The sequence below is a fragment of the Paenibacillus silvae genome (assembly GCF_014639235.1).
Classification (GTDB): Bacteria; Bacillota; Bacilli; order Paenibacillales; family Paenibacillaceae; genus Paenibacillus; species Paenibacillus silvae.
This window is the reverse complement of the sequence record NZ_BMFU01000003.1, coordinates 288,358-346,028: the sequence shown is the minus strand read 5'-3', so window position 1 is coordinate 346,028 and position 57,671 is coordinate 288,358. Positions and strand designations below refer to the sequence as shown.

The 57,671-nt window shown below is 45.4% G+C and carries 55 protein-coding genes and 1 pseudogene (2 of these 56 only partly in view); 36 read left to right on the top strand and 20 right to left on the bottom strand.

Annotated elements, in window-relative coordinates; genetic code table 11:
- A protein-coding gene (locus IEW26_RS12470; protein WP_188592656.1) for a sensor histidine kinase crosses the window boundary here: on the bottom strand, positions 1-1,743 show its 5' portion. 21 nt of this gene lie to the left of the window's left edge; only the first 1,743 of its 1,764 coding nucleotides appear in the window; the start codon lies at positions 1,741-1,743; the stop codon falls past the left edge of the window.
- Entirely contained in the window at positions 1,740-2,510 is a 771-nt protein-coding gene (locus IEW26_RS12465) for a response regulator transcription factor (protein WP_145403345.1), read from the bottom strand. The genes IEW26_RS12470 and IEW26_RS12465 overlap by 4 nt, the downstream gene beginning before the upstream one ends.
- Positions 2,511-2,732: 222 nt before the next feature.
- Between IEW26_RS12465 and IEW26_RS12460 the strand changes: the two genes are divergently transcribed.
- Together IEW26_RS12460 and IEW26_RS12455 are read left to right on the top strand one after the other, a co-directional pair.
- On the top strand, positions 2,733-3,785 hold the full coding sequence (locus IEW26_RS12460; RefSeq protein ID WP_188592655.1) for a M23 family metallopeptidase: 1,053 nt from the start codon (positions 2,733-2,735) through the stop codon (positions 3,783-3,785).
- Positions 3,786-4,180: 395 nt separating this feature from the next.
- The gene (locus IEW26_RS12455) at positions 4,181-4,684 is read left to right on the top strand and encodes a GNAT family N-acetyltransferase (RefSeq protein ID WP_188592654.1); all 504 of its coding nucleotides are present in this window, start codon (positions 4,181-4,183) and stop codon (positions 4,682-4,684) included.
- Positions 4,685-4,778: 94 nt separating this feature from the next.
- Here IEW26_RS12455 and IEW26_RS12450 read toward each other — a convergent pair whose 3' ends face one another.
- Positions 4,779-5,270 carry a DinB family protein gene (locus tag IEW26_RS12450; RefSeq protein ID WP_188592653.1) on the bottom strand — a complete coding sequence of 164 codons (492 nt, stop codon included), beginning with the start codon at positions 5,268-5,270 and terminating at the stop codon, positions 4,779-4,781.
- Positions 5,271-5,564: 294 nt separating this feature from the next.
- Between IEW26_RS12450 and IEW26_RS12445 the strand changes: the two genes are divergently transcribed.
- The 10 genes from IEW26_RS12445 (at position 5,565) to IEW26_RS12400 (ending at position 15,523) form a co-directional block, all read left to right on the top strand.
- On the top strand, positions 5,565-5,984 hold the full coding sequence (locus IEW26_RS12445) for a hypothetical protein (RefSeq protein WP_188592652.1): 420 nt from the start codon (positions 5,565-5,567) through the stop codon (positions 5,982-5,984).
- Positions 5,981-7,270 carry an ammonium transporter gene (locus tag IEW26_RS12440; RefSeq protein WP_145403340.1) on the top strand — a complete coding sequence of 430 codons (1,290 nt, stop codon included), beginning with the start codon at positions 5,981-5,983 and terminating at the stop codon, positions 7,268-7,270. The genes IEW26_RS12445 and IEW26_RS12440 overlap by 4 nt, the downstream gene beginning before the upstream one ends.
- A 146-nt stretch (positions 7,271-7,416) precedes the next feature.
- On the top strand, positions 7,417-8,376 hold the full coding sequence (locus IEW26_RS12435) for a DUF1963 domain-containing protein (RefSeq protein ID WP_188592651.1): 960 nt from the start codon (positions 7,417-7,419) through the stop codon (positions 8,374-8,376).
- 234 nt (positions 8,377-8,610) lie between these two features.
- Positions 8,611-9,069 (top strand): DinB family protein, encoded by a 459-nt coding sequence (locus IEW26_RS12430; RefSeq protein ID WP_111268237.1) that lies wholly within the window; start codon positions 8,611-8,613, stop codon positions 9,067-9,069.
- Between the two features lie 134 nt (positions 9,070-9,203).
- Positions 9,204-10,160 carry an aminoglycoside phosphotransferase family protein gene (locus IEW26_RS12425; protein ID WP_188592650.1) on the top strand — a complete coding sequence of 319 codons (957 nt, stop codon included), beginning with the start codon at positions 9,204-9,206 and terminating at the stop codon, positions 10,158-10,160.
- A gap of 17 nt (positions 10,161-10,177) precedes the next feature.
- Entirely contained in the window at positions 10,178-10,924 is a 747-nt protein-coding gene (locus IEW26_RS12420) for a response regulator transcription factor (protein WP_145403337.1), read from the top strand.
- A 66-nt stretch (positions 10,925-10,990) separates the two neighbouring features.
- Positions 10,991-12,127: a sensor histidine kinase gene (locus tag IEW26_RS12415; protein ID WP_188592649.1), complete on the top strand. Its 1,137-nt coding sequence runs from the start codon at positions 10,991-10,993 to the stop codon at positions 12,125-12,127.
- A 120-nt stretch (positions 12,128-12,247) separates the two neighbouring features.
- On the top strand, positions 12,248-12,952 hold the full coding sequence (locus IEW26_RS12410; RefSeq protein ID WP_188592648.1) for a HAMP domain-containing protein: 705 nt from the start codon (positions 12,248-12,250) through the stop codon (positions 12,950-12,952).
- A complete protein-coding gene (locus IEW26_RS12405) occupies positions 12,946-14,823 on the top strand; it encodes a transglycosylase domain-containing protein (RefSeq protein WP_188592647.1) in 1,878 nt (625 codons plus the stop codon). Before IEW26_RS12410 ends, IEW26_RS12405 begins: the two co-directional genes overlap by 7 nt.
- 151 nt (positions 14,824-14,974) lie before the next feature.
- Positions 14,975-15,523: a DUF2569 domain-containing protein gene (locus IEW26_RS12400; protein ID WP_188592646.1), complete on the top strand. Its 549-nt coding sequence runs from the start codon at positions 14,975-14,977 to the stop codon at positions 15,521-15,523.
- An 80-nt stretch (positions 15,524-15,603) separates the two neighbouring features.
- On the opposite strand, the gene IEW26_RS12395 is transcribed toward IEW26_RS12400, so the two are convergent.
- From IEW26_RS12395 to IEW26_RS12345, 11 genes and pseudogenes are all read right to left on the bottom strand, one after another.
- Positions 15,604-16,062 carry a threonine/serine exporter family protein gene (locus IEW26_RS12395; protein ID WP_145403332.1) on the bottom strand — a complete coding sequence of 153 codons (459 nt, stop codon included), beginning with the start codon at positions 16,060-16,062 and terminating at the stop codon, positions 15,604-15,606.
- A gap of 18 nt (positions 16,063-16,080) precedes the next feature.
- Positions 16,081-16,908: a threonine/serine exporter family protein gene (locus IEW26_RS12390; protein ID WP_373288463.1), complete on the bottom strand. Its 828-nt coding sequence runs from the start codon at positions 16,906-16,908 to the stop codon at positions 16,081-16,083.
- Between the two features lie 223 nt (positions 16,909-17,131).
- Positions 17,132-17,437, bottom strand: coding sequence for a hypothetical protein (locus IEW26_RS12385; protein WP_184190620.1), 306 nt, complete (start codon positions 17,435-17,437; stop codon positions 17,132-17,134).
- A gap of 117 nt (positions 17,438-17,554) precedes the next feature.
- Positions 17,555-18,814, bottom strand: coding sequence for a DUF4179 domain-containing protein (locus tag IEW26_RS12380; protein WP_188592645.1), 1,260 nt, complete (start codon positions 18,812-18,814; stop codon positions 17,555-17,557).
- 74 nt (positions 18,815-18,888) lie between these two features.
- Complete coding sequence (locus IEW26_RS12375) at positions 18,889-19,404, bottom strand: sigma-70 family RNA polymerase sigma factor (protein WP_188592644.1); 516 nt, start codon at positions 19,402-19,404, stop codon at positions 18,889-18,891.
- Between the two features lie 451 nt (positions 19,405-19,855).
- Positions 19,856-20,323 (bottom strand): NUDIX domain-containing protein, encoded by a 468-nt coding sequence (locus tag IEW26_RS12370; protein ID WP_229729856.1) that lies wholly within the window; start codon positions 20,321-20,323, stop codon positions 19,856-19,858.
- Between the two features lie 192 nt (positions 20,324-20,515).
- A pseudogene (locus tag IEW26_RS12365) lies at positions 20,516-21,001 on the bottom strand (GNAT family N-acetyltransferase); the annotation flags it as partial.
- A 174-nt stretch (positions 21,002-21,175) separates the two neighbouring features.
- The gene (gene flgB / locus IEW26_RS12360) at positions 21,176-21,586 is read right to left on the bottom strand and encodes a flagellar basal body rod protein FlgB (protein WP_111268248.1); all 411 of its coding nucleotides are present in this window, start codon (positions 21,584-21,586) and stop codon (positions 21,176-21,178) included.
- A 68-nt stretch (positions 21,587-21,654) separates the two neighbouring features.
- A complete protein-coding gene (gene speD, locus IEW26_RS12355; protein ID WP_188592643.1) occupies positions 21,655-22,470 on the bottom strand; it encodes an adenosylmethionine decarboxylase in 816 nt (271 codons plus the stop codon).
- 287 nt (positions 22,471-22,757) lie between these two features.
- Complete coding sequence (locus tag IEW26_RS12350) at positions 22,758-23,336, bottom strand: SLOG family protein (RefSeq protein WP_188592642.1); 579 nt, start codon at positions 23,334-23,336, stop codon at positions 22,758-22,760.
- Between the two features lie 85 nt (positions 23,337-23,421).
- Positions 23,422-24,564 (bottom strand): RluA family pseudouridine synthase, encoded by a 1,143-nt coding sequence (locus IEW26_RS12345; protein WP_229729830.1) that lies wholly within the window; start codon positions 24,562-24,564, stop codon positions 23,422-23,424.
- A gap of 188 nt (positions 24,565-24,752) precedes the next feature.
- On the opposite strand from IEW26_RS12345, the gene IEW26_RS12340 reads away from it, so the two are divergent.
- Positions 24,753-25,160, top strand: a complete 408-nt coding sequence (locus IEW26_RS12340; protein WP_145403319.1) for a hypothetical protein — start codon at positions 24,753-24,755, stop codon at positions 25,158-25,160.
- Positions 25,161-25,501: 341 nt separating this feature from the next.
- On the opposite strand, the gene IEW26_RS12335 is transcribed toward IEW26_RS12340, so the two are convergent.
- Positions 25,502-26,212, bottom strand: a complete 711-nt coding sequence (locus tag IEW26_RS12335; protein WP_188592641.1) for a GT-D fold domain-containing glycosyltransferase — start codon at positions 26,210-26,212, stop codon at positions 25,502-25,504.
- A gap of 311 nt (positions 26,213-26,523) precedes the next feature.
- On the opposite strand from IEW26_RS12335, the gene IEW26_RS12330 reads away from it, so the two are divergent.
- The 5 genes from IEW26_RS12330 to IEW26_RS12310 all read left to right on the top strand — a co-directional run bounded on the left by IEW26_RS12330 (position 26,524) and on the right by IEW26_RS12310 (position 32,474).
- Complete coding sequence (locus IEW26_RS12330; protein ID WP_111268253.1) at positions 26,524-27,213, top strand: glycosyltransferase; 690 nt, start codon at positions 26,524-26,526, stop codon at positions 27,211-27,213.
- Positions 27,214-27,230: 17 nt separating this feature from the next.
- On the top strand, positions 27,231-28,220 hold the full coding sequence (locus IEW26_RS12325; protein WP_188592640.1) for a polysaccharide biosynthesis protein: 990 nt from the start codon (positions 27,231-27,233) through the stop codon (positions 28,218-28,220).
- A gap of 25 nt (positions 28,221-28,245) precedes the next feature.
- Entirely contained in the window at positions 28,246-29,982 is a 1,737-nt protein-coding gene (locus tag IEW26_RS12320; RefSeq protein WP_229729855.1) for a nucleotide sugar dehydrogenase, read from the top strand.
- Positions 29,969-30,712 carry a class I SAM-dependent methyltransferase gene (locus tag IEW26_RS12315; protein WP_188592639.1) on the top strand — a complete coding sequence of 248 codons (744 nt, stop codon included), beginning with the start codon at positions 29,969-29,971 and terminating at the stop codon, positions 30,710-30,712. The genes IEW26_RS12320 and IEW26_RS12315 overlap by 14 nt, the downstream gene beginning before the upstream one ends.
- Positions 30,713-31,367: 655 nt before the next feature.
- The gene (locus IEW26_RS12310; RefSeq protein ID WP_229729829.1) at positions 31,368-32,474 is read left to right on the top strand and encodes a glycosyltransferase family 2 protein; all 1,107 of its coding nucleotides are present in this window, start codon (positions 31,368-31,370) and stop codon (positions 32,472-32,474) included.
- Positions 32,475-32,617: 143 nt separating this feature from the next.
- On the opposite strand, the gene IEW26_RS12305 is transcribed toward IEW26_RS12310, so the two are convergent.
- Both IEW26_RS12305 and IEW26_RS12300 read right to left on the bottom strand, forming a co-directional pair.
- Complete coding sequence (locus IEW26_RS12305; RefSeq protein ID WP_229729828.1) at positions 32,618-33,157, bottom strand: DUF5412 family protein; 540 nt, start codon at positions 33,155-33,157, stop codon at positions 32,618-32,620.
- 30 nt (positions 33,158-33,187) lie between these two features.
- Positions 33,188-34,081, bottom strand: coding sequence for a helix-turn-helix domain-containing protein (locus IEW26_RS12300; protein WP_188592637.1), 894 nt, complete (start codon positions 34,079-34,081; stop codon positions 33,188-33,190).
- 121 nt (positions 34,082-34,202) lie between these two features.
- Here IEW26_RS12300 and IEW26_RS12295 point away from each other — a divergent pair, with 121 nt between their 5' ends.
- From IEW26_RS12295 to IEW26_RS12270, 6 genes are all read left to right on the top strand, one after another.
- The gene (locus tag IEW26_RS12295; RefSeq protein WP_188592636.1) at positions 34,203-35,999 is read left to right on the top strand and encodes an ABC transporter ATP-binding protein; all 1,797 of its coding nucleotides are present in this window, start codon (positions 34,203-34,205) and stop codon (positions 35,997-35,999) included.
- A 56-nt stretch (positions 36,000-36,055) separates the two neighbouring features.
- Positions 36,056-38,089, top strand: coding sequence for an ABC transporter ATP-binding protein (locus IEW26_RS12290; protein WP_188592635.1), 2,034 nt, complete (start codon positions 36,056-36,058; stop codon positions 38,087-38,089).
- A 184-nt stretch (positions 38,090-38,273) separates the two neighbouring features.
- Positions 38,274-39,164 carry a hypothetical protein gene (locus IEW26_RS12285; protein WP_229729827.1) on the top strand — a complete coding sequence of 297 codons (891 nt, stop codon included), beginning with the start codon at positions 38,274-38,276 and terminating at the stop codon, positions 39,162-39,164.
- A gap of 264 nt (positions 39,165-39,428) precedes the next feature.
- Positions 39,429-41,309 carry a DNA helicase RecQ gene (gene recQ / locus IEW26_RS12280; protein ID WP_188592633.1) on the top strand — a complete coding sequence of 627 codons (1,881 nt, stop codon included), beginning with the start codon at positions 39,429-39,431 and terminating at the stop codon, positions 41,307-41,309.
- A 1,636-nt stretch (positions 41,310-42,945) separates the two neighbouring features.
- Positions 42,946-44,991 carry a B12-binding domain-containing radical SAM protein gene (locus tag IEW26_RS12275; protein WP_188592632.1) on the top strand — a complete coding sequence of 682 codons (2,046 nt, stop codon included), beginning with the start codon at positions 42,946-42,948 and terminating at the stop codon, positions 44,989-44,991.
- Between the two features lie 131 nt (positions 44,992-45,122).
- Positions 45,123-46,232: a tyrosine-type recombinase/integrase gene (locus tag IEW26_RS12270; protein ID WP_229729826.1), complete on the top strand. Its 1,110-nt coding sequence runs from the start codon at positions 45,123-45,125 to the stop codon at positions 46,230-46,232.
- 171 nt (positions 46,233-46,403) lie between these two features.
- Here IEW26_RS12270 and IEW26_RS12265 read toward each other — a convergent pair whose 3' ends face one another.
- Positions 46,404-46,691, bottom strand: a complete 288-nt coding sequence (locus IEW26_RS12265) for a DUF6809 family protein (protein WP_094154364.1) — start codon at positions 46,689-46,691, stop codon at positions 46,404-46,406.
- Between the two features lie 153 nt (positions 46,692-46,844).
- On the opposite strand from IEW26_RS12265, the gene IEW26_RS12260 reads away from it, so the two are divergent.
- The 8 genes from IEW26_RS12260 to IEW26_RS12225 all read left to right on the top strand — a co-directional run bounded on the left by IEW26_RS12260 (position 46,845) and on the right by IEW26_RS12225 (position 54,440).
- Positions 46,845-47,069 (top strand): helix-turn-helix domain-containing protein, encoded by a 225-nt coding sequence (locus IEW26_RS12260; protein ID WP_018883096.1) that lies wholly within the window; start codon positions 46,845-46,847, stop codon positions 47,067-47,069.
- Positions 47,070-47,251: 182 nt separating this feature from the next.
- Positions 47,252-48,661, top strand: a complete 1,410-nt coding sequence (locus tag IEW26_RS12255) for a caspase family protein (protein WP_229729825.1) — start codon at positions 47,252-47,254, stop codon at positions 48,659-48,661.
- A 216-nt stretch (positions 48,662-48,877) separates the two neighbouring features.
- Positions 48,878-49,990 carry a hypothetical protein gene (locus tag IEW26_RS12250; protein ID WP_188592630.1) on the top strand — a complete coding sequence of 371 codons (1,113 nt, stop codon included), beginning with the start codon at positions 48,878-48,880 and terminating at the stop codon, positions 49,988-49,990.
- 334 nt (positions 49,991-50,324) lie between these two features.
- On the top strand, positions 50,325-50,669 hold the full coding sequence (locus IEW26_RS12245; protein WP_188592629.1) for a hypothetical protein: 345 nt from the start codon (positions 50,325-50,327) through the stop codon (positions 50,667-50,669).
- 343 nt (positions 50,670-51,012) lie between these two features.
- On the top strand, positions 51,013-51,645 hold the full coding sequence (locus IEW26_RS12240; protein ID WP_188592628.1) for a hypothetical protein: 633 nt from the start codon (positions 51,013-51,015) through the stop codon (positions 51,643-51,645).
- Positions 51,646-51,773: 128 nt separating this feature from the next.
- Positions 51,774-52,547, top strand: a complete 774-nt coding sequence (locus tag IEW26_RS12235) for a hypothetical protein (RefSeq protein ID WP_188592627.1) — start codon at positions 51,774-51,776, stop codon at positions 52,545-52,547.
- A 168-nt stretch (positions 52,548-52,715) separates the two neighbouring features.
- Positions 52,716-53,807, top strand: coding sequence for a DUF8371 domain-containing protein (locus tag IEW26_RS12230; protein WP_188592626.1), 1,092 nt, complete (start codon positions 52,716-52,718; stop codon positions 53,805-53,807).
- Positions 53,808-53,954: 147 nt separating this feature from the next.
- Positions 53,955-54,440: a GIY-YIG nuclease family protein gene (locus IEW26_RS12225; RefSeq protein WP_188592625.1), complete on the top strand. Its 486-nt coding sequence runs from the start codon at positions 53,955-53,957 to the stop codon at positions 54,438-54,440.
- Between the two features lie 233 nt (positions 54,441-54,673).
- Here IEW26_RS12225 and IEW26_RS30345 read toward each other — a convergent pair whose 3' ends face one another.
- Positions 54,674-54,961 carry a hypothetical protein gene (locus IEW26_RS30345; protein WP_154958899.1) on the bottom strand — a complete coding sequence of 96 codons (288 nt, stop codon included), beginning with the start codon at positions 54,959-54,961 and terminating at the stop codon, positions 54,674-54,676.
- 171 nt (positions 54,962-55,132) lie between these two features.
- Between IEW26_RS30345 and IEW26_RS12220 the strand changes: the two genes are divergently transcribed.
- Together IEW26_RS12220 and IEW26_RS12215 are read left to right on the top strand one after the other, a co-directional pair.
- A complete protein-coding gene (locus IEW26_RS12220; protein ID WP_188592624.1) occupies positions 55,133-55,336 on the top strand; it encodes a helix-turn-helix domain-containing protein in 204 nt (67 codons plus the stop codon).
- Positions 55,337-55,524: 188 nt separating this feature from the next.
- A complete protein-coding gene (locus IEW26_RS12215; protein WP_188592623.1) occupies positions 55,525-55,968 on the top strand; it encodes a PM0498 family protein in 444 nt (147 codons plus the stop codon).
- A gap of 162 nt (positions 55,969-56,130) precedes the next feature.
- On the opposite strand, the gene IEW26_RS30340 is transcribed toward IEW26_RS12215, so the two are convergent.
- A complete protein-coding gene (locus IEW26_RS30340) occupies positions 56,131-56,418 on the bottom strand; it encodes a hypothetical protein (protein WP_229729824.1) in 288 nt (95 codons plus the stop codon).
- Positions 56,419-56,589: 171 nt separating this feature from the next.
- Between IEW26_RS30340 and IEW26_RS12210 the strand changes: the two genes are divergently transcribed.
- Together IEW26_RS12210 and IEW26_RS12205 are read left to right on the top strand one after the other, a co-directional pair.
- Complete coding sequence (locus IEW26_RS12210) at positions 56,590-56,790, top strand: helix-turn-helix domain-containing protein (RefSeq protein WP_154958441.1); 201 nt, start codon at positions 56,590-56,592, stop codon at positions 56,788-56,790.
- 356 nt (positions 56,791-57,146) lie between these two features.
- Positions 57,147-57,671: the 5' portion of a Cthe_2314 family HEPN domain-containing protein gene (locus IEW26_RS12205; RefSeq protein WP_188592622.1), read on the top strand. It continues 9 nt past the right edge of the window; 525 of the gene's 534 nt are visible here — the first part of the coding sequence; its start codon is at positions 57,147-57,149; the stop codon falls past the right edge of the window.

Here is a 57,671-nt window from a genome sequence, read left to right as displayed (position 1 = left end):
TTGCATCCAGATCAATCGAATTGTTGTTCCTTCGCCAGGTTTGGATAACACTTCAATTCGACCTTTCATCGCCTCGATTAAGCCTCTGGTAACCGCCATGCCAAGTCCTGATCCCACGTCACTTGTTCCTGTGTCCGTACCTCGATAATAACGTTCAAATAGCTTCCATACGGTCTCGGAACTCATACCTCGTCCATTATCGGCAAACTCGATTGTAAATTCATCGTCATGTTCACCGGCATACACACGGACAACCAGAATAGAGTCGGGCGGGTTATGAAGCAGAGCATTTGCCGTGAGATTATCTACGATTCGTTCAAAAGAAGGAATGTGCACCAGTCCATATACAGGCTCGTTTGCAGGTTGAAACAAAATACGTCCTTCACCGTAAGCAGGGTTGCGTTCCGCTCGCAGCACCAGATCACAAAGCAGCGTATTTACGTCAGTTCTCACGACCTCGGGTTGATATCCTCCACTTCGCAAGCGGTAGGTCATCGCCAGGTCATTTACAAGCCTGTCCATATACATCGATTTGTCTATCATGATGCCTGCGAATTCTCGAACCTCTTCGGTCGTCCAGGTGTATTTGTCTGTTTCGAGCATATGCGCGTATCCCTGAATGGAGGAAAGAGGCGTCTTGAGGTCGTGCGTAATGCCAGCAATCCATTCCTCTCGAAGGGAATCCGTTTGTTTCCGTAGATCCTCATCCTGCTTGAGTGTATGGGACAAAGCTTGCATGGAGTGGAGTACGTCACCATACACTTGATATTTACGCTTCCATTTTCCATTGCGGCGTTGGCTCCGCGGAATGCCTGATGCTCCAGTTGGTTCCTCATACTGCCCTTGCTCCAGACGTTGCAACCACTGAAGCATGTGCAACATCGGAGCGCCGAATCGATTAGCGTACCATAAAGCGAGTAGAATCAGTAACGCAACGATGGACAAGATCAAGACGACCAGCGCAGGTTCAAGGATAAAAGCGTATGGATTCTGTTTCTCAACGACAGTTGAATCAATCCTTACACTTACCATCCAGGTCGTTTCGTTCTGGTTATCGTACCATGTGGCGACCGATATACCTGAACGATTCGGGTAACGTACTTGGAGAATGAGATCCTGGATACTGTACTGGCTAGGCACGCCAACAGCCGGTTTGTTGTAAGAGTCGATTTCTTTTCCATAAGGGTCCAATATCTGGATGTAGGCATCTGCTTTTCGAATCGTTTCTTGCTCCGCTGGTTTCACAGTCAGTTTGCCGCTGGCGTACGAAAGCTTTGGACGGATTTCATCAAGTAAGGATTGTGCCACATTTTTCTCTCCGTACAACAATGTGAAATATTTCCCGTCCTTCTCCCGGATCAGCATGGATAGCTGGTATGGAAATACTTTATCACCTTGCGAGTAGGCAATCAATTCGCCAGGCTTGTAGTGATCGGGTACATCGGAAGGAACGTGGTAGTCATCAATGACATATCCCTTTTCATCCAGCACCTGTAGCCAGCCCTGATTTTTATCGACTTGCTTCAATAGTTCGGGATCATATCGTATGGTATTGTCTGGCATGATCTCGGCTGAATTAATGAGCTGATCCAATCCGTTAATTGCAAAGTCATCTACAATATTCACTTCATTCACTTTTTGCAAAACCCAAATGGTAGCAAGTGATCCTAGCAAAATAATCAGAATCACAGTACCCGTAAGCATACCGATGAATCGAGTCAATAGCTTGCGTCGAATACTCATGTCCGTGACATGCTGCCAGGCTGGATCAGTTTGTACCCCAGACCGCGCACATTAACAAGAAAAGCCGGATTGGAAGGGTCTGCTTCAATGCGTTCCCGAATGCGATGGATGTGCACCATAACCGTGTTGTCGTCGCTAATCGCTTCTGAGCCCCACACGCGTTCATACAGTTCAGACTTGGTGAAGATACGGTTCGGATGTTTGCAGAAAAAGAGCAGCAACTGGAACACCAGTGCCGGACAGGTTACAGTCTGTCCTTGAACGCGGAGCTCTCCAGCAAGTTCAAACACTTGGAATCGTCCAAAATCATAAACGCCTTGCGAAAGGTCGGTAGATGACGTATTTACGTGTGACGAAATGCTTTGTTGTTGCTGTTGAAACGCTGTCGCTTTGGAAGGCAGGTAACGATTCAGCAGCGATTTGATGCGTGCGACCACCTCAAGCGGATTAAATGGTTTGACGACATAATCATCACCGCCAACGGCGAAGCCTGTAAGCTTGTCATAGTCTGTTGTTTTGGCGGTCAGAAACAGAATAGGTGCATCCGTAATTTGCCGTAGAAAAGGACATATTTCCAGGCCGCTTCTGCCTGGAAGCATGATATCAAGCACGATGCAATGATACGTTTTATTGCTGCAGGCCTCGAGTGCAGCTTCGCCTGTAGTCACCGTGTCGATATCGAGAAACTGTTCTTTGAGCAGCACGGTTTTGAGCATATGCAGAATCGCTTGTTCATCATCAACAAGCAGCAGCGAGACGTGATCCATGGTGTTAAACTGCCCCCTTGTATTTCCTTTTCAGTATATTGTTCATATCATATCATTCTTGAGACAGCTTGGAATAGTTGTTGTCTTAACAGAACCTTAATTATGACGTTTAAAGTCTGGCGATAAATTTAACTAGATGTAAGTGAGGGTTAGACGAAGCATAAGACTCATGATGTAGATTTGACAGAAGAAAGAAAAGATAAACAGAAAGGGTGTTGAATGATGAATAAGAAATGGAAACTGCTGCTCCTGACGGTGACAGCATTTGCTGTACTCTCTGCTTGTACAAGTAACAAAATTACCTCCGACGAAGCAGAGCAGGCTGAAAAGCAAGCTACAGAACAGGTGACGGGTCAAAAGGAAAACGGTGACACCTCAAGCAATGAACAAAATGCGGGTTCGACAGATCAACAGGTAACACCGGACAATCTCATTGATACATTGACGAAGGGCTCTAAAGATGCAATTTATAATCAGTTTACTCCTGATATGAAGCAAGCTGTATCCTTGGAAGATTTCAAGGCGTCTGCCGACAGCTTTTTGAAAGGAGTGAAGTCGTGGAAGCAAGTGGTCGATGCTGAGATGAACGGGTTGACGGAATATGCGTGGACAGATGATACAGGAACCAAGGGCATCCGCGCTTATTTTACAGAAGATCATCAGATTGGCGGTTTGAGCATAACTCCACTGGAAGCACATCCCGATACAGACAACAAGCTGACCAAGACCGAGTTTCAGTTCCCGATGAAAGGAGAGATGTATGTCTTCTGGGGAGGTCATAGTGTTATGGAAAATTATCATTACGAGCATGAAACACAGCGCTATGCACTGGATATTGTTCAAACGAAAGACGGAGCGAGTTATCAGGGCGATGCCAAGGATAATGCCAACTATTATGCCTTTGGTCAGCCCCTCTATGCTGCTGCGGATGGTACGGTAGTGGAGATCAAAAATGATATCGAGGATAATGTGCCTGGTGTGATGAATCCGGAAGAACCGGCGGGGAACTATGTCGTGATTGACCATGGCAATAAGGAATATAGCATTACTGGACATATCAAAAAAGGCAGTGTAGCCGTGAAAAAAGGGGATAAAGTCAAGCAGGGTGATCACATCGGTGATTTAGGTAATTCGGGCAACTCCAGTGAAGCTCATTTGCACTTTCAGGTATCCGATGGTCCAGACCTGTTCACTTCGCGTTCGCTCAATATTCGCTGGGCTGATCAGAGCCAGGAGTTGACGCGGGGCAATGCCGTTCAGGGATTGCCGGAGTAATCTGGACAAGGGTTATCATTTTACAGATTCATTGGATGTTGGGATGTTGGGATGTCGGGATATTCTACATGCTGTACGCCAGCTTCCGTTTTCCATTATAATAGCCTTTATATTAAAGCTATGAACTGGGCGTATAATAATATTAGGACGATATAAGTTGAACTATTCATTTACACGTGAACGGAGAGGAAAGAAAAAACCTGAAAAAGCGGAGCTAAAAGCTTTCTGCAAGAAAGCTACATCGGAAGCATAAGCTTCGCCTTTATCACGGATTTTTCCCTTTATTGAATCGAAAAAATCTGGGGATAACCGCTACTCTCCAGGTTGTTCTGTCATCGGAGTGGACTGTGTAAAATCTTTTAGTTCAACTTATAAACGTTAATGGAGGAATCGGAATGGAACTGGAAAAGGTGCAGATTGAATACGCGCGTCTTGAAGACTTGCCAGGTATTGTAGCCATTTATAATTCTACGATCGAAAGCCGTATGGTAACGGCAGATCTGGAGCCGGTGACGGTAGAGCAGCGCCTGCCATGGTTCAATGAGCATTCGCCGGATCGTCGTCCATTGTGGGTAATGAAGCTGGATGGGCAGGTTATGGCATGGGCCAGTCTGAGTTCATTTTATGGGCGTCCTGCTTACAATGGCACGGTAGAAGTGAGTGTGTATGTGGATCAGCATTGCCGGGGGATCGGCGCAGGAGGCCGGTTGCTAAAGACGGTGTTTGACGCTTGTCCTGCACTGGGGGTAACGACGATTCTTGGTTTTGTGTTCGGGCACAATGAGCCGAGTCTGGGTCTATTACGCAAGCATGGCTTTGAACAGTGGGGATTCTATCCCGAGGTGGCTGTGCTGGACGGTGTGAATCGGGATTTGGTCATTCTGGGTAAAAAAATCTGACTGGAGCCGCGTGCCTGCGGCTTCAACGTAAATATAGGAAAACCTCCGTATCCACGATGACGTGGCTTGCGGAGGTTTTGTTCGTTTTATGGTATCACAAGCCAAGCTGCTGCTTGATCTCCAGAATCTGTCCCAGATGGCGCTCCTCATGATAGCTTGTAAAATCGACCCATTGCGCAAGATCCATCTCACCGAAAGCCGGGTGCGGGAACGACTTGCTACGTAGAAGGGCAACATCATGCTCCTGTGCAAGCTGCTCTAGTGCGCGATGAGACGCAGCCAGATCGTTGCGAATATCCGAAAGTGCCTCAGGGTCAGTTGGTGGCTGCACATGAGGAGGGGCTTCAACGGATCGGCTGCGGTCCAGAGACATTTCATAAGGTTTTTTCTCAATGGACACATTTTGTTCTTTTTCCAATGCAAGACGAGCTTGCTTGGTGATTACATTTTCCATAAGATTCAAGTGCCGCAGCACTTGTATAATGCTCCATTGTTCGGGTGAAGGCTTCTGATTCAATTGATCTTCATCTAATCCAGAGACAGCCTCCCAGATTTGATTGCGTATTTCGTCATTACGTTCAAACATCGTTAACATCCTCTCTATAGGTTTATTACAATAACATTGCGGTCTTTATATGTCCAATGAAACATATGTAGTCCTGTTTAATCAGCATAGAGCATAGAAGGGGTAAATGCGAACTACACCTATAGTTCCTCTTGTTAGATGAATTTTGGGAGAAAACAAAAAACATACCCTTGAATTGGGTATGCTGAATCGTATACATCGTCGTCTGTAAAACGAAAAAAAGATTGACGGGCACCCCCCGGCAAACTATAATCGGTAACAAGTAACTTGATATGTAAGGAGTCCTGACATGATATGTTAGTAATCGACGAGGTGTATCACCATACTGCATTGCAAATATCATCGTCCGATTTATTGTACCTTATCGAACGGTTGAAGGTCAAAAAAGAAAATGAGATTGACACACTCAAGCAGAAGATTGAACAGTTTGAACAGAAGCGGCGAGCCGAGGAAGTGGCGTACCAGTCCTTGTCGCCTGTACGCAAATGGTTTGCAGGGCGTCCGGCTTCTCACCACCAGGCGGTGGAATATATGGTGCAGGTGAAGGAACGTTTTCGCAAGATGGAGCAGATTCGCAGACGCATTCGTGAACTGGATCTGATTGTGGAACGCATTCAACTCGCTGAACAGCATCATCAGGAAGAGCTCGTGCTTACACCTGAGACGATTCGCGAGATCAGACAGCTTAGTGAAACGGAGGATGTGCAGGCATGACTTTGGAGACGTTAAGCTCCGGGATCGACACCGTCTGGGTTGTACTCAGTGCAGCGATGATCTTGTTAATGGAGGGCGGATTTGCCCTGCTGGAGGCCGGGTTTGTCCGATATAAAAACAGTGTGAACATCATTATGAAGGTGTTTGCCGATATTACAATCGGTACATTATTGTTTTACACCATCGGGTTTGGATTGATGTACGGTTCGGATGCAGGTGGTTTCGTAGGTGTAACAGGATTTTTCCTGAACGGAGATCTTTCCCATCTGGATGTGCCGGTATCGCTGGAAACGTTCTGGCTGTTCCAGGCCGCGTTTACGATAGCTGTTATATCGATTGTGTCCGGTGCGGTAGCGGAGCGGATCAATTTTCGAGCATATCTGCTCTATATCATCCTGATGACAGCGATTATCTATCCGATTGGCGGGCACTGGGCATGGGGCGGTGGCTGGCTCAGTCAGCTGGGCATGCAGGATTTTGCAGGATCAGCAGTCATCCATGCTCTGGGAGGCTTCTCTGCGCTGGCCGCTGCGATTATTATCGGGCCCCGCAAAGGCAAATACACACCGCTTGGTGTGAGTGCAATCGCACTTCCAAGCAATCTGCCGCTGGCATCGGTCGGTGCTTTCCTGCTGTGGTTCGGATGGTTCGGGTTTAATGCGGGAAGTACCTTGAGTGCCACAGATGTCAGAATCGGTCACATAGCCATCGTGACGATGCTGTCTGCAGCTGCGGGTGGTGCGGCTACGCTGCTGTACACGTTGTTCCGCTTTAATCGTTCGGATGCGCCATCTGTCATTAATGGTTCACTTGCGGGATTGGTAGGCATCACGGCTGGATGTGCTTTTGTAGGTGATCTGGCTGCGATATTCATCGGCGCCGTCTCCGGTCTGCTGATGATGGCTGCCACCAGCTGGCTGGATCGCATGCGGATTGATGATCCGGTCGGCGCCTTCCCTGTACATGCCGTCTCGGGAATGTGGGGAACAATCGCAGTAGGGCTGTTCGCGACGGATGGCGGGCTGTTCATGGGCGGCGGCTGGAAGCTGCTTGGTGTTCAGGTGCTGGGTCTGACTGCACTGGTGCTGTGGGGGTTTGCGATGACCTGGTTTGGACTCAAGCTGATTGGCAAGCTTGTTCCTGTCCGCTCCACAGAGGAAGAGGAGGAACTGGGTCTGGATATCAGTTATCACGGGGTGATGGCTGCCCACCAGTCGCATGAGTTTCTGGATGGTGAGGAGCATATACTTGCGTACCAGGAGAAATTCCCTGATTCAAATCGATAACATAAGTATATGAAGAGAGAGGGGCTGACGGAGTCGGCCTCTTTTTTACACAAGAAAGCAGGGAAAAAAGACAAGGCGGAAGAATATACAGGTGTGAGCGTGAATAAGTCTCAGCATAGGTGTAACGTCAAAAAGGGAGGATCTATATGATTAAGCCGGAACAATGTGAACGTCTGACTAGAAAAGCTCGTAAAACCCTCGAAGAAGAATACGGTCTCGGTGCTGTTGCCGATCTGGTGCTGGATGCTGGACGCTGGGGTATTCGTCTGGATGTATCCACAACGGATCAATATCGCAGAACAGGCAATTCGCGTGTAGGCGGGCACCCTGATCTGCCGGAGGATCTGGACTGGCCGCTTACAGAGAACGGGGTGCCGATGACTTTTCTGGCCCAGCTGAATATGGTGGATCTGACTCCATACACGCCGAATGACGGACGCGGAACGCTGCCGGAGCGGGGCATGCTGTACTTTTTCATTGGCGAGGTGCAAGCTGGCTACCCGATTGAACATCAGGTGATTTATGAACCTTCAACGCATCATTTAGTGAGACGCGAGCCTGAAAGGGACACTGCGCTGGGGGGGGAACCGACGGTAGCTCATTCCGTTACGGTATTGCCTAACCTTGAAGTTCCTACATATCCGTATATAGATGGGGCGGCATTAAATGAGCGGCAAGCCGTTCCAGCGATTGAATCCGGGGAAGAGGCTGCTGTTGAAGCTGCCGAGGGCGGTTTGTTTGACCGTTATCTGGAATTTGAATCGGATTGGAATCATCCAAGCCCGCTGAACTGGGGTGGTATGTTTGGTTACCCTGAGGGGCAGCATCCCGATGCAGAGCATCAGGCATTAAGTTATATCGAGCTCGGTGAGGCTTACAATGGCGATGAGCAGGATTGTATGAATAAGCTGACAGCGCACTACGGTGGCGATGAGGAACGGACTTGGGAAGAGCTGTCGGATACATTGCTGCTGTTAAAAATAGATACGCATGATGCCATCGGCTTTCACTGGCTGGATTGCGGTGAGCTTCAATTTTTCGTTCGAGGTGCTGACCTGGAGGCTGGTCAATTTGAACGTACATGCTGCTTGATTTATTCAAGCTGATTGGCCGCGTGGAAATGTTAAGTCTCAATCAGTTGTTATATTCCATATATTAGGTAAATAAATATTCAGAATATGTAACAAAATGTCCCAAGCGACCGTCTATATGAAGGAGCAGGGACTTTTTTTATGCATAAATGTTAGCTGGGAAAGGGGGAGGTTTATATATAAAATGGAGTTATTGCTTGAAATGAGATCATATGTTCTGTATAATGTAATTAAAAGGAAGTGGTGACGTTGATTCAGTCTGCATTTAAACATATCGATACGGCTGTTACATCTTTAATGGATATCTGTGATCAATTAAGTGAGGAAGATTTAGCTATAGCACCGATTGAAGGGAAACGAACGATAGGAGAGCTGCTTTCCCACCTGGCTTTAGTCTGTCGGGCAGACTTGTACATATCCGAAGGTGCGTCCGAGCAAGAAATGACTGATTTTTATAATGAAAATCGTGTGTGTACTCTGCAGCAGATCAAGCATGCGCTTATAGAGAACCGAAACTGTCTGTATCAACGGTATATGCAGTTTACGACAGAAGAATTGCTTCAGGTCACAACATCCTATTGGGGTGCTTCTTACACCCGTTTGGAGTGGCTGCTTGAGATGATGGGACATATGTATCATCACAGGGGACAGCTCTACACGATGTTGACACTCACCGGCAGAGAACCTCAGACGGCCATGTTTGTTTGAACGAATACATAACCAAATACATATAAGTTGCGTTGATTAGAATATAGGGTTTGAGAACAAGGCATATACAGCGTCGCTAATTCATCGTGGTGATTTCGAGTATACATCATACAATGATCAATGGAGGGCTGCAAATGTCGGAATTCAGGCACGACCATCATCTTTCTTCAAGTGTTAATTTGATAGCGTTTGTGAAAGACATACCTGAGCTTCAGAACGCGGTACAGGTTGAGCGTATCTCAAAAGGATACTCCCTGGATCACAAGTTTAAAGTGGTTACTCCCCATCTGGGGAAGGTGCTGCTTCGGGTTTTTCCTCACAGTGAACTGCAATCCAAGCCAACAGAGCTTCACCTATTGGAACGGTTAAGACAGATGGGAGTTTTGTGCTCTGCACCTCTTGGCATCGGGAAGCTGGATGAGAACAACGGGTATATGATCCTGAGTTATCTGGAGGGCGAGGATGCCTCCGAGGCGCTGCCTCTCCTGAATGAGAAGCAGCAGTGGTCCATCGGCATGCAGGCAGGATCGGAGCTGAGAAGAATTCACAGGCTTCCTGTGGAGAAGCAGGCCGAGTCCTGGTACAGCCGCAAAAGCGAGAAACATCGGCGTTACGTGCACAAATACAGAGAGTGTTCTGTTGTTATGAAGCAGGATCAAGCTATTCTGAACTTTATTGAGGACCATCTGGATTGCATGAAAGGACGTCCCGATTATTTTCAGCACGATGATTTTCATCCCGCCAATCTCGTCATAAACCAGGGAGAATTGGCCGGAGTGATTGATTTTAATCGTGCAGATCAGGGAGACCCTGTACATGAATTTCTGAAACTGGGTTTATTTGCGACGGAGACCAGTGTTCCCTATTCGATCGGACAGGTACAGGGGTATTTCGATGGGAATGAACCGAATGAACAATTCTGGAGAATGTATTCACTGTATATGGCCATGGCTCTGGTATCTTCCATAGTGTGGATTCAGCACGTAAAGCCGGAAGAGACGGATGATATGATGATGAAAATTGACCGTGTACGTGAAGATCACGATGATTTTCGCAATCTGATCCCAAGGTGGTATACTGTGAACAGATAAGATGGACTGAACGTTGCATGAAGCCTTACAGCACTTGTGAGATAGAAAGGAACTATGCCGTGGCACAACCAGCATCCATACTGCTTGTTGATGATGAGCAGGATATTATTAAACTGATGGAAATTTATTTCGGCAATGAAGGATACCGGATTCTGAAAGCAAATGATGGAATGCAGGCGCTGAAGCTGCTTGAGACCGAAGTGATTGATCTGATCATTCTGGATGTCATGATGCCGAATATGGACGGGATTGAAGCCTGTATGAAGATTCGGGAGCAGCAGAAGATGCCGATTATTATGCTGTCTGCCAAGAGTACGGATATCGATAAAATCACAGGTCTGAGCATTGGAGCTGATGATTACGTAACCAAGCCGTTCAATCCGCTTGAACTCGTAGCGCGGGCCAAATCGCAGCTTCGCAGGTATCACACATTTAATGATGGCAGAGAGAGCAGGGAGTACGAATGGGTCATTGATGATCTGGTGATCAACACGGATACACATGAAGTATGGGTAGATGAGAAAGCGGTTCATCTGACACCCCGTGAATTCGCTGTGCTGGAACTGCTGGCCCGTCATCAAGGCTCTGTACTGAGCATGGAGCAGATTTATCGGCAGGTCTGGAAGGAAGAGTTTATGGAGTCCAACAATACCGTTATGGTCCATATTCGTAAACTCCGCGAGAAGATTGAGCCAGACAGCAAACATCCCAAATTTATTCAGACCGTGTGGGGTGTCGGATACAAAATGATTAAACCACAGTAATTGGATTGATGAATGCAGTTTGAATAATACAAGCAGTATGAAAGATACAAGCAGGGAGTTTCTTTAATGAATTCGAAACTGATCAACACGGTACGATGGAAGTTTATATATGCATTCATGCTGAGCGGTGTGTTAACGGCAGCAATCCTGTACGGAGCATCCAGGCTGGGCGAGTCGATTCTGGAAACGCAGCGTTATCCGAATTATACGATCCCGGGGCAAGCCGTTCGATGGTTGGTAAATCATATTGGCTCCGTTCCGCTGATGATTGCTGTTGGAATCATCAGTTTTGTGCTGTTTTTCTTCCTGTTTACCCGTAAAGTCATGGTTGTGCTGGATGAGATCACGGCTGGAATTCAGGAGGTAGCCAAAGGTGAACTTTCACATCGCATCGAGGTGAAAACATCCGATGAATTCGGCGTGGTTGCCGTGAGTATTAATCAGATGGCGGAGCAGCTGCAGCGATCCTTGCAGGAAGAACGAAGTGCAGTAGCTGCCAAGAATGATCTGATTACGGGCATATCACATGACCTGAGAACACCGCTGACTTCGATCCTTGGCTTTCTGGAATATATCGAGCAGGATCGATATCAGGACGAATTGGAAATGCGTTATTACGTCAGTATCGCCTATGAGAAATCATTGACCTTACGCAAGCTCATTGATGATTTGTTTGAGTATACGCGGGTCAGTGGAGGGATTCTGCCCTTATCCATGAAACCGCTGAATCTGAATTCCTTCCTCATGCAGCTTGCTGAAGAATTTGCTCCCATGCTGGAGGAGGCAGGTATGACTTATACAATGCTTGGAGCCGAGCAGCCCTTATGGATTGAGGCGGCTCCGGGGGAACTGGTGCGAGCCTATGAGAACCTGTTCAGCAATGCCATTCGTTACGGAGCACAGGGCAAGGTGATGGAAATTGGACTTTCGCTTGAAGATGGAGAGGCCGTTGTACGTATCAGCAATTACGGAGAACCCATTCCGGCGCAGGACTTGCCACATCTGTTCGAACGTTTCTACCGCGTGGATAAATCACGTTCTCGTGATACTGGAGGTACAGGGCTGGGCTTAGCCATTGCTAAATCAATGATCGAACTGCACCAGGGGAGCATTGGAGCAACCAGTGAACATGGTCGAACCGATTTTGTGACCCGCTTTCCGGCTATTACGCCACCAGCATCGCATGCTGGAGAAGCTGAATAGGTTTTATGTATTCGTTTGGATAAAAATTAAGGATTCGATAAGAAGTTAACAAAGCCTTCTTAAGAAGTATTCGGTATGCTACCTGTATTACTTGCTGGAGCATGAGGGAGGATACCGAATATGGGTACAAGAGTAAACACAGTTCGAATGAAATACATATATATCTGCGGAGCAAGTGCGGTTCTGAGCACAGTGCTTCTTTTTGTTATGTACCAGCTGATGAATTTGGTGTATCGTTTCATGTTCCATGATGTGCCGTGGATTACTCAACTGGTGCATTGGTGCATTAATGTTATCGGAAAGAAGCCGATACTTTTGGTGGCAGGTGGAGGGTTGTTTGCGTTGTTTTTCTGGATTCGCTCACAGAAAATCGCTGATGATGTGGGACAGCTTGTCCGGGGAACGCAGCAGCTTGCAAATGGACGGATTCCTGAGCCAATCCGAGTGTTGAGCAGCGGTGAACTGCGGCAGTTAAGTGATCAGATCAATGCGATTGCCGTCCTGATGGCAAAGGAAGCCGGGCATCATCAGGTTTCCCGTGTGAGAGCCAAAGAAGCCGAAGCTGTCACATATGTCCAGACTCAGGTGGAAAGTAAACGTACTCCCCTGCCTGTTGAGCTTACACTGTACGGCATTCAATCAGCATTGGAGGAGCTGATGAATGGGCCGAGCGGAAAGGATCAAGAAGTGCTGCATTGGGCAAAAATGGCGTATGAACAAACAAACCTGCTCCGGCATGCGCTTGAAATCCCCGACTGGAGCATTCGCAACAAGCAGCAGGAACAAAACTTCACACAAGCTCAAGCTGAGGAAGCAAAATGTTAAGTGTGAAAGTCAAACGCCGGGTATACCGAACGTATGATGTTGGCGTTATTGCAGCCGTTCTGCTGGTGATATTATATGTTTACCTTCACACATACGGTAACATGATAGTCCGCAGTTCTTCGAATGTAGCGCAGGGAGTATCCTCAACCATCATTCTGGACGAAAATGGACGGGAAATAACCCGATCGAAGGTATCAGGTCGAGGCTATGCAGAGTATGCAAGTCTGCAGGACATGCCAGAGATGCTGGTTGAGGCTTTTTTAGCTACGGAAGACCGGCGCTTTTATCGTCATTCTGGTTTGGATGTCATTGGTGTGGGCAGAGCAGTGGTACAAAATATGATACATATGGATTGGAATCAGGGTGGAAGCTCTATAACACAACAGCTGGCCAGAAATATGTACCTGAACGGAAACAAAACGATGATCCGCAAAATAAACGAGTTATCTCTCGCCATCGAGCTGGAAAAGAAATTTTCCAAGAATGACATTCTTGAAATGTATCTGAATCAGATTTATATGGGCCAGCAGCAGTACGGAGTCAAGGCAGCAGCTTTGCGTTATTTTGGTGTGAAGGATCTGAAGCAGCTCGAGCTATGGCAGATCGCCACGCTGGCGGGCATGCCTAAAGGCCCTTCCATATACAATCCGGTGGATAACGAAAAGCTGTCCAAAGAGCGCCGGCGTGTAGTGCTTTCTTTAATGCATCAACAGGGGATCATTACCAAAAGCCAGATGCAGGAGGCTGCAGCTGTGGAATACAAACCTCCACGCTTAGCGTTGCTGAACCTGTCGTCCACTCCAGCAGCGGATGGGCATGAACCTGCGTACGTATCAGCCGTGGATGCAATAATTCAGGAGGCTGCCCTTCTTACAGGCAAGAGTGAAGCCGAGATTAGCTCCGCAGGCTGGGTTGTACGAACGGGATTAAACCCAGGCGCACAGCGGGCCATGGAAGAAACCTTTGCCGAAACCATCTGGTTTCCGGATGATCGAGAAGATCAGCAGGTACAGGCCAGCATGGTGCTGCTGGATCAGCATAATGGTGAAGTAAAGGCTATGATGGGTGGCCGAAATCCCATGAAGGGGGATATCAATCGTGCGCTGATTGATGCGAGACAGCCTGGCTCGGTGTTTAAACCTGTTATTGCCTATGGTCCTGCATTGGAATCACGGAAATTCACACCTGAGAGCATGCTGCCTGACCGGTCGATCAGATATGGCAGTTATCAACCACGCAATGTGGGAGGCAGATATCGAGGAACAGTGTCGTTGTCGGAAGCGCTGCAGCAGTCTATTAATTCGCCGGCCGTATGGCTGCTTAATCAAATTGGACTGAGAGAAGCCAAAGGGTTTGCCCAGCGACTAGGGATTGAATTACAGGCCGAGGATATGAATCTGTCTATTGCCCTCGGTGGATTGCATCAGGGAATTTCGCCGATGAAGCTGGCGCAGGCTTATGCTGTTTTTGCCAATGAAGGCAGGCTGAACAAGGCACATCTTATTCGAGAGATCAGAGATGCACACGGGCGGACGATCTATACTCATCGCTCTGATCACAGGCAGGTGATATCCAGGCGCACGGCTCAGGAGATGACCCATATGCTGCAGCAAGTGGTTAGTCGGGGTACAGGAAAACGTGCGCAGCTGCCTCAGGAGCAGGTAGCGGGCAAAACGGGTACAACTCAGGCGGCCTTTCCGAATGCCCCAAAAGGGGCGAACCGGGATATTTGGTTTGCCGGGTATACGCGAGAGTGGACTGGTGTTGTATGGATGGGATTTGATTATACGGATGCGCAGCATTATTTGAAGTCAGGAAGCGGCAGCGCAGCGGCCATGTTCGCGGCGGTGATGAAACGGGCTAAGAGATGATGAAGTAATTAAGGGGAATGAGTGAAGTTGATGAAGAGATGAAGGGGAAAGTGGTGCAGGAAACCTGATTGGTGGATAAATCCTTTTTATAGCGTTTCATACAGATGTTGAGATATAATAGGGCTCCTAGATCGTTTATAAGGAGGCTGACATGAACCGTCCAAATGCTAGATTAGATGAAGAAGAACGTGATGTTTACTCGTATAAAAGTGGAGCACATACAAAACGTTCGGATATTTCCGGCCTGGGTGGCTGGTTGATTTTAATCCAGATTAGTCTGTGGGCTTCGCTGGCATTTCTACTATCGGACCTGTCAAGTGTCACAGTAATTATGGACCCTGCAAGGTGGGAAGGCAGTCGAGGGGTTGATCCGCAAATATATACAGAAGTAATCCGACCAATCTTGTGGTTTGGCTTCATCATCAGCATCATTCTGTCTGTACTGGTCATCATTAATCTTGTTTTGTTCTATCGGAGGAAACGACTGTTTCCTCGTATGATGATCATACAGTACATTGTGAATGCGATCATCAGTGTAGTTACCTGGATTCTGATAGCTCAACAGGAGATGGGAAGAGAAGTGCATGTGCTGGATGCACAGCCTGCCTTTCATGTGATTGTTCGATCCCTGCTTGCGTGCTGTATCTTTATTCCCTATTTTCTCAGATCTGTGCGAGTAAAGAATACGTTTATCCAATAACTGAATTTATGATGCAGGTTTGAAAATTAAAGAAACCCACTGGAACAAGCCGAAGCTTGCAGACAGTGGGTTGTTTGCATTCATTTGGATGCAGATTTGACGCGGCCTGAACGAGACAGGCTGCGAATCATCTGATTCAGCACCTCGGATAATACCAGTCCTACGGCAATAGCGCCGGATAACATCAGCGCTTTGGCAGCCATCTCCATCGCGGCACTGTAATCGTTCTGAACAAAGCTGCGCATGGCGTTGTATGCAAGTCCACCGGGCACAAGAGGAATGATGCCGGCCACGCTGAAAATGATGACGGGGGCACGAAACATGCGAGAGAACAGCTGACTGATGACACCTACGGCGACTGTTGCTGCCAGAGTAGCAGGAACAGCATCCGCTGCATATTCAAGCACAATATAAATGATCCAGCCAATCATCCCAACGAATCCGCCGTGAAGCAACATACGTCTGGGCGCATTGAAGATAATGCCAAACGCTGCCGATGCAATGAAACTTGTCAACGCTTGCTCGATAAAATGGAGCATTTCCTGCATACCTCCGTCTTACATCAAAAGTGAAAACACAACGGCAATGCCCGTGCCGATAGCAAACGCCGTCAGAAAAGCTTCAGCGCCCTTGGACAAGCCTGACACCAGATGTCCGGCCATCAAGTCCCGTACCGCATTCGTAATCAGCAGTCCGGGTACGAGCGGCATCACGGAACCGATTATAATTTTGTCCCGCTCAAAGCCTGCTCCAACATAAACGAGCAAAAAGGCAAGCATGCCGATGACAAAGGACGCCGTTAGCTCTGCAAAAAATTTAACACGCACCCAGCGGTGAAAGAGAATAACGGCAGCATAACCTGTGCCTCCGCAGATGAGCGCTGGTAGAAAATCACCCCAGCCTCCGCCGAACATGATCGTGAAGCAGGCACTGGATAAGGCAGCAGCGGCCAGCTGAACTGCATACGAGTAGCCTGAAGGTTTCCGTTCGATCTCCAGCAGCAGCTCGTGTGCTTCCTGAACCGTAAGCAAGCCTTGTCCGATCCGTCGTGAGACGGCATTGACTTCAGACACTTTATCCAGATCGGTCGTACGCTCGGATATGCGAATCAGCTTCGCTGGCTCGGTGGCATCCACCGAGAAAAAGATGCCTGTAGGCACAACATAGCTGTGTGAATGGGGCAGGCCCAGCGCTGCGGCCATACGCTTCATCGTATCTTCGACACGATAGGTTTCGCCGCCGCTCTGCAGCATGATTTTGCCAGCAAGCAGACAGATGGCAATCACGCGGGAGTGCTCCACTGGTTCAGCAGCATGCTGACTTTGGTTACTGATCTCCGGTTCGGAGTGAACGGGAGGATCGGGTTCATGATGTATGTATTTCAACCGGATCAAGCTCCGTTTCATATAAAATAAGGCATCGACATCATTGTACCACATTTCACACGCTCGTAAGCAATCGCAGGACACATTGTGCATCAAGCTGCCCGAAGGGGCCTGTGCGGCGCAATAAGGGTGCAGCCAGGGACAATGGAGAATGAATAGCTTCAAGTAAACCCCAAAAAGCTTCGTCCTCTTCCTCGTAAGGGTGAAGGCGAAGCTTTCTGTATTACATGAGCAGTGTAATCACGAGCAATTCATACAGCACCAGCGGCAGAATAGTTGGACCAAACAGAGCACGCGGTTCAGGATAACCGTGCATCGGTGTCACCTGCAGATACAGAATTCCGCGATCTGCATTAATGATGACACCTTCCCAGACCTGACCGTCGATGTTCTGAACTTGTACTTTCTTGCCGACATGCTGACGAACGGTATGATGCAGCATATTCCGTACACTTTGCACCGATTGCAGCATCGGTTGATTAGCCTGATATACAACGCGGGCGGATGTTGTGGTTGGTGATTCAGACATGATGCACAACCCTTCCTTGAAATAAAAATCTTTCTTGCTACAAGGTATGCATCTGCCTAGAAAAGGTGATTACACAAATACCATCCTGAGTGATCCGCTGCCCTTTTCGTAACTGACCTATTTATTTACTGGTATGTCCAAAGAGAAAGGGGCACGATTTTGAACGGGATAAGAGGAAATTTCCATGTTCAGTTTTCCTTTTGCTGCTGACCCATGATCAATGGTAACCCACGCTTCGGCTGTTAGGTGTTCGACAGAAGGGCTCCAGCCGGCTTCTTTCACATCAAATTCTTTTCCTGTACTATCTTTAATATTGGTGAAGGTGAGTCCCGAGATTGCATTTTCAGCATTTTCAACGGAAAAATGCAGGATGGCATCGTTATCTTTAATTTTATATTCAAGAAGAGTCACTCCTTGCGGACCACCTTGAATAGTCTTAGAAGCTGGATCGATACCAATGATCAGTTTATTTTTATCTAATGCTGAAAGTCCGGATCCTTGCAGGGTAAGCTTCTTCGGAATCGAGAAATACATACTTTCAAAGAATACAGAAGTCCCAACGCCGCCAATGGAAGAACCATCCGTTCTCCAGGCTCGGCCTTGTTCATCCACTAATCGCAGATCACTGATGTCAAAGATTTTTTTTGTATTGTCAGGATCATATTTGATATCAAGAACAAGCCTTGTTGGATACAGGATGGCCTGTTCGATAGTAATGCGCTGTCCGTCCAAAGTAATCGTTTGATTTACGGGAACGGTTTTTTTCATGTTTTTGGTCAGGTTACGATTTACGGGGAAAGTAACCTTCCATGTATTAGTTGTTTTGGCCATACGATCTTTAAAAGCAATGGTCAGATGATCAGGTGGAAGAGATTCATTAAACGTTACATCAATGATATCTTCATAAGTATATTTCTCAGAATCTGAATCCGAATGCGGTGAGGCGTAGCTAAATGCAACCGGAAGCTGTTTTCCGTTCTCATCGAGCAGGTCGATGTCGAAGCCTGATTTTTCCACATCCTTAATGCCTTTTATCTTGTAAAAAATAACCATGCGTGACTCGTCCGTAATAATACCTTCCACGGTGACAGAACCCCCATCATGCTCATCGGTGATCCCGACCTTCTGCAACAGGGACTGATCAATCGCCATCATAAGTCCTTTGTCCTGACGGATCAGGCTGACGACACTTTCCATGCCAGGCAGCTGCTCTACAAAGGAGGCAAAGGCAGGAGATACCCGGATACAGCCGGTAAACAGTAACACAAGTGCGGCCGCGGAGATCGAACTGGTCAGCCAGCGCAGTCTGGTTTTTCGTTTACGGGAGGCTTGACGGATTCCAGCTTGTACCGCTTGGGATGCAGCCGTCTCTGGCACACTTATCGCATCATATTCATTCTTGCGTGCCTGAAGTCGTGATTCCAGATTTTCAAATGCATTATGTTTATCGGTCATAAGGAATGTTCTCCTTTCGGTTCAAGTTGATCGCGGAGCTTTCCCAGCGCACGGTGAAGTCGTGATTTGACAGTTCCAGCGGGAATGTCGAGGATGTCCGCGACTTCAGTGAGTGAGAAACCTTCAAAATAGCTTAAAATAATAATCTGTTTGTAATCCGGCTCCAGTGCAGATACAGCGGCGGCCAGATCGGGGTCCTCGGGACGGTCCCAACGGCCCGTTTCCTGAACTGCGGATACGGGATGGAAACGATGCTTATGTTTCCGTTCGTCAGCACAATAGTTGAGAAGTATACGGATCAGCCACGTACCGAAGTAAGCGGGCTCTTTCAGTTTTTTTAGATTACGGTATGCGCGGTAGGTGGATTCCTGTATCGCTTCCAGTGCATCTCCTTCGTTATGCAGATAAGCGTAGGCGATTCGGTACAGGCGGCTCTGATGCATTTCCATTAAGGCTGCAAAAGCCTCAGCATCCCCTTTTTGTGCGGTGAAGGTAAGTTCGGCAGGGGTCACATGGGGCCTCCTTTCAGGATGTTGTTTCGTATTAGACAGGGAAAGCAACCGAACGGTTCTCGTTTTTTAAAAATTCATTCACTGACTATATAAGTTGAACTTAAGTATTTGCACAATCCACTCCGATGACAGAATAACCTTCCAATCGCTGTTATCCCCAGATTTTTTTGATTCCCCTTTCTAAGGGAGAAAATCCGGTGATAAAGGCGAACGCTTCGCTTTTCCAGGTTTTTTCTGTCCTCTCCGTTAATGTGCAAAAGAATAGTTTAACTCATATAGATTCAAGTTCATCCAATGATACAGTAAAAAACCGTCGTGCTCCAAAGGGCACTGCTGCTCCAATGAGAGTCCTGACGGTTATGAGTGTTGCCTTATTGAAGGTTAGGAGTGTTGCCTTATTGAAGGTTAGGAGTGTTGCCTTAATGAAGGGGGGCGAAATCTCTTTACAGCTTTACTGCGCATCATGGTTATACGGCTTGCCCGTATATCGCTTTTTCGCTGCCTCCAATGCTGGGATGGCAAAACTGGCGAGCGGGGCAGGTAGCTCATGGAGCGGGAACCAGCCGATCTCGCCAACTGCACCACCTTCCTCCATATTGCGTGCTTCCCCGCCGATAACTCTGGTGGAATAGAGCATGGAAATCCAGTGCTCCTGCTGTTCGGGACGAATCGTTTCGGCAGTACAAAGCAGATCGTTGATAACGATATCCAGATTCACCTCTTCTTTGATCTCACGAATGACAGCTGTCTCAAGCGTTTCATATGCATCTACTTTTCCGCCGGGAATACTCCAGGTGTGCTGCTCGGGTGCGCGATTACGCCATGCAAGCAGCACCTCGCCGCGTTCATTCAGGATTACTGCACCTACACCGATTCGGGGAGAGGCATCTGGAGTATTAGTGGCACCACCCGATTGGATCGAACTTGCAGAACCAGGGGAGGAAGGGGAGTCCGTTCGAGCATCAGAAAACAAGTCTACATGCTCACCATGTTCATCGTGCTCACGGACTTCCACCGTTACCCCGGCCGAGGGCCGAAAAGAAATCGGGTATCCGGTCTGAGCGGACCAATCTGCTGCCAGAATGCTCATCGAGATCAGATCATACTGTGTACCGTCTCGCAGCACGGCTGCCCGATGCCTTCCTTCCTCGCGGAAACCGGCCTTCAAGTACGCTTTTCTTGCCGCTTCGTTGTATTCAATGACATCTAAAGCAATCCGGTTCAGATTCAATTCATGGAAGGCGTAGCGTAAAATGAGCGCAAGTGCATCACTGCCATATCCCTTGCCGCGATCACGCGCTTCACCGATTCCGATCGCGAGCTGGGCGGAGCGGTTGTTCCATTCAATCCGATAGATCGCAACAAAGCCAAGGAAACGGTTATCTTCAATGGTTCGCAGTGCGAATTCGAAATCCTGACCATTCCGGACCGAAGAGCTGCCTGTTTCATCGGATGTTTGCGGAGTAACAATATCGGTATCCATATTGCGCATATATTCATACTGTTCCGTGAAGTGTGCAATCTGCACACGGTCCTCGGGGCACGGCGCAGTAAGTCTGACCTTGGAGCCTTGAAAAGCATTGTAATGACGAGCCATGTAGCACCTCTTTTACGTAATATAACGTCTTGCTTTTACCATTATACTACAGCCCGAGCATAATACCGAACATATCCGGTTCTGCAGCAGAACGGGTGAAAGAAGAAGCGGGCAGCAGTTGACAAAGGCGTTAAGTCACAAAAAAACAGCCACAAGGGCTGCTGCGATAATCCGTTATTTTAAATCATTCAACAAATTTTTCATCTTTTTATAATGTCCGCTGACCCGATCAGCCATGTAGTTATACAAGAGCTGATTCTCGGAGAGTGAAGCCATCTCACGGTCAATATCTACGTTATTGTTGTTATTATTCATCGCTGTTTCATTGTTCTGCATCACTCGGTACTGGACGATGGAGGCGTTCGGATTACTGATCGGAAAATGCTTTTCATGTGTTCGCTGCATCTGAAGCTGTCCTGATTTGCCGTTCTCGATGATTCGTCTCAGCTCATCCTGAAACTCGACCGTTGTGCTTTTGTAATTCGGCGTATCTGCATTCGCAATGTTGTTGGTGATGGCTTGATGCCGTGCATTTAAAGCCTGCAAAAGAGATTCATTCCGTTTGGAAGTCTGGGTTTCGATCATGCTTCGATCCTCCTTCACCGCATGTATCAAGCAGTTCTCTCTATTTTAAGAAATTCGCCCACACACTGTCAAGGAGAGCGGTTGATATTTTTGCCGTAATAAATCTCGTCCATCTCCAGCTTCAGCCATTCTGTAATCTCTTGCTGCTCGGCTCTACTGAGCTTGTCCTTGGTATATCCGAATAGGTAATTATCGAGATCAAAATCCTTCAGCTTACATTTGGTATGGAAAATATTTTCCTGATAGACGTTCACGTCGATCATATCAAAGCCGCTTTTGATCTCATCCGGAATATAATTCTGAATCGAGCTGATCTCATGGTCAATAAACAGCTTGCGTCCGCTTGTATCCCGTGTAAAGCCGCGTACCCGATAATCCATAATCATAATGTCTGTATCAAAGGAATGAATCAGATAATGCAGCGCTTTGAGCGGTGAAATCTCACCGCAGGTCGAGACATCAATATCTGCACGAAAGGTGCTGATGCCTTCGCTGGGATGGAATTCGGGATATGTGTGCACTGTAATGTGGCTTTTATCCAGCTGCATGACTACATTATCCGGCAGGGGGCCGGGCGATTCGTCGAAGGATTCCTCAGGAACCTCAACGATGGGGCCTTCGGATACCAGCATCGTTACACTTGCACCCTGCGGTACGTAATCCTGCTGTGCTACATTCAGGACGTGTGCTCCGATGATGTCCGATACATTTTTCAAAATATGCGTCAGCCGATCTGCATTATATTGTTCATCGATATATTCAATGTACGCTTCGCGTTCTTCTTTGGTTTTGGTGTAACAGATATCGTACATATTGAAACTGAGTGACTTGGTAAGGTTATTGAACCCGTGCAGCTGGATGCGCTGCTCTGGCGTTAGAGTCATGATTGACGTTCCCCTTTGTCCCATACGACATAAAAATCGTAGTTTTAATACTACTTATACCCAACCTTGCCCGAAAAAAAACATGAGTATCCCATTCGTGGCAAGCGGAGTACTCTGCTTGAGTTCAACTTAAAGACCTGATTCACACAGTCTAAAAATGGGTTACAACCTCTCGCCCAACGATTGCAGAGTGCAGTCCGATCACAAGGTACAGTCCAATAAAACGGAGTCCGGTACAATGACAAAAAAATACTGCACAGCATGTGCTGTACAGCATTTAAAGTTCGTTAGAAGGGCAGGTCCTCATCATAAGCAAATTCACTCATGCGCTCTTCCTCTGCAACAGACTGGATGTCCTCCGAAGTTATCGTGATAATAGGGTAATCCTCGTGCTGCTGTTTTTTGATTGCCTTTTCCTTCACAAAACGCGGGCTGCCTTCGCCGGCATCCTCATCATAGACAAGCAGTAAACCGTCACTTTTACGCAGCAGCAGTTCATCGCGAGCGGTGAACTGCCAGGGTCCGATATAAGGCTGTTTGCTGATCGCACCATAATAATCGACCCCGGACAAAATGGAACGGTAGTATTCCTGCTTGTCTTCCTTCCACTGCTCCTCCGGATTCTGAAAAGCAGTAATGATCGACAGCTTCAGATGCGGATAAGTCTGCTTCAACTCCAGTACAACCTCGCAGGCCCACAGGTCAACGCCATATTGACCGGGCGTAAGCACCCATTCCAGTCCATCCTCTACGAGAGGAGTGAGGCGGGAAGCAATGGCTTTTTTAATGAAGGGAATGCCTTCATGTTTCTGGCCAAAAATTTGAAGCTCATGGGCACGGTACCCGGTGATGAACAGGTTTTGCAAACGTGATAACCTCCTTTTCAGACGGACAGAGCTGCGGTGTTGTGGTGAAGCATCTTAACTTCCCGTCCGTCTTCGTACGAGCACGTTATTGTGCAGATGTAGTCTCTCCGCGGAATGGATACAGGAAGGGCTTCGGAATATCCGTCTCAAACGTCATTAATTTGCCTGTTGTCGGGTGTATGAAGGATAACAGGCGTGCATGCAGGCCGAGACGTCCAAGATCTCTTGTACGTGCTCCGTATTTGCGATCCCCGGCAATCGGGTGTCCAATGTCCTCCATGTGTACCCGAATCTGATTTTTGCGGCCCGTTTCCAGACGAACCTCAAGCAGCGAGAATTCACGGTTTGCTTTCAAACGTTTGTAGTGGGTAACCGCATGCTGCCCATCATTCGGACGGGGGCTGGAGTACATCTTCAGCGTTTTGGTTTCCTTCAGCCAGGAGGAGATGGTGCCTTCCTCTTGCGCTACCTTGCCTTCAACGAGAGCGACATAGACGCGATCCTGCACATTCTCTTTCCAATTTTCCTGCAGCTGCTGCTGCACCTCTTCGCTCTTGGCAAACATCATCACACCAGACGTGTCACGATCCAGACGGTGTACGATAAACACCCGGTTCAATGGATTGCTGCGACGTACATGCGCCATTAGCTGACGATAGGCAGTCAGGTCGTCACTTTTATCAGCCGCGATGGACAGCAGTCCGGCCTCCTTACGGATCACAATGATGTCATCGTCTTCATGCAAAATGTTGATGCCCGTCAGGGAAGGCGCGGCAACCGCTCCTTCTTTGCTAATCGAGACGATCTGTCCTGGCTGCAGCGGCTCGTTAAACTTCGTCACAACTTTCTCATCTATAGATACTTGTCCACGCCCCAAAATGGATTTCACCGCATTGCGTCCTGACTTCACATGCTTCAGCAGAAAATTCAGCAGTTCGTCTGGTTCAGAGACCTTATACTGGCGCGGCGGTTCGGATTTGCGATAAGGTGCATTGCCTGGACGTTTGGATAACGCAGCCGTTTTGGTCGTTTTGGTTCCTTTGCCACCGCTTTTTGCAGGGGCTGCAGACGAATGGGAGGTTGAAACCTTCTTCGCAGCATCTTCCGAGCGAGGGGAGTAGGTTCCCGATGATGAAGCGTTGGAGCGGCCGGAACGCGGCTTGGAAGAGCCTCCATAGGATTTGCCTTTGGCAGATGAGCTGCCGGTTGAGCGTTTGCGTTTATTCATTGTAAATATCTCCTTCTGAACAGCCTGTACCCTTTGTGTGCATACGATCCGTTCATTTCGTTATGCAGTTCAATATACCATTAACCGCACAGAATTAAAAATAGGTTCATCAATTTTGCAACTATCCAATCCTAAGAGTTATCAGATTCATAGGATATGATATCCCATAGCATTGGAGGTGTTACTTCATGGGCGTGTTTCTTGATATGAGAACCTCGGAGAACTCGGGATTTGTTGGAGCACCAGGATTACCTTTGTCCGAATCCCCTGAACCCTTCGGCGTAATCGGTCTTCAAACCCAGGGGGTCATTAATCCGATCATCACCTTCAACGGCACGGTAGGTGTCACGGGAGAATTGGGTGATACGTTTGTGGTAGAGATTGTGCGTGGTTTTGTGTATGATCCGTTCTTTATCATCTATCGCGCAGAGGGTACGGTCGGGCAAAATGGCGGTGCCGAGTTCCATTCGTTCACAGCTCAGGACTTGACTGCACCACCAGCGCTTGAAAATGTATATACCTCGTTCATCTCGGGCGTGTCCACAGCTGTGCGAACCGGGCCGGAGATGTTCTACGGCATTGCTGCGACCAATTAAGGAAACACTGGATAGACTTTGAGAGACCCTTGAGAAAGAATAACGGGAAGTTCGGTCACATGCGATCCACGTGATGTAATGTCATTCACGCTTATAGTAACGTTTGTTGTACTCATTTCAGCTGAATTGCAATCCAGATATAACGCAAAATCCCCGCCTTGGTAGGCGGGGATTTTGTGTTTGAGATGAAGCAAGATTTGAGGAGTTGATATACAAGGAAAGAGATAAGTAGAGCTACAAGGAGAGGGAGATAAGTAGGGGGACAAATAGAGAGAGAAGTAGAGGTACAGGTAGAGCTGGCAATAACGTAAAGAAGAAAATCTGAAAACGATAGATGGAGCTTAGTTGGGACGTCCTTTCAAAATCATGTTGTTGGCTTTGCCAAAATCGATGGCGACTTTACCTGCCAGTGCTGCTGTTCGTTCAGCAAGAATAACGGCGTTAACACCGCAAGAGAACAGAGCAACATCAAAATCATCCTGATGCGTTTGTATCCAATGCAAGGTCTCATCCATCTGATCATAGTTGTCAAATGGCAAGGCACTTACGATGTTGAGATGGTAAGGCTCCTTAACGAGTGCGGCCTGTAACTCATCCAGCTCACGCGTAACGAGCAGCACACGTTTGCCGGCAAGCATCTGCCAGAACCGCGGTACTTGCACAAGCTCACGATTCACACAAGCATGACAGGTCAGCTTTGGCGCGATGCCATAGTGAGCAAAGATCATATCGGTCAGCGGCCGCTTGAGATAATCCGGAGCTTTGATGGTGCTGTCTCCACGTGGAAGGACCCCTACAATAGAGGCCCGTTTCAACGAAGCAGCGACTTCGTCCCGCATCTTCAGGTTAGGAAGGCGCAGCCCCTTTTGTCCGAGATTGGCTTTGATCGCCCATCGTTCTTGCAGCACTTGCTCCATAGGCCATACGGATTCTTGCGACATCACGATATTTTCACCATCCCCCACACGCACCAGAGAGAACGGACGCTGTTCGCTTAAAGCCGTTTCGAGCTGATCCAGCACTTCCTGCATTTCAAGATAAATGGAATTCATTCCGAATGCCTGCCCCCTTTGAAAATCAAGCTCCTCTATTCTATGTTGCGAGAGAAACCGTGATCTGTGCGTTCGACCTCCAAGAGAGAACTTGGGGTGTATATCAATCTATTTATATGAAAATTGGTGCATGTGTCGGTTACGGATTCAATATGCATTCATACGTTATAGGGTGCTGGAAAAAAAAGGTTGTTATTTTCGGTTCACAGCGCGAGGAACGAGTTTCGTAGATGCGAGATTCCATATCAAAAAACTATGAAAACGTCTGTACTCGCCTACACAGGCTTACAGCGTTCATGAGGAGGAAGGGTATGTCCAGGAAAGTTGTGATTGAGATTAACTTCAATAACTACGGGTTAGATCCGCAGCGGCTGACCCGCGAATGGCTGGAGCGCCGTATGACCATTTTTCGTACATTTACATTGCATTGTCTCAAGGCTCAGACCAATCAAGATTTCCTGACGGTGGTGAAGCTTTCGAAGGAATCCGGGGAGCTGATGCAGGAGATTTTGGCGAGCCAGGAGCCGCTGCCTTCGAATATTCGTTTTGGAACCCATATCGAGAGTGTGCGCGCGATTTTGGAATTTGCCAAAGATGTAGAGAACATCTATATTGCCCGTCTGGATTCAGATGATCTGTACCACAAAACATTTGTGCAGCAGCTCTACGATGTACAGCCTCAGCCAGAAACGATGGCGTTGATCAATCAGAACGGCTATCTGTGGGACAGTGTGAACAATGAGATGGCCCCGGCGTTTCACCGTTCACCGCAATTTTATGTCTATCTCTATAAAACGGCGGAATATGCCGCAGGATATCGGGTCAAACTTCCCGGCCGGGGTACCCATGGCAATGTCATCGACCTGCCGCATGAACTGCTGGCTCCGCGGAACTACGTCAATATCGTGCATTCCAGCAATACGTCAGTCAAAAAGGTACCGCCCAAAGACCGTTTAAGCCGCGAAGAGATGGCACAGGTTTTACGCGAATTTATGATCTGAACAGGAGGGATTCATCCATGATTCAAGGACAAACGATTCTGGTCACCGGAGGAACTGGCTCCTGGGGTCAGAAGCTGACTGAGGTGCTGCTCGCGCAGAACCCGGCGGAGATTCGATTGCTTTCCCGGAACGAATATGCTCAGATCGCGATGCAGCGGGAGTTCAATCATGATCCGCGTTTGCGTTTTATCATTGGAGATATTCGAGATTACCGAGCTGTGGAGGAGGCGTGCAAAGGCGTGGATGTGCTCTTCCATCTGGCAGCGCTGAAGCATGTTCCGGTCTGTGAGGATCAGCCGGATGAAGCATTTAAAACGAATGTGATTGGAACACAAAATATTATTCGGGCGGCCATTCGTATGGGGATTCCGAAAGTCATTGACGTATCCACCGACAAGGCGGTTGATCCGATTAACGTGTACGGCATGACCAAAGCGCTGGGTGAAAAAATGATGATTCGTGCCAACTGGCTGAGCGAGAAAACCCGGTTTGTATGCATCCGCGGCGGCAACGTGCTGGGCACAAGCGGCAGTGTTGTTCCTTTGTTCCGCAGACAGATTGATGAAGGCAAAAGCCTGACCATTACGGACGAAGGCATGACTCGCTTTTTCCTGACCCGTACCGAGGCCATTCATTTATTGCTCAAAGCAGCGGAAGCGGCAGTAGGCGGCGAGACATTTGTAATGAAAATGAAAGCTTGCAACATGACCGAACTGGCTTCTGTCATGCTGGAACAGGCAGGCCGTCCGTCTGGCGATTACAAAGTGACAGGCATTCGCCCCGGGGAGAAGCTGCACGAAGTGCTGATCTCGCCATTTGAAGCACCGCGTACACGGAAGTACGATGCGCAGTATTATGTCATTTTGCCGGAGCATGCCGATCAAGGACTTACGAATCATTATGATCATTTGCCTCGTGTGAAATTTGACCAGTACCGCTCTGACAGTGAAATGATGAACAAACCGGCAATTGCTGCGTTTTTACGTGCAGGAGGATATATCAACTAACGGAAGGGAGGCGGAACGTTTGGAGGTGGAAGAGATGAGTGAGAACAGCCTGAATCCCGAAGAGAAAGGGCAAGAAGAGAAGGAGAAGCAGGCACACGCTCCAGCAGAGTACCGTGGCCGGAAAGAGCAGCGATTGAAGCCGCTCTACCCGAAGCCACAGCAGACCACGCTTCAATGCATTCATGACCGCTCCCTGAAGGCTGTTGTCATCGGTCTTGGTTACGTGGGTCTGCCGATGGCCGTTGAGATGGCACAGTCTGGTTACCGGGTGCACGGCATTGATATCGATGCAGGCAAAGTGGCAAAGCTCCGCGCAGGTCATTCGTATATTATTGGCATTGAAGATGAGGTGCTTCAAACGCTGCTGGAGGCGAATTTGTTGACAGCAGGCACAGATTATGCGGCAGTCGCAGATGCAGATGTCATTGTAATCTGTGTACCAACTCCGTTAACGAATGCACATCAGCCTGATATATCCTATATTTCCTCAGCTGTGGGGGGCATGACCCCCTATCTTCAGCTGGGCAGCCTTGTCATTCTGGAGAGCACCACGTATCCAGGCACAACGGAAGAGCATGTGAAACAGCCTGTAGAGGCAGCGCGCGGCTGGACAGCAGGTGAACATTTCTATGTCTGTTATTCTCCAGAGCGAGTCGATCCGGGCAGCGTGCATTATGGTGTGAAAAATACGCCTAAAATCATCGGTGGTTCGACTCCCGCCTGTCTGAGTTATGGAACACAATTTTACGGCTCGTTTCTGAACGAAGTTGTACCGGTGAGCTCGACAACGGTTGCCGAGACAGCGAAACTGTTCGAAAATACGTTTCGCAGCGTCAACATTGCGCTGGTTAACGAGTTGACCCCGGCTTGCGAGCAGATGGGGGTAGACATCTGGGAAGTACTGCAGGCGGCGGCAACGAAGCCGTTTGGATATATGCCGTTTTATCCTGGGCCGGGCATTGGCGGGCACTGCATTCCGATTGATCCGATCTATCTGTCCTGGGCGGCCAATCGTCAGGGATCGGAGCTGCGGTTCATCGAGCTCGCAGACGCGACCAACAGGCAGATGCCGCAGCATGTGGTTCAGCGTGCAGCAGCCTTGCTGGAGCAGCGCGGCCATTCTATTCGCGGTGCCCGCGTTGTACTGGCGGGTATGGCGTACAAAAAAGACATTGACGATCTGCGCGAATCCCCGGCGCTCGACGTCTTCCGGCTGCTGAGCGCAGCGGGCGCCGACGTTGTTTTCACCGATCCGATGGTGCCCGTATTCCGTCAGGATGATGGTTCAATGCTTCAGTCCCGGCCAGCTTCGCCCGAATTATGGACATGGGCTGATCTCGTGATCATCACGACAGATCACACCGCGTTTGATTACCAGGAGATGGCGGATCATGCACCGCTGATTTTTGATACACGCAACGCCACGGCCGGATGCCGCGGAGACAACATCGTTGTGCTCGGTCAGCCGGAGCGGCAAGACCGAGGGACAAAAAAAGAGGATTTTCAAAATACAGAGCATGAAGCGGCAGGATTGGAAGGTCATAATAACAGCGGTCAGGTCACGAGAGAGGGAGATTCAGCAGGATCAGATGTAAAAGGACAACGTGAAAAATATCCGGATACGAAACACGAGTGCGTTCCCTCGGGCGAAAGTTCAGAAAACGAGAATGGTGAATCATATGGAAGCCAAGACGCTGCATGGGCGGATCAAGATGTGAAAAAAATGCACGGAAAAACGGGAGATAACTATGGCGAATCATGACCGGGTGAACGAACGTTATTACGGAGAGATTAATTCCGAAGATTCTCATGAAGCGACGAGAACTCGAGTGCACTGGATGTGCCGGGAGACCACAGGTAAACGCATTCTGGATGTAGGATGCAGTCAGGGAATTACGTCTATTCTGTTGGGGCGTGAGGGATTCCGTGTGACAGGTGTGGATCTGGAGGAAGAAAGCATTCGCTATGCGCAGGAGGAACTGGCTAAAGAATCAAAACCTGTCCGCAACCATGTGGATTTCCGCATGCTGGACATCACGCAGTGGAAGGCGAGAACAACGTTTGACACCGTACTGCTGGGGGAAGTGCTGGAGCATTTTGCGCATCCGGAGACACTGCTGCTGCAGATTCATCATCTGCTCGTAGAGGAAGGTACACTCATTGTGACCGTTCCTTATGGCTATCATCCATTCTATGATCATAAACAGACGTTCTATGCGAGTAATCTGGCGATGTGTCTGATCCCGTATTTTGAAGTAATGAAACTGGAAGTTCATCATAAATATCTATGTTGTGTGGCGCGTAAACGGCAGAAAATACAGCTCGACGTAAAACCTCCTCTGAGCCAGGTGCTGGATTGGATGAAGCTGGATCATACCCATTTTGAAGAGGTAGAGCAGCAGCATCTGCGTTCCATGAAGCAGCGTAAAAAAGCGCTGGACAGTGCCGTGGAACAACTGAGACGGTTACGTCAGGGGAATGAGGAAGTGTAGCGAAATGAACGTAGCTTGAGGAATGACCCTGGAAGGAATTAAAGGGATGCATCAATAGTAAGAGAAAGGGAGCAAGCAGGAGAGCAGCAGGGAATGGTAGTTGGCGAGCCGATGAGTAGGTAAGTGGAGAAGCAAGAATGAATAGTAGCTGGTGGGATAGTAAGTAAGAAAGTGGAAAAGCAAAAATGAATAGTAGTTAGTGGGACAGTAAGTAAGTAAGTAAGTAAGTAAGTAAGTAAGTAAGTAAACCGGAAGAACAAAAATGAATGGGAGCTAGTATGGGCAAGTGATCAAGAAGAAAAGGAGTACGAGAGAAAGAGAGAAAGAGCGCAGACGAGTATGGGAGTTTAATGAGCATACAATAGAGTAAAAGAGTAAGTGAAGGAATTGGCAGGTAAGTAAGCGGGAGACCAAGGGACTACGAGAGTAATTGCATTTTAACGATTCCCAGACACCTTATTTGTGCCATTTTGCATGGTTGAAAATTGTAACGATTCCTAGTGACGCTATTTCATGAAAATCAGGCGAAATGTCCTGAATTTACACATGAAATGAGAGAATAGCGTTTCTCAGAATCGTTACATTTTTAAAATGCCTGAAATGTATGAAATAGCGTCATCTGGAATCGTTAGCCGCTGCAGGGAGGGCTTGAAACGTGATCACCATCAGTTTATGTATGATTGTGAAGAACGAGGAACGCACACTGGCGCGATGTCTTGATTCGGCAGCTGGCATTGCAGACGAGATCATCGTTCTGGATACGGGTTCGTCGGATCGAACGATGGAGATTGCCGCGACGTACACTGACCGGGTATACACGTATGCGTGGAACGAGGACTTTGCCGCGGCGCGGAATGAGTCATTCGCCAGAGCCACCCAGGAATATATTCTGTGGCTCGATGCGGATGATGTGCTGCTGCCCGCGGAACGGGCGAAGCTTGCTGCTTTGAAGCAGCAGCTATCAGCCGATGGAGAGACGGCGGGTGTGGTGATGAGCTATACGCTGGCCGAGGGGCCGGAGGGAAGTCCGCTGGTGGCGGACCGCCGGCTTCGCCTGGTCAAGCGGGATGCCGGGTGCCGCTGGCATGGCCGGCTGCACGAGCAGCTGTGCTTCCCGCAAGGCGAGGTCATTACGGCAGATATTGCCGTCACACATCGCCGCGAGGGGGGGAACCATTCGGCGCGAAACGTGCGCATCCTGCGCAAATGGATCGCCGAAGAGGGCATAGCCCAGGGACGCCTGCTGTTCTATTATGCAGGCGAATGTTATGACCGCCAGCGCTATGCGGCGGCGGCACGCGGTTACGCGAAGCTGCTGGAGCAGCCTAGCGGTTACCGTGAGGACCGACTCATTGCCTGCGCAAGGCTGGCGGAATGTTATGAGCGGCTTGGCGAGCCGGGCCGCAAGCTGGGCGCGCTGCTGCAGTCGTTCCGGTTCGACCTGCCGCATGCCGATTTCTGCTGCGCGATTGCCTCCTGCTTCCAGGAACGGCAGGAGGTGATCTCCGCCATCTACTGGTACATGCAGGCGGTGGATGTGAGCAGTCGCGATCCGGGTCTGCGCCCTGTACCAGCGGCCTGCCGGACCTGGCTGCCGCATGCCCGGCTCTCGATCTGTTATGCACATCTGGGCAACTGGGAGCAGTCGCTGCGCCACAACAGCAAAGCCCGTGAATACCTGCCGAATGATCCGGGCCTGCTGGACAATCGCCAGAAGCTTGAAGCCGTGATCCGCAAGCAGAGGAAAGAACAGGAGCTTTAGAGTTAAGCCGCCGTATTCCTGCTTCTGAATAATGAGGCCAGACACAAAATCAACCCCGTTCAACCGAGAGAATCGGTAAACGGGGCTGGTTTTATTTTTTCACAAATAAATAGCTTTGGTTGCAAGAGGTGTAAACGATCGAATTATTTCAATGTTTTCACATTTTCAGGTGTGAGGCATCGCACGTACTGACCCGTTGTGCGCCAGCTTTTGCAGGCCCAGCCCCGGCCATCATAGATTTCTTCATCAATATTTAATGTAACCGTTTCGTTGGTGTACTTGCTCCAGTTCTCGATCCGCAGGGTGTGATCATTCTCCCATTCGAGGTGATTGTTTCCGTGAAACTCTGTACGATATATACTTTTAGCACTAGTAGTGTCCGCATCCCCTGTTTTCCTCACGTCAACCCAGATCGTTACTCCACCTGCCGCGCCGCCATAGGGAACCCCGTATAGCTCAGCAATATACTCCCCGTTTCGTGAAGGCATTGAGTAGCTCAGATCACCTTCACCAGACCGATCAAAGGTAGAGAGATAAGGACGAAGTGTGAAGAAAAGCGTTAAAGCAAGCGCAGGCACCACTAACATTGCGATCCCTACCGATGCGAGGGGATGCCTGCGTATCCAGGATTTACGGGTGGTCATAGAAGATGAATCCGATCTTTCATTCATATCTTTAGTCATAACATTGCACCTTCCATTTTGGAGCTTTGTTCAGAACGCAGCTTGTTTCGCAGGGATATAGATGTCGAGTTCGCCATAATGCTCCTCTGCCAGACTGCCGTCGATTCGTTCAAAATAATAAGCATCACTCTTGACGTATCCTGAATGGCTCTGCCAGTATTCATCGATAAACGTCCATACACTATCCAGATGATCAATGTTGATCAAACTCGGGTGGAAGTCACATACAAATTTGAACACCGCGTATTGATTGGCAGGTACTTCTATACCGTTTAGCCCCTCCGGGATCTGTTCCAGGCTGGTTACTTCGATCGATGGCTGATATGTACTGTGATGATCCTTGATTTCATTCGTAAGTCCGATGTATACGTTCGGGTACAGCACGTTGGGAATCCTGTCAGCATATTCTTCATAAAAATGGTTGCCCGCCGAATTGGCTTCATACGTTTCCTCGTTGTCCACATATCGAATGCGGGATTGCACACCGATCAGCCTCATTGCAGGTTTGCGTACATATACAGGCTTGAAAATATACCCATATGGAAGCATCGTAATCATGGATGAGGTCATACGTGCAGTGAATTGTAGATCCCCCGCACCTTGTTTACGATACTGCAGAGGTGTAATACCGAACGCCTGCTTGAAAGCCCGAATATAGGACTGCTCATGTTCAAAAGTATAATGCCCGCTAATATCTATAATTTTCCAATTCAGATCCACCAATTGCTCCAGACTGCGGGCTAATTTGCGGGAGCGAATGTATTCACCCGGCAGCTGTCCGCTGGCATGTTTAAACATGCGATGCAGATGAAACTTGGAGATATGGGTCACGGATGCCAGGTGATCAAGTGTTAATTTTTCGTGGATATGCTCCTCGATATAGTCAAACAGCGTATCTAATGTCTGCAGCAGATCTTGTTGCATAGCTAATCTCCTTGTATTGTCCTGATTTAATGAGTACAGCAAGAAATGTTCATTTTTTCCTTATCACTGATGATATCATAACCAAGTATTTAATTTAACGACAAGATTGGAGTTATCAAGCATGTTAGTCGAGCAAAGCATATCAGAACCCCAAACGTATCGCCCTATCAAAATACTAATACGGTTATGGTCCTTAACCGGAACCTATCGATGGTTTGTCCTCCCGCTACTATTTGCTGCCTTGGTCGCTTCACTGGTGGAAGTAGGTTATCTCGAATCGATCCGCAGATTAGTTAAAGGGGCTTCCGAGTCCCAGTTTTCTCTCATCTATTCCGGGCTGTTGATCGGTGTATCCATTGTGGTGCTCCGTATCGTTGTAACCGTATTCACGACGTGGACCGAGACGGCATTTCAGCAAAAAACACAAGTATCTATTCAATCCAGGCTGCTGCACTCCCTTGGGCAGACAAAAACACAAGAGCTGGCGAAGTATCATACGGGGGATCTCACCTCCAGAGTGTGGACTTCGGCAGCAGAGGCACAGAAGGGCATCAATCAGCACGGGATTGAACTTGCCAAAAACATCATTCAATTGCTTCTCGCTTTTGCTTATTTTAGCTGGGTGAACCTGCCGCTGACGTTAGCGATTATTGCATTTACATTAATCTACCCTTTAGTGACCGTAGGGCTGGGGAAAAAACTGCAGCGCGAGCATGACCAGATGCATGCAAGTGAGGCATCGCGAGATGAGCTGCTGACGGATGTGATTCATGCCCCGGTGGAGATCCGCAGCTATGGACTTGCAGGTTATGTACAGCAGCGTTTTCAGCAACGAATGCACCGGGTATTCAAACAGGCGATGTCGGTATCTGTGATACAGCGTTTGTCGGAGGCAGCCGGGCGGGTTTCCACCTATGGCGGGATGATCCTCATTCTGTATCTTGGTGGCATGCAGGTGCTGCAGGGGCAGATGGACGTAGGGGGCCTCGCTGCTTTTCTTGTGGCAAGCAGCCAGCTGACACGTCCGATCGAAGCATTGTCGGGATTATGGAACCAGGTCATCGGCTCAGCGTCCCATGCAGCCCGTATGTTTGAAATATTGGATTTGGTAAAAAAGAAACCAGCTGCTGCTTCGCCGCAGCACATGTTGAAGAAGGGGAGTGTCCGTGTAGAACAGGTGTCCTACAGATATTCAGAGCAGGAAGAAGTGTTATCTAATATTTCTTTTACAGCGGCAAAAGGTGTACTTACGGTCATCACAGGGCCAAGTGGCTGCGGAAAGACCACATTATTGAAGATGATCGCCGGAGTATATGAGCCTGAGAGCGGCTCCATTAAGTTTGGGCATGTGAATGGTTTGAAGGAGCGGGACAATTCCGACCTTTTGCCCGAAAAGCCAAACACAGATACAAAGCCGATTTATGTTCCGCAACAAGCCTTTGTATTCTCAGGGACCGTAGAGGAAAATCTCGTATTTGGAGCGGAAGGGTTATCTACCGAAGAAGTAAAGCTCGCCGCTCACATGACTCATGTGCATGAAGCCATTATGTGCCAGACAAACGGATACGAGACGCAGCTTCAGCCGCAAGGAGGTCCCATGTCCGGCGGAGAGCTCCAGCGGATCAGCCTTGCCAGAGCAGTGCTGCGCAAACCTGAAATCCTGCTGCTGGATGAACCAACCTCATCACAGGACCCGTGGCATGAGCAGCAGTTGAATCTGTTGTTTAGCGGATTAGCTGCGGAGCATGGAACAACGATTATCGCGGTTACCCATCGTCTGTCTTTGCTTGAGCGCGCGGATCAGGTGATCTATATGCAGGATGGACAGGTTGTTGATATCGGTACTCATCGTGAACTGCTAGAACGTACGAATGGTTACCATGCCTGTATTATGGAGCAGGAGGACAAGGTGATATAGATTTCAGAAGCAACAAGACGGGAAGAGAGTAAGCGGAAGAGAAACAGGAGGACGACATGGCAAGACAATATAAAGATAAACCAGAAGCTGACCAGATCCATGTAGCTGAAACAGATGAACAACAAGATGTGCCAGAAACTCAACAATCAGCACAACGAGAAGTTCAACATAAAGTTCAACAAGGAGTACCGCAAGAATTACCGAAAGAAGTACAACAAAAGCCAGCAGATAAACAGCACGTCGAAGTGTTGGTATCAGAAAATCGTGCGAAGCTCGAGGACGGAGAGCAAGACCACCTGGAAGAAGACCAGGCAGAGAATAAGGCTGAAGCGGTATATTTACGAAGGGTATGGCCAGTTATTGCGCGCTTTATGAAGCCATACAAATGGGCAGTCATCATCATGATGCTTTTTATGGCAGCAGATGCTGTGTTTGACTGGGGACTTGCTTTTGTACAGGGATTTTTCGTGGATGCCATTCATGATGGGGGACAGGAGAAGCTGAATGAAACAGCGGTAACTTTTGTTGCGGTGCTGATTGGATTTATTGTACTGCTGGGGATGCATCGTTATGTGCTGGTACGGCTCAAGGAATCGATATACAGAGACATGTCGATGAGCCTGCTCCAGCTGTTAAACCGGATGCCCTACGCTTGGGTGCGCAGACAGAAGTCGGGGGACGTACTGCTGCGAATCAAGGAAGATACCAAGCATGGTGCTGAAGTTGTGGAAGCACTTGCCGAAGGGGTTACAGTCATATTTATTATTGCGCTGTCACTCGCATATTTGTACCGTGCTGATGCATGGGTCGCCGGGATTGCGCTTGTCAGTGCGGCTGTAATTTGGTTTACGGCCAGATTGTACGATCAGCGAATCGTACAATTGTCAGATGAAGTGGAATCAATGGAGGGCGAGTCACAGCAACAGATTCAGCAATATATGGATGGAATTCCCGTAATTCAGGCTTACGCTGCTTCTCCCTGGTTTCTTGGACGCTTTCGTACGCAGCAGCAATCACTGAATCGTGTTCAAGCGAAGCTTCAGATGACTCTGAGCATGTCAGATAATGTGGCGATGGCTGTATTCGGGCTGGCGCAGCTGGCAGCGTTATTCCTGATCGCATTAGCAGCGGCTAGGGGTGTTTTGTCCCCAGGTATGGTCGTTGCAAGCAGCCTGCTATTCGAGCTTGTAGTCTGGCCTGTGCTGGGCCTATCCAGCCAGTGGAGCCAGATGCAGGCGAGCATGGGGGCATTTGCGCGGATTCTGACATGGTTGAACCTGAACCAACGAATGGGAGCAGAAGCAGCTAATCCGGAACAAGAAAACTCACAACCTGGAAGCTCGCTAGCCAATAACCCGTCCATCCTAACACTTCAGCAGGTAACGGTATGTGATGAAAGCAAAGGTCGGACCATTCTCGATCAGATTACGCTGGCCCTGGTTCCGGGTGAACTGGTGGCGCTGGTGGGAGCAAGTGGATCGGGCAAATCAACCTTGTGTCAAGTATGTGCGGGGCTGATTAAGCCATCGGTTGGACGAGTGATGCTTGGCAGCGAGGACATGGAGCAGATCGTGAGGAGGGATAATTCATCCCGCCTGACGTATATGCCACAGACACCGGCTTTTTTTACAGGAACGATAGAAGAAAATATTCGGCTGGGCGGTAAGGCTGGATTAAATGAGGTCAGACTTGCAGCAGAACGGGCGGGATTGCATTCCTTTATTGAATCCCAGGAGGCACAGTACGATGCGATGCTGCAAGAAAAGGGAGCAAACCTGTCGGGGGGACAGCGCCAACGCTTGTCACTTGCCCGGCTGCTGCTGAGAAACTCAGATATATATATTCTGGACGAACCGACATCATCGCTGGATAACCAGACAGAGCAGCATGTCATGCAGCAGCTTCGCCGTTTCGTGCAAGAAAAAACAGGTCTGCTGGTGACTCACCGCATGGAGATTGCCCGTCAGTGCTCCCGCATTCTGGTGATGGAAGAGGGGCGGATCGCCGAGGATGGTACACATGAACAGCTGATGCAGCAGAAAGGTTTGTACTATCGAATGAACATCAACGGTGCGGCTGCCGCAGAATGAAGGAACATAGAAAATGTGTTGCCATCGTGTCATATAATAATTAACAACAAGCAACCGTTAGTCCTGAATCGGGCAAACGGTTGTTTGCTTGACGCAAAAGTTATAAGAACTTGCTGCAAACGGAAACTTTTCATCTTTCAGCATCGTTAAGCTAATGAATATCTTCAAGAATTGGAGGATAAATATGAAAAAGAAACCATTCATCAAGTACATCTCAGTGTTCATCGCAGCTTTGTTGTTGTTAACGAATGTTATACAAGGAGTTAGTGCTGCTGAATCTGTTAGCAAGACGCTAACATTTTTCAACAAATCAGCCCTAAAACAAGGGACGTTTGGTTTTGCCAATCTGGAGGGAACGAAGCTGTTGGTGGATTATCCGCAGGAGCAGGAATTGAATTGGTCCCAGTTCAACGTTGCCGTTGGGCACAATGGACAGCGACTTTCGATCAAATTAAAAGGAAAACAAAAAGAAACAGAAGCTAATAACGGGAGACAGACGGCCTATAATTTTGATCATCTGGGTGGTTTAATTTATGAGGTCATTGGGGGCAAGGCGGAGTCTAATGAAACTTATTTTATAGTTAAGGATTCTGCCCTGACAGATCGTATGTTGCTTGAATTAACTTCCATTAACAAGAAAAAGCCAACTTCAAAGATGAAGTCAGAGATCACCAAGCTGAAAAATCGTGCGGTAAAAAATCTTTACCCTTTACAAAATATTGAGGAAATCGGAAATGTATATTTAGTTGAGTATAAGCCAAAAGGGAAAGACATGTTAGCAAGCCTGGCTGTATTAACATCCGATGGATGGGTATTTAAGGACTACCCTGCGAAGTTCAGTGACAATAGTGCTTGGCGCGTTGATGACGGTGGAAGCATTACACCGGATATGTTCTCGTTTACTTTTGCTGCCCGGTCACAGCAGGGGATTATCATTGGTGTGCAATGGCTGGGTGCAGAAGGAGAAAGCACAACGTTTTTAGAATATACACAGGCGAAGAAAGGCAAGAACGGAAAGAAAGCGAAGTTATCCGAGCTTGATGTCAGGTACAGTCGGTATATGATGCCAATCTAAAAAACGGAAAGCAGCCGTTTATCCTGAATGGGATGAACGGTTGTTTTGCCTGATCAGATAAGCTTCGGACGTTTTGGTGGAAAACGCGGTTGCTCATTCGGGGCTGGCCCGTTAAACTAAAGGAAGCGGCGTTTTGCTTGACGGACAAGTCATGAGAACGCCATTTTGTTGTCAAGGATGCGGCGAGCATGTCGTGTTCGCATGTCAGAATCGGATAGAACCAAGCTGGTGCAGGAACACCGGTGACAAGTAAGGAGTCTTTACATGAGTGTGCAAACCCCTTCTTTAGAAGAAGCGCAGGGTCTTCTGCAAAAATATTATGGATACCCCGACTTTCGCGAGGGTCAAAAAAAGATCGTCTCCAGCCTGCTCGAATATGAGGATACGCTGGGCATTATGCCAACCGGAGGCGGGAAGTCGATCTGTTACCAGATTCCCGCTTTGTTATATCCGGGGCTGACACTGGTGGTCTCCCCGTTAATTTCGTTGATGAAGGACCAGGTCGATGCACTGACGACCGCGGGCATTGCCGCCGCTTATATTAATAGTACGTTAAGCGGCAGAGAAGTGAATGAGCGCATCCGCGCGGCGCAGCGCGGTGAGCTGAAGCTGCTCTACGTCGCGCCGGAGCGACTGGAGCTGGACTGGTTCCGCGAGGAGATGGGGCAGCTGCCCATCTCCTGCGTTGCTGTGGATGAGGCCCACTGTGTGTCACAGTGGGGCCATGATTTTCGGACAAGCTACCTGGCGGTAGCGCCGTTTGTGGACAGTTTGCCGGAGCGGCCGGTGGTTGCGGCCTTTACGGCGACGGCGACGCCCGAGGTCATGGGTGACATTCTGCGGCTGCTGCGACTGCAGGACCCGCAGACGTATGTGACCGGACTTGGGCGGGATAATCTCGCGTTCAGCGTGCTGCGCGGCGAGAGCAAAAAGGATTTTGTCTTGAACTACGCGCGCGAGCATGCCAGCGAGCCAGGTATTGTATACGCCGCGACCCGTAAGGACGTGGATGATCTGCATCAGCGTCTGCTGCAGGCAGGTTTGCCGGCAGGACGCTATCATGCGGGCATGACGGATGATGAACGGGCCCAGAGCCAGGAGCAGTTTTTGTATGATGATATTCGTGTGATGGTTGCGACTAATGCCTTCGGAATGGGGATCGACAAATCCAACGTGCGTTATGTGCTGCATTACAACATGCCTAAAAATATGGAGGCATACGTACAGGAAGCCGGGCGTGCAGGACGGGACGGCGAGCCGAGTCAGTGCATCTTGCTGTTTGGAGCACAGGACATCATCACCCAGAAGTTTCTGATTGAGCAAAACCCTATGGAGGGTGACCGCAAAGCTAACGATTACCGCAAGCTGCAGCAGATGGTCGATTACTGTTATACGACTCGCTGTCTGCGCAGTGCACAGCTGGATTACTTCGGTGAGGTGCACGAGGACAAGCCGTGCGGCATTTGCAGTTCTTGCACAGACGACCGTGAACTGGTGGATATGACCATTGATGCACAGAAAATATTCAGCTGCATTCACCGCATGCGTGAACGCTATGGGGTATCGCTGGTGGCCTCGGTGCTTAAAGGCTCTCGTGCCAAAAAAGTGCTGGACTACGGCTTCGATTCCTTGCCAACGTATGGGGTCATGGGCAATCGCACGGAGCGTGAAATTGCGGAAATCATCAACGTTATGGTATCCGAAGGTTATTTGATGCTGTCCGAGGGGCAATACCCGGTGGTACGTTTGCAGCCGCTGGCAGTGGAAGTGCTGAAAGGCCAGCGCGAAGTCATGCAGCGTGTCGTACGCAAAACAGCGGCTACAGCTTCAGGCACGAACTATGGCGGACGCCGTGGACGCGATGCGATGCCTTCGGCTGTGAATGAAACGGTGTTCGAACAATTGCGCCTGATCCGGCGCGACTTGGCAGCGAAAGAACATGTGCCGTCCTACATCATCTTCAATGATGCCACCCTGCGCGAGATGAGTGTGGTATGCCCGCAGACGGAACGTGACATGCTGAGTATCAAAGGGGTCGGTGAGGTCAAGTATCGCAAGTACGGACTGCCGTTCCTGGAATTCTTCCAGAAGCAATCGGGTGAAGAAGTGGACACAGACGACGATGCTTTTTATGAATATGAGTGATATAAAATACTGATATAAAATACTGATATATGATACTGCTATATGATAGTGATATGTCATGAGTGATAAGGATAAATGACAAGAGACAAGTGATATCTGATCTGTGATCGCAGACTAAAGACTGAACCTAAATATTAGACTTAAAGAATAGGACATGCCTGAAAACTCTGAAGGAGGCAGATTTTGCTCAATTTTCGTTCAAGCCAGGAGGTTTTCCGAAGGCGTGCCGGGGCACGTCAAGGGAAAGTGACGCAGTAGGGGGCGAAAAGCGGTAAAAGATGCACTTCAGTAGGTTTCAAGACACGTCCAAGATAAAAGGCTACAGTTTAGGAAAGGGAAATTAGATACAGACAGAGACATGGACAGAAACAAAAACAGAAACAAAAACAAAAACAGAAAAAAAACTGAAACTATTTAAATTGAGCAAAAGAAACGACATTATGCCGCTTAACGGTTCATGATCGTCAATGAGCGCTGTAAATGGGGCAAGAAACCAGCCTTGGCAGGCTGCTCAATTCGAAAATAGAATGCTAACGATCCCGATAGAGCTTATTTGCCCTAAATTGGCGACATTTGAAATCTAACGATCTCCAGGAAGCTTATTTCATTCATAATCCTGAAAAATGAGCCTGATCAAGCTGGTTTCAGCAGAATAGCGTTTCTTGGGATCGTTAGAATTTTCCAAAGCCCGAATATGCCGAAATAAGGCTTCTCCTGATCGTTAGCGCTCGCAGTAGTAGCAGTAGAGGATGGCAGATTTGCACTAGCGATGAGCGATGGGTGATATTTGCTAATGTGCTTGCATTGATGAGCGTATCGGAGTGGATTGTGTACATTGTTTAGTTCAACCTATATAGATCAGAAGCACAAACGTGAACAGAAACAGAATAGAACTAGATCAGATGCAGAAATAATGAGAATTAGAATCGGAAGCACAATTAGCGGAAGGTAAAAGCACAAAAATCAGAACCAAAACTAGAACCATAACCATAACCATAACCAGAACCGGAAGCAACAATTAAAAGAAGAAGCACAACAAGGAGCACAACAAGAATTAGAAACAGTAACAGTGACAGTAATAGTAACAGTAATAGTGACAGCAACAGCAACAGTAACTGTAACAGTGACAGGACCGGACAGGGCCAAGATCAGAATAGAGACGAATTCAAAAATCAGGATATGTATCACATGAAGTGTGTCTCTGCTGAGTAGACAAAGTGGGTGAGATTGTCTTTTAAACTGTGGACATTGAGGCAAAGTGTTGGGAAACGAGTGTTGACACAGTATATAGTGACTTTGGTGGATGTGAATCTATATATTGTGGTTTTGGTCGGGCGGAGAGTGGTATGTGTTTTTAAAAGATGTGTCCAATCTTTGAAAGACAAATTGGGGATTTGTTTGTGAGGTGCGGACGGTTATAGCATAAGGACTGGTTAACTTGTTATGCGAGTGCATTGGAGCGTGATGCGCTTGCTGACGCGGATGCTGGTGCTGGTTTGAATTCGTGCAAGGGCGGACATAGATAGGGCTCGGACTTGCATTAGAGGTTTGTCTGAACAGCATCCGGGCAGGATGGCTGTGGAGCTTTACTTTTCCAAAAAATATGGTCTGGGTGTCCAGGCAAAGGTTGTGAATCATGAAGGTAATTTTATCGACTTTGAATGCAAAGTACATCCATACCTCGCTGGCGTTGCGGTGTTTGAAGGCGTACAGTGAGAAGGATTTTGATATTGAGCTCGCGGAGTATACGATCAAAGACCCGGTCATGAATATTGTGTCGGATCTGTACCAGCGCGGGGCGGATGTGATCGGGTTCTCGTGTTACATCTGGAATATTGAAGAGACGATCAAGGTGATTGATAATTTGAAAAAGGTTATGCCTGAGGTGAAAATTTTGCTGGGCGGGCCGGAGGTGTCCTACGACACCGAATATTGGATGAACCGGATTCCTAATGTCGATTTTATCGTCATGGGTGAAGGGGAGGAAACGCTGCATCAGCTCTTGACAGAGCTGGAGGGCAGCAAGAAGTTCCATTTTGTTTATGGACTGGCGTATCGTAAAGGGGAAGAGGTCATTCTCATGCCTGCGCGTCCAAAGGCGGATTTGAACGATCTGCCGTCACCGCATCGTTTTGAAGAGGATATTCCTGATCTGGGGAAACGCGTGGTTTATTTTGAGACCAGCCGGGGCTGTCCGTTTAGTTGTCAGTTCTGTCTTTCCAGTATTGAGGTCGGTGTGCGGTATTACGATATTGAGCGGACGAAATCGGATATTCTGTACCTGATTGAGAAGGGTGCGAAGCTGATCAAGTTTGTGGATCGTACGTTTAACATTAAACGGGATTATGCGATGGAGATGTTTAAATTTTTGATCGAGAATCATCAGGGAACGGTGTTTCAGTTTGAAATTACGGCTGATATCATGCGTCCTGAGGTGCTTGACTATTTGGCAGAGAATGCGCCGCCGGGCACGTTCCGTTTTGAAATCGGGGTACAGTCTACGAACGATCCGACAAATGAACTGGTGAAACGCCGCCAGAACTTTGCCAAGCTGAGCCGTACGGTGAACAAGGTCAAAGCCAGCGGCAAGATCGACCAGCATTTGGATCTGATCGCAGGACTGCCAGAGGAAGATTATAATACGTTCCGCAAGACGTTTAACGATGTGTTTGCTTTGGGACCGGAAGAGCTGCAGCTCGGATTCCTCAAAATGCTGCGCGGTACGGGTCTGCGTCTGGATGCAGAAAAGTACAACTATACGTACATGGATCACGCACCGTATGAAATTCTGGGCAGTGACGTGCTGCCGTTCAGCGACATCGTTCGCCTGAAACGCCTGGAGGATGTGCTGGAGAAATACTGGAATGCACACCGGATGGATCATACGCTGAAGTATTTGATGGAGCAGGAGTTTGATTCACCGTTTGATTTCTTCCAGGCGTTTGGCGATTACTGGGAGGGTCAGGGCTGGCAGAAGATCGGGCATCAGCTAGAGGATTTGTTTACTCGCCTGCACAGCTTCCTGGAGTCCCGCAATACGCCGCATATGGATATCGTGCTGGGGCTGATGAAGCTCGATTATTTCCTCGGTCACAAATACAAGCCGCGTAAAATCTGGTGGGACGATGCGCTCCAGAAGGATCAATGGGCGGGCTATATGAAAATGCTGGCTGAACGTCCAGAGGACGTTCGTCTGCCGCGTGTTGCCGGTGCCTCTGGCTCGGCATGGCTGGAAAGCAGCGGCGCAAGTGGAACAGCCGCTGCGGGAACTTCGGCGGCTGCCGGAGAGAACACTGCCGCGGATGCGGCGGGTGTGATCGGCAGCCATGCCGGGGATGCTGCGTCGCTTGCAGCGCGCGACGCTGGGGTTTTGTCCGCCGCGGATGGAGCGGCGGACATGGGGGACGGCAGCGCTTCTCGTGCGCTGCCGATGACCTCGGCCATGACCGCACAGACGGTCATGGGAGCCCGTGCTTTCGCCGATCTGGGACTCGGCGAAAAGGAACTGCAGAAGCACGCGGTACTGGACGTGCTTCCGTTCCGGCTTGAGCGTGTGCTAGCTGGCGCCAGCCCGCTTGCCGCGAAGGGCCAAACGCTGCTGGTCGTCGTATACCAGCAGCACGAAGACCAGCAGGCGCAGTATTACACGCTGCCGCTGGGAGAAGAAGCCGCTGCTATGTAGGTGCAGCAGGCATATTTCCGAAAGCATCGGAAGATCATTGGATTCCTTTACGGGATGAAAATGATCTTCCTTTTTTATTTTCCAAATTCAATAGAACTCTTCTATCCAATTGAGCTGAAGGAGAATGCCGTATGAAGAACAAAACAGAAGCTGTCATCATGTTAACTAGAGGTTCTGCTGATACATTGTATGTGCAAATACCATATAATACGGTGCATATTCAGCGGATTCGTCAGGTAACAGGGAGAAGGTGGGAGGCTGATGCAAAACGCTGGATCATCCCCTACTCAGAGGTATCTCTGCAGGAGTTTACAAAGCACTTTGATGCGCTAGATGTAGAGATTTCCGCGGAGTTGTGGGTGGAGAGTGAATTTTTAAGGAACTGGAAGTTAAGTGGAGAGCAAACACAATGGAAAAGAGATGATTTGCAGCAAGCGCTGAAATTAAGAGGATACAGTCGCAAAACGATTAAAGCATACTGTAATCAGATTGAACGATTTGTGGCCAGTCTTCCTCAGATCGATACAGAAATCCGTGCATCTCATGTCCAGACATATTGTTTGAATCTGCTTGAGCGTGGAATCTCTCATTCCAGTGTTAATCAGACGATTAGTGCGATCCGACTTTATTGTAAATATGTGCTCCATCATCCTGCTGAAATTCAATACATACGCCCCAAAAAGCAGACGAAGCTGCCCAATGTCATGTCCGAAAAAGAAGTTACCCAATTACTTAAATCCGTAAATAATCTCAAGCATAAGACAATCCTGTATCTCACCTATTCGGCAGGACTTCGTGTCGGCGAAGTCGTTCGTCTACGCTATAGCGATCTGGATATTGAGCGGCAAACTATTATTGTAAGGCAGGGAAAAGGTCAGAAGGATCGGAGAACGCTTCTTTCTAATCTTGCTTGGAACATGGTGCAGAAATACATTGCAGAGTATCGACCCGATCGCTGGCTATTTCCGGGAAAAACTTCGGATCGACATCTTACCGAGCGCAGTGTGCAAAAGGTTTTTGAAGAAGCCAGACTAAAGGCCGGTATTGTAAAAAAGTGTAGCATCCATGCTTTGCGGCACTCTTTCGCCACGCATTTGCTGGAAAACGGAACAGACCTGCGCTATATACAGGAGCTTCTTGGTCATACGAGTGCACAAACCACACAGCGATATACGCATGTGAGCACGAAAAATATCCAGCGTATTCAAAGCCCGCTGGATCGTATGGATATGGGAGATTGAGTATCTCAAACTTCTCCCTTTTTCACCAAATTTTTCTTCGCATATATCGCCCCATAGGTTATCATATACGTAGTTCATATATTACGTTAAATCGGTGGCATTTACGAAGTACATAAATAAGATGTTATACGACAGAATCAAGAACAACAGAAAAGAGGATCATGTGACCCTCTATATACTAGAATTTTGCAATTCACTTAATAGTTGTAGAGCATCTTTGAAACCTTGTATGTAGATACTTCTTTCTAGGATGGATTGGAGAGAAATTTGGGCGTCTTCGTAAAGAAAAACCGTATGTTGAAGTTGATCGGGCAAAGCATCACGAAGCGTTTTAAAATATTGATCTGTCTCCGAAGAAAGCTGAGTATACTCCTTATGACACTCCAGAAGCTCAGTATAGAGTAATTCTAAACGTATTCTTATAAGCGGCTCTGTTAATGATTCTAATGTATTAATCATATATTATTCCTCCTTCAATTAACTCTATGGAGTTATTATATAACCTTACAAATTTATTTACAGGGTGAACATTTGACTTTATAGGGTTAAAACTTCGCTTTTTGTTGATGATTGCTGGTATGGGAGATAAGATAGAATTATGGAGGGGAAAAGATGAACGTAATCAAGTGCAATATACGAGAACTCATGGCAGAACATCGAATAGATGATATAACGGAATTGATGGTGAGATCAGGTCTAAGTCGTAACTCAATCAACAAGTTATATAGGGAGACGAATATAGAAACAACCAAATTAGAAACACTTTTCAAGTTGTGTGATACGTTTAATTGTAAATTGTCTGATTTGATCGAATATGTACCGGAAGAAAATAAATAGTGACAGCCGCTTCGAGAAGAGATTCCGTCGTATAACAAAATATTCAAGCTACTGCTCCTTTGGAGCCTTGTTCTGGCTGGAAGGATTCCGATGAGGCATTTCGGCAGAAAATCCCATTGGGGTCCATGAGTACAGAAACGTTATACGACAGAATCAAATTTAAAGAGAGAGGAAAATTCATCATGAAAAATGTAGCTATAATAATAGCAGTATCAGATTATGAAAATATCACACCTCTACTAGGTTGTAAAAATGATTATAAACTTATTTCAGATATTTTAAAGGCAACCAATAAATATACAGACATTTTAGAAATATATGAAAAAACCGATTCTCTTAATGTAAAAGAAAGTTTAACGAGTTTCTTTTCAGGCATAAGAGAGGAAGAGATAGGAGAACTTTTCTTTTACTACACAGGTCATGGAACTTATGATGGGGAAGAGGAGGATCTTAGATTTGTTTTAACGGATTATTCAAAAGAAAAATATAATACAACTACTCTTTCAAATAATTTTATTGATCAACAGATCAGGAGAGTTGATCCAAAATTAACTGTAAAAGTAGTTGATGCATGTAATTCCGGAATACCTTACATCAAAGGAGATTTAGAGGTTGCTCAAATCTTCGAACAAGAAAAAGCAATTAGTAATTTGTATTTTATGTTCTCTTCTCATAGTCATCAGTCTTCATATGTAGATACGATTAGTCATTTTACAAAAAGTTTTGCTGAAGCCATCTTGAATTACAAAGGAAACGAAATCAGCTATGCAAGCATTATAGAATACATTAAGGATAAATTTGCTCAGTCAAGTAAGCAAACTCCTTATTTCGTTGCTCAAGGTACTATGAGTGATATTTTTTGTAATGTTACAGATATCATAAAAAATATTGATATAACAAAATATGAAAAAGAAATTCTCGATTACAAAAAAGAAGAAACTTCATTGACTGAAGCAATTAAAAGAATATCTGAATCTTATTCATCTAGAGATGAGATTGATAAAATTTTAATTGAGATAAAAGAAGCACTCACTGAAATGATTAACATCGACTTTCTTGCAGAGATATTTTCTTTAGATATCATTGAAGTATCAAATTATACAGAGATTTTAGACATAGATGTAGTAGCTAAGTGGATTGACGAGAACCCTAATGATTATTTCATTGAAGTAGAGAAAGAAGAGATAAGTAACAATAACAATATTTATAATAATTTTTATGGAAATACTATTCCGAATTTATTTAGGCCAAAAGTTGAATATAGAGGTGTTTCTACGAGGCTAAATACGACTTTTGATTCTCTTAAAATAAAATTAAATCCTAAATTTCCGGCAACTTTTCCTTACCAATGTAATGTGGTTTTCTTGATTTCGCGTTATAAGATTACCGTATTTTATAAACTTATCACGTATCATGAAACAGGATGGGAAATATATGATTATGGTGATAGAAGTAAATGGAAGTATTTTGATCTGAAATTTTCCAATAAAAGTGATGGAATTAAAAGAATTAAGAAAATCAATAATGAGTTTTTTGAATATATTAAAAGTAGTATTCAAGCACGTTTAGAAGTACAAAATCCCTCAAAATAAAAAAAGTAAATTAGGGAAAAATTTGAATTAGGCATAGTCGAAGTAGTAATTCCGTCGTATAACATAGTATTCATGCAGCGGCTCCTTTCGGAGCCTTGGTCTGTTAGATGATTTTCTAATAGGTATTGCAGCAGATACATCCAACTACGTCGGACGTCGTGAATACAGAAACGTTATAAGAAATAGCCTTTATTATTACCTAGGAGTGATTTGAAAATGAACAATGGATATACACTATTTCATTCTGATATCTTCAGACATAGAACTGTTGGTATGAGCAATGTTGTATATAAAGATGGCCTTTCGCTGGATAGTGACAAGTTTGTTAATTTACGTATCGGACAATTGTTAGAGAGCATATTATACTATGATGCTGTTTTCATTGAACATCATGAATTACCAGTAGTAGTTAGATTCTTAGGGAGTAGAGATTCACTATTAGAAGTAGTTAATAATGGCCAATTATCTATAGTTGATGTTGGTAGAAGTCATGTTGGAGCTTTAAGACATAATTATAGTTATACTTTAGCAGAAATGTATAGACCTACTCATATAGAAATTCAGTCTCCAGATGATATTGACAGATTAATAATGAGTCCTGGCTGGGCAGGGGACTTTTCAGGTTTATCGAATCCTCTTTTTAAAACAATGAGAGCCATTAATTCGACCCTAACAGATACTATAAAGCTAGGCATAGAAAGTGACTTTAAAGATAAAGGCCTATCTGCAAAACTCTCATTATCAGCAAAGACTCCAAAAACTTTTTTTAGTAATGATGCAAAAATCGTAAATCGTTTATCAGAAACTTATTTTAGGACTGCAGTTTGCAACAATCTTGATATTACAAATGTATTTATGGATGACGTTTTAGTAGATGTTATAAATATTAAACTAGAAAACTTTGCTGATCGCTTTGATGCAAAATACAGAGAAGGTTTTTTGAAACTAACTAAATCTTATGGTGTACCTGATATAGCTACTTTATTTACAAACGGTAAACTTACATTAGATGATATTTTAAGGTTGAAAGAAACTTCTAGTTACAAGGTCTTTATTGAATGGTTAAGGCTTATTATTGAAGTCCGTGGGGACAAAGAATCAGATGATATTATTAAGGACTTCATTAACGAAATTGATAAATGTTCTAAAACAATAGGTGATTTACCACTTATAAAAGCTTTAAGGCTAGCAACTGCTGTTACAGCTAGTTTTAAGTTTACTCCATTGGTAGGGGCTGGAATTACGTTGATGGATTCAATAATTTTTGATTATTTTTTAAAGAAAGAATCACCTAAAGTATTTTTGGATGAGTTTAGCCAATTAGTATAAGAATAAATTAGGGTTACTCAAAGAAGCAGCTACGTCTTATAACATAATATTCACGCTACGGACATTCGTCCTTGGTTCGGCATTCGCCGAACACCCGACATGCGTCGGGTCGTGAATACAGGAACGTTATCGGAAATAACTATAAAACACATGAAAAGGATTGAATTATATGTGGCCAAGTATTGTTGGATGGTCTTTGTCTGCCCTGATAGCAACCATTGGTTGGTAGGTAGCTATAACTAATTTAAATAAGCAACATAGAAGAAACCTTGAATTAGACAAACAAAAGTTCGTTCGTGAGATACAAATTAAAACAACTGATGAAGCTATAAATTTGCTAGCAAAATCAAGAGACTCACTTGGAGAATTGAATTTATATTTAATTCTTTTGCCTGGTGATCTGAGAACAAAATACTCATTAAATTTTGAAATCCATAGTAGTCGCTGGGAAAAGCCCAACGAACAAGTTTTAAAGCTGTGGGAAAAATCATCTAAGTCAATTCTAGAATTCACTTATTTTTTTGAAGCTAGAGAAGTTGTACTTAATAAGTTTGTAGGGATGAAAGAAACATATCTAGAACAGCTAAGTGAAATAAGAGAAGCAACAGGTAAATATAGCGAATATTTAGGTAGGATCTATTACTCAAGATATTTAAACGGAATAGTACTTTCAGAATAAGAACTGATAGAACTTGAGAACAAAACGAAAGAATTTAATGAATATATTTTTGATTTTTTAGGCTATGTACATGATTTTATAATTGAACTACAAAATGCTTTTTTAAGTGAAACGTTTGGGTATTCAATTCCTACTAGGCAACCAACAGATTCTAAGTATAAAGTACTCAAAGCGAAAGAATAGAGTATGTATGGTTTAATCAAGAAGAAAGTTACTTCAGATAACATAATATTCACGCTGCGGACATACGTCCTTGGTCCGGCATGCGCCGGATACCCGACATATGTCGGGTCATGAATACAGGAACGTTAGACGAAATCCTAAACAGGAAAGAGGAAAGAGAGTGAATTTCCAAGATGTCTGGAATATTATAGTTACTGCTGTATTCTCTGTAGGAGGTGCCGGAGCAATCATCTTAGGTGTTTCAAATTGGCTAGGAAAAATATGGGCTACTCGTATTCAAGAGAAAGATAGAAAGAATTATCAAGAAGATCTTGAAAAATTAAAGGCTAGTTACTTAAACGATTTAGAAGCCAAAAAAGCGGAACTTGAAAAATCCAAAATATTATTTGCTCGGTATTCTGAACATCAATTTAAGTTGTATAACGACTTATATAGATCGTTATACGAATTGAAAATTGTTGCAGATAGACTTTGGGAAAGAGCTGGAAGAGCCACACTTCAAGATTTTTCGAAGCAGCTAAGTAAAACAAAAGAAACATTAGAAAAAAGCATGTTATTAATTGAGGATAGGCACTATGAAAGGTTATCTGAATTATTAGATAAGTTTTCGGAATATAAGATTGGAAAAGAAAAACTCATTGATTTAAGAAATCGTCCTACTAGTAACTTTAGAGATGAAGAAGCTATTAGAGATGTAATAAGAAATAATAGCAAGTATAAAGAAGAATATTCAGATCTTATAAAACAAATCGGTATTTTATTTAAAAGGCAGATTAAATTAGTAGAGGATTAAACGGACATCGTCTAACATAATATTCACGCTGCGGACATTCGTCCTTGGTCTGGCATTCGCCAGACACTCGACATACGTCGAGTCATGAATACAGGAACGTTATACGACAGAACAGGTGAGGAAAACCTATGGGACGAAAACCGATTTATGGAGTATGCCATATATGTGGCGTAGAAGGGCCGTTAACGTTCGAGCATGTTCCACCAAGAGGAGCATTTAATGATAAGCCAGTAATTAAAGCGATTTTCGAAAACTTTATAACCAAAGGGCCGGACGAAGAGATAAAGGGGAAAATCCAGCAAAAGGGTGCGGGAGCACATACCTTATGTTCAAGCTGTAATAATGATATAGGAGCTTGGTACGGGAATGATTTTATTGATTGGACTTATCAAGCTTTGGTTTTACATGATAAATCAGATGGGAAGGGATCGATTTATTATCCATTTCATATTTTTCCGAGTAGAGTTCTTAAACAAATTATAACTATGTTTTTTTCAGCTAACGGCGAGGGGTTTGCTAGAGGGAATCCCACCTTAGTAAGGTTTGTTCTAAATACTGATCACAAATATTTAGAGCCCAAGATAAGAATTTTTGCTTATTTGATGACAGGGTCAAGAATGAGACAAACAGGAATAGCGGGACTAGGATCAACTGACGGGAAATTCACAATAATGAGTGAGATTGCTTTTCCACCTGTCGGTTACGTTATGACACTGAATTCTGATCCGCCTGACCCAAGACTGGTAGGGATAACTCATTTTTCAAAATATGGATATAATGATTTCGAAACTATCTTCTTACGATTTTCTAAATTACCAATACACCTCTCATTACCAGGTGACTATCGAAGTAAGGGAGAAATAATGAAAGCATATGAAGAAAATACTCAAAATAGAAATTAGTCGAGAAGATTGTTACATCGTCTAACATAATATTCAAGCTGCGTCTCCTTCGGAGCCTTGGTCTGCGGATGGAATTCGAGGAGGGATTTCAGCAGACAACTCCTTCGGGGTACATGAATACAGAAACGTTATGTGAAATCCCTAATTAAATAGTATAAGGAGAACATAATGATTAATATTTTTTGTGAGTTAGAGAAAAACACAAGAATTATAGTAAATCAAAGAATTAATGACTATTTAGACCTTTATATGACTTTTTATAGAGATCTAGGGCCAGAACAAGGATTTCGCTCATTATTCCCACCGATGATATGGATTGAGGATGAAGAGAAATGTATAAAAACAATGATAGAACTAGATGCATGGACAAGAGATGAATACTTACACCATCTTAAACCAATTCATGAATTTGCACTGTATCGGGTTTTATACCAGACTAATATTGAATTAACTGAAAGAGGAGAATTAGTGCAAAAAACTTATGATGAAGATATAACTGAAGACCAGTATATATTGAGCAATCCAGACAATATAGACTTCTATTTAGACATTTTATTTCAAGATCATGATTTTTTATGGGTAGCAGATTATCTAAACGAATTTTTTGAAAACCCTATAAACTTTTTAGAAGATCGAGATGTTGATCTTGATGAGTATCTTGATTTAATGCCTGCTGATATTAGAGAAGAATATCGCAGCATTAAAAACTCTCTTTACCCTGCCAATATTAAAGTTTTAAATAGAAAAACTATTCATTCACAAGAAGACTTTTTAGACCATATTGAAAGTGTTGTTAACTATTATGTGCATTCAATCACTCTTAAAGATGCTTATAAACTATTATGGAATGATAATGATCTTGCAAAGAAAGAAAAAAGTGCACAGCAACTTTTTCACTTTATGAGTGGAATATATTGTGAAGATAATAACATTGATATAACTCCAGAAGCTGAAACTGGGAGAGGACCAGTTGATTTTAAATTTTCTTTTGGTAATGATTTTAGAGCTTTAGTAGAAATTAAATTAGCTTCTAATGACCTTATTAAAGGATTGAAAAATCAAACAGTTCAATATATGAAATCAGAGAAAGTTGATCACGCCTATTATCTTGTTATATTAATGCACGATGAAGAACAAAAAAACATAGATAAGTTAATAGAAAAATCTGATGAAATAAGTAGTAATTCTAAATTTATAATTAATACAATCATTATTGATGCTAGGAGGACTAATAAACCATCAGCATCAAAGATACGATAGTATTTCAAAGAAGTAAGGGACTTCATATAACATAATATTCTAGCCATGGCTCCTTTGGGGCCTTGTTATGCGGGAAGGATTTTCGGCGGACAACCCTTCGGGGTTCATGAATAGAGGAATGTTAAGCGAAATATGAGGAGGATTACTATGAGAGAATTACTTGAACCTAATGCTTTTCTTCTTTATATTATCGTTTGTTCATATAGAGAAGATTCATTTTTGAAGGTTGGTCGAACAAGGAACCTCTACAATAGAATTAAAAATATTCAAACGGGATGTCCACATGAAATAAGTAATGTATTTGTTATAACATCAGAGTTTGAATATGAAGAAGAAATTATAGGACTTGAAGGTGTTATACATAAACTGATTGATAAATATCAAATGAAAGGGGAATGGTATCTAGCAACAGAGGACTTCTTTCAGATTTTCAATAAGTTACTGGAACGAATAAACAATTGTGACCTTAGTGATTATGTTTTTGAGTATCAAAAATTATTTTCACTAGATGAAGTAGAGATATTATTTCATAGCCATAACTACATTATCTATGAATTGATTATGCCTATAAGACCAAATCAAATAGTAAAAGGCAGGGAAATGCGAGATTTAATAGATATATATAAGCATTAAGGATTTGGAATTAAATGTGTAAGTTATACTTTCTGCACTCCGATTAACACCATATTCACACTGCGGGCTGGCGCCCTTGATCCTAGAAGTTGAGAACTTAGAAATGGGACCACCGGACAACTTTTACGATCCTAAGTTTTCGACTCAGTTCCCTTTGTCACTTATGGCTCTCGGGTTCGTGAATAAAAGAACGTTATACTACAGAATTAAATGAAAAGAGAGCCATTCGGCTCTCAGTTAGAAGTTATATTTAATTCATTATGTAATTGAAGAGCATCCTTAAAACCTTGCAAGTAGATCTCGCGTTCTAGAATTGTTTGGACTGAGAGGTCTGCATCATCGTAAAGAAATAGAGTTTTATGCACATCCTGAGGTAGAAGTTCATGTAACTGTTTGAAGTAAAGATTTCGATCGGATGAGAATTGATTATAGCTAGTGTTGTTCTTGAGAAGATCGCTATATAAGGCCTCAATTCGATTACGGATCAACGAATCAAGTAAGACTTCTAAGGAATTGTACATAAATGATCACCTTTCGTTATGTTTTATTTTGTGAACAAAAGTTTAAGTTATTAAATATTATTTTATCATAACGAAAATTATAGTCAATACATATCAAAGATATTTTTGATTAAAAAAATATATTTTCATATAATTAAAGAAAAATTCAAATTCGATACGAAGGAGTACCAAATGATAAGCTATAAACCATTTCAAAAATTATTGATTGACAGGGAGATTAAGAAGCAGGATTTATTGAAAATCACGGGGATTTCTTCGGCAACGATGGCAAAGCTCAATACGAATGAATATGTATCGTTAGAAGTCATTGATAAATTATGTACGGCGTTGGGATGCCAGCCTGGAGATCTTTTGGAACATTTAACAGACCAATGAAAGAATATAAGTGGATGTTGGTTAACTCGAAGACGTGATTCCGTCGTATAACATAGTATTCACGCTGTGGCTCCTTTCGGAGCCTTGGTCTGCTAGATGGATTTCGGAGAGGGATTTCAGCAGACAACCCCTGACGGGGTTCATGAATACAGGAACGTTATACGAAACACTTCGAAAGCAGGAAAAACATGAAAACAAATAAGGCGATGAGAAATTTATTGAATGAGCTTGCTCAATCAAATGAATCGATCAGTTCGAATTTATTTAACCCTACTTTTCATGAATGGGACAATTGCATTTTAGTTGATGCTTCAAGTTTAAGAGAGACAGACTCTATTGAAGAAACCATTTATCAAGATCGAACGGAACTAGAAGCCTCAATAAATCATTACCATATAGAGGATTTAAGGACTGGAATAAAACTCATTTCGAATTGGAAAGAGAATTTAAAGTGGAACTATCCTGAAAAAGACTTTATTTTAATTTTAAGTTCTACAATCGAAGGAGAAGATGTGGTAATAAGATTCTATCAATTTAGAGATCATGAACCTGAATGGATTAAACTAAACGATCTTGAAGGTTATAAAGAAGAAGCTATTTTAGTAATTGAGATTTTGAATGCAGTTCAATGATGCGAAGTGCTTCGTATAACATAATATTCAAGCAGCGGCTCCGATGGAACCTTGGTCTGCGGATGGATTTCGAAGAGGAATTTCAGCAGACAACCCCTTTGGGGTTCATGAATACAGGAACGTTATACGACAGAATCAATTGAAAAGAGAGCCGTTTGGCTCTCAATTAGAAGTTATATTTAATTCATTATGTAATTGAAGAGCATCTTTAAAACCTTGCAAGTAGATTTCACGTTCTAGTATTGTTTGAACTGAGAGGTCTGCATCATCGTAAAGAAATAGAGTTTTATGCATATCCTGAGGTAGAAGCTCATGTAACTGTTTGAAGTAAAGATTTCGATCAGATGAGAATTGATTATAAATGGCGTTGTTCTTGAGAAGATCGCTATATAAGGCTTCAATTCGATTACGTATCAACGAATCAAGTAAGACTTCTAAGGAATTGTACATAAATGATCACCGTCCATTATGTTTTATTTTGCGAATAAAAGTTTAACTTATTGAATATTATTTTATCATAACGAAAAGTATAGTCAATACATATCAAAGATATTTTTGATTAAGAAAATATATTTTCATATAATTAAAGAAAAATTCAAATTTGATACGAAGGGATACCAGATGATAAGTTATAAACCATTTCAAAAATTATTGATTGATAGGGAGATTAAGAAGCAGGATTTATTGAAAATGACGGGGATTTCATCGGCAACGATGGCAAAGCTCAATACGAATGAATATGTATCTTTAGAAGTCATTGATAAATTGTGTACGGCATTGGAATGCCAACCTGGAGATCTTTTGGAACATATAACAGACTAATGAAAGAATAGAATATAAGAGAATGTTGGTTAACTCGAAGATGTAATTCCGTCGTATAACATAATATTCAAGCTGCGGCTCCTTTGGAGCCTTGGTCTGCTGGATGAATTTTGTGGAAGCGTTTCAGCAGACACATCCGACTTCGTCGGACGTCTTGAATACAGGAACGTTATGAGAAATCATCAGAAAAGAAGGAGAAAAATGAAATATATTAGATACCTAACGAAGAAGAATGGAAGAATATCTATAATAATAGCCCATTTGTAGGATTTAGTTTTTCATCTTCTGGCTTTTATAACAATAATCTAAATGCAATTGATATATTTGATAGTCCTATAATTAACTCATATGGATTATTGTTAATACAGAGATTTAAATCACTTGTAGAAAGTTATATTTTATTAACTTTCTATTATCAACTAGGAATACCTGATGAGACTGAAAAGAGAGATAATAACGGAATCTTTACAGATTTTGAACCACATCATCTTGGAAATAAAGAAAAGTTTGATTACTACTCGGATGTCTTTTATTTTAAAGTGTTTTCATGTTGGGAAGTGGTAGGGCACATACTTAATATTCAGTATAATTTAGGGATAAAGAAAATTGAATTTAAGAAAGTGGTTAGGCAACTAAAAGGTAAAGATGATGATATGTTCCTAAAGCTGTCAGAAATTATGAGCAATATTGAATTTATTAATGCGAATACTTATAGGAACCACATAACTCATAATTACTCTCCGAACATGCCAGGATTAGTACGAAGAATAGATGACAATGGTGTCGTGATAGAGTATGTGCAAGAATATTTTAGCTCATCAATGGTGTATGAGAATATTAAATCAGTATTAGAATTATTAAAGCGCAGTATTGAAGTGATT

Excerpts from the sequence above, each read along its gene's own strand:
- IEW26_RS12465 (WP_145403345.1), bottom strand. The coding sequence starts at position 2,510 with ATGGATCACGTCTCGCTGCTGCTTGTTGATGATGAACAAGCGATTCTG.
- IEW26_RS12460 (WP_188592655.1), top strand. The coding sequence starts at position 2,733 with ATGAATAAGAAATGGAAACTGCTGCTCCTGACGGTGACAGCATTTGCT.
- IEW26_RS12455 (WP_188592654.1), top strand. The coding sequence starts at position 4,181 with ATGGAACTGGAAAAGGTGCAGATTGAATACGCGCGTCTTGAAGACTTG.
- IEW26_RS12450 (WP_188592653.1), bottom strand. The coding sequence starts at position 5,270 with ATGTTTGAACGTAATGACGAAATACGCAATCAAATCTGGGAGGCTGTC.
- IEW26_RS12445 (WP_188592652.1), top strand. The coding sequence starts at position 5,565 with ATGTTAGTAATCGACGAGGTGTATCACCATACTGCATTGCAAATATCA.
- IEW26_RS12440 (WP_145403340.1), top strand. The coding sequence starts at position 5,981 with ATGACTTTGGAGACGTTAAGCTCCGGGATCGACACCGTCTGGGTTGTA.
- IEW26_RS12435 (WP_188592651.1), top strand. The coding sequence starts at position 7,417 with ATGATTAAGCCGGAACAATGTGAACGTCTGACTAGAAAAGCTCGTAAA.
- IEW26_RS12425 (WP_188592650.1), top strand. The coding sequence starts at position 9,204 with ATGTCGGAATTCAGGCACGACCATCATCTTTCTTCAAGTGTTAATTTG.
- IEW26_RS12420 (WP_145403337.1), top strand. The coding sequence starts at position 10,178 with ATGAAGCCTTACAGCACTTGTGAGATAGAAAGGAACTATGCCGTGGCA.
- IEW26_RS12415 (WP_188592649.1), top strand. The coding sequence starts at position 10,991 with ATGAATTCGAAACTGATCAACACGGTACGATGGAAGTTTATATATGCA.
- IEW26_RS12410 (WP_188592648.1), top strand. The coding sequence starts at position 12,248 with ATGGGTACAAGAGTAAACACAGTTCGAATGAAATACATATATATCTGC.
- IEW26_RS12405 (WP_188592647.1), top strand. The coding sequence starts at position 12,946 with ATGTTAAGTGTGAAAGTCAAACGCCGGGTATACCGAACGTATGATGTT.
- IEW26_RS12400 (WP_188592646.1), top strand. The coding sequence starts at position 14,975 with ATGAACCGTCCAAATGCTAGATTAGATGAAGAAGAACGTGATGTTTAC.
- IEW26_RS12395 (WP_145403332.1), bottom strand. The coding sequence starts at position 16,062 with ATGCTCCATTTTATCGAGCAAGCGTTGACAAGTTTCATTGCATCGGCA.
- IEW26_RS12385 (WP_184190620.1), bottom strand. The coding sequence starts at position 17,437 with ATGTCTGAATCACCAACCACAACATCCGCCCGCGTTGTATATCAGGCT.
- flgB (WP_111268248.1), bottom strand. The coding sequence starts at position 21,586 with ATGATCGAAACCCAGACTTCCAAACGGAATGAATCTCTTTTGCAGGCT.
- speD (WP_188592643.1), bottom strand. The coding sequence starts at position 22,470 with ATGACTCTAACGCCAGAGCAGCGCATCCAGCTGCACGGGTTCAATAAC.
- IEW26_RS12345 (WP_229729830.1), bottom strand. The coding sequence starts at position 24,564 with ATGAATAAACGCAAACGCTCAACCGGCAGCTCATCTGCCAAAGGCAAA.
- IEW26_RS12340 (WP_145403319.1), top strand. The coding sequence starts at position 24,753 with ATGGGCGTGTTTCTTGATATGAGAACCTCGGAGAACTCGGGATTTGTT.
- IEW26_RS12335 (WP_188592641.1), bottom strand. The coding sequence starts at position 26,212 with ATGAATTCCATTTATCTTGAAATGCAGGAAGTGCTGGATCAGCTCGAA.
- IEW26_RS12330 (WP_111268253.1), top strand. The coding sequence starts at position 26,524 with ATGTCCAGGAAAGTTGTGATTGAGATTAACTTCAATAACTACGGGTTA.
- IEW26_RS12325 (WP_188592640.1), top strand. The coding sequence starts at position 27,231 with ATGATTCAAGGACAAACGATTCTGGTCACCGGAGGAACTGGCTCCTGG.
- IEW26_RS12315 (WP_188592639.1), top strand. The coding sequence starts at position 29,969 with ATGGCGAATCATGACCGGGTGAACGAACGTTATTACGGAGAGATTAAT.
- IEW26_RS12305 (WP_229729828.1), bottom strand. The coding sequence starts at position 33,157 with ATGACTAAAGATATGAATGAAAGATCGGATTCATCTTCTATGACCACC.
- IEW26_RS12300 (WP_188592637.1), bottom strand. The coding sequence starts at position 34,081 with ATGCAACAAGATCTGCTGCAGACATTAGATACGCTGTTTGACTATATC.
- IEW26_RS12295 (WP_188592636.1), top strand. The coding sequence starts at position 34,203 with ATGTTAGTCGAGCAAAGCATATCAGAACCCCAAACGTATCGCCCTATC.
- IEW26_RS12290 (WP_188592635.1), top strand. The coding sequence starts at position 36,056 with ATGGCAAGACAATATAAAGATAAACCAGAAGCTGACCAGATCCATGTA.
- IEW26_RS12285 (WP_229729827.1), top strand. The coding sequence starts at position 38,274 with ATGAAAAAGAAACCATTCATCAAGTACATCTCAGTGTTCATCGCAGCT.
- recQ (WP_188592633.1), top strand. The coding sequence starts at position 39,429 with ATGAGTGTGCAAACCCCTTCTTTAGAAGAAGCGCAGGGTCTTCTGCAA.
- IEW26_RS12275 (WP_188592632.1), top strand. The coding sequence starts at position 42,946 with ATGAAGGTAATTTTATCGACTTTGAATGCAAAGTACATCCATACCTCG.
- IEW26_RS12270 (WP_229729826.1), top strand. The coding sequence starts at position 45,123 with ATGAAGAACAAAACAGAAGCTGTCATCATGTTAACTAGAGGTTCTGCT.
- IEW26_RS12265 (WP_094154364.1), bottom strand. The coding sequence starts at position 46,691 with ATGATTAATACATTAGAATCATTAACAGAGCCGCTTATAAGAATACGT.
- IEW26_RS12260 (WP_018883096.1), top strand. The coding sequence starts at position 46,845 with ATGAACGTAATCAAGTGCAATATACGAGAACTCATGGCAGAACATCGA.
- IEW26_RS12255 (WP_229729825.1), top strand. The coding sequence starts at position 47,252 with ATGAAAAATGTAGCTATAATAATAGCAGTATCAGATTATGAAAATATC.
- IEW26_RS12250 (WP_188592630.1), top strand. The coding sequence starts at position 48,878 with ATGAACAATGGATATACACTATTTCATTCTGATATCTTCAGACATAGA.
- IEW26_RS12235 (WP_188592627.1), top strand. The coding sequence starts at position 51,774 with ATGGGACGAAAACCGATTTATGGAGTATGCCATATATGTGGCGTAGAA.
- IEW26_RS12230 (WP_188592626.1), top strand. The coding sequence starts at position 52,716 with ATGATTAATATTTTTTGTGAGTTAGAGAAAAACACAAGAATTATAGTA.
- IEW26_RS12225 (WP_188592625.1), top strand. The coding sequence starts at position 53,955 with ATGAGAGAATTACTTGAACCTAATGCTTTTCTTCTTTATATTATCGTT.
- IEW26_RS30345 (WP_154958899.1), bottom strand. The coding sequence starts at position 54,961 with ATGTACAATTCCTTAGAAGTCTTACTTGATTCGTTGATCCGTAATCGA.
- IEW26_RS12220 (WP_188592624.1), top strand. The coding sequence starts at position 55,133 with ATGATAAGCTATAAACCATTTCAAAAATTATTGATTGACAGGGAGATT.
- IEW26_RS12215 (WP_188592623.1), top strand. The coding sequence starts at position 55,525 with ATGAAAACAAATAAGGCGATGAGAAATTTATTGAATGAGCTTGCTCAA.
- IEW26_RS30340 (WP_229729824.1), bottom strand. The coding sequence starts at position 56,418 with ATGTACAATTCCTTAGAAGTCTTACTTGATTCGTTGATACGTAATCGA.
- IEW26_RS12210 (WP_154958441.1), top strand. The coding sequence starts at position 56,590 with ATGATAAGTTATAAACCATTTCAAAAATTATTGATTGATAGGGAGATT.